General features: G+C 58.8%; 55 protein-coding genes, 4 tRNA genes and 1 other RNA gene (1 of these 60 only partly in view). 22 read left to right on the forward strand and 38 right to left on the reverse strand.

Annotated elements, in window-relative coordinates; genetic code table 11:
• From tuf to lgt, 11 genes are all read right to left on the reverse strand, one after another.
• The coding region (gene tuf, locus H1S06_RS04390) for an elongation factor Tu (protein WP_181737627.1) at positions 1-1,172 on the reverse strand (1,172 nt) is incomplete at its 3' end.
• Positions 1,173-1,258: 86 nt separating this feature from the next.
• Positions 1,259-1,333, reverse strand: a tRNA-Thr gene (locus H1S06_RS04395).
• Positions 1,334-1,359: 26 nt separating this feature from the next.
• Positions 1,360-1,434 (reverse strand) — tRNA-Gly (locus tag H1S06_RS04400).
• 11 nt (positions 1,435-1,445) lie between these two features.
• Positions 1,446-1,529, reverse strand: a tRNA-Tyr gene (locus H1S06_RS04405).
• A 21-nt stretch (positions 1,530-1,550) separates the two neighbouring features.
• Positions 1,551-1,626, reverse strand: a tRNA-Thr gene (locus H1S06_RS04410).
• A 25-nt stretch (positions 1,627-1,651) separates the two neighbouring features.
• The gene (locus H1S06_RS04415) at positions 1,652-2,299 is read right to left on the reverse strand and encodes an SPOR domain-containing protein (RefSeq protein ID WP_181737629.1); all 648 of its coding nucleotides are present in this window, start codon (positions 2,297-2,299) and stop codon (positions 1,652-1,654) included.
• Positions 2,300-2,303: 4 nt separating this feature from the next.
• Positions 2,304-3,032: a type III pantothenate kinase gene (locus H1S06_RS04420; protein ID WP_181737631.1), complete on the reverse strand. Its 729-nt coding sequence runs from the start codon at positions 3,030-3,032 to the stop codon at positions 2,304-2,306.
• Positions 3,019-3,993, reverse strand: a complete 975-nt coding sequence (birA, locus tag H1S06_RS04425) for a bifunctional biotin--[acetyl-CoA-carboxylase] ligase/biotin operon repressor BirA (RefSeq protein WP_181737633.1) — start codon at positions 3,991-3,993, stop codon at positions 3,019-3,021. Before birA ends, H1S06_RS04420 begins: the two co-directional genes overlap by 14 nt.
• Positions 3,983-4,510 carry a dihydrofolate reductase gene (locus H1S06_RS04430; protein ID WP_181737635.1) on the reverse strand — a complete coding sequence of 176 codons (528 nt, stop codon included), beginning with the start codon at positions 4,508-4,510 and terminating at the stop codon, positions 3,983-3,985. The genes birA and H1S06_RS04430 overlap by 11 nt, the downstream gene beginning before the upstream one ends.
• Before the next feature lie 14 nt (positions 4,511-4,524).
• Complete coding sequence (locus H1S06_RS04435; RefSeq protein WP_181737637.1) at positions 4,525-5,367, reverse strand: thymidylate synthase; 843 nt, start codon at positions 5,365-5,367, stop codon at positions 4,525-4,527.
• Positions 5,368-5,444: 77 nt separating this feature from the next.
• Entirely contained in the window at positions 5,445-6,239 is a 795-nt protein-coding gene (lgt, locus tag H1S06_RS04440) for a prolipoprotein diacylglyceryl transferase (protein ID WP_181737639.1), read from the reverse strand.
• Positions 6,240-6,384: 145 nt separating this feature from the next.
• Between lgt and H1S06_RS04445 the strand changes: the two genes are divergently transcribed.
• Positions 6,385-7,158: an NRDE family protein gene (locus H1S06_RS04445; RefSeq protein WP_181737641.1), complete on the forward strand. Its 774-nt coding sequence runs from the start codon at positions 6,385-6,387 to the stop codon at positions 7,156-7,158.
• Here H1S06_RS04445 and ptsP read toward each other — a convergent pair.
• From ptsP to H1S06_RS04495, 10 genes are all read right to left on the reverse strand, one after another.
• The gene (gene ptsP, locus H1S06_RS04450) at positions 7,155-9,452 is read right to left on the reverse strand and encodes a phosphoenolpyruvate--protein phosphotransferase (protein WP_181737775.1); all 2,298 of its coding nucleotides are present in this window, start codon (positions 9,450-9,452) and stop codon (positions 7,155-7,157) included. The two genes, H1S06_RS04445 and ptsP, sit on opposite strands and share 4 nt — an antisense overlap.
• A gap of 5 nt (positions 9,453-9,457) precedes the next feature.
• Entirely contained in the window at positions 9,458-9,967 is a 510-nt protein-coding gene (locus tag H1S06_RS04455; protein WP_181737643.1) for an RNA pyrophosphohydrolase, read from the reverse strand.
• A 118-nt stretch (positions 9,968-10,085) separates the two neighbouring features.
• Positions 10,086-10,502 carry a CBS domain-containing protein gene (locus tag H1S06_RS04460; RefSeq protein ID WP_255482900.1) on the reverse strand — a complete coding sequence of 139 codons (417 nt, stop codon included), beginning with the start codon at positions 10,500-10,502 and terminating at the stop codon, positions 10,086-10,088.
• 139 nt (positions 10,503-10,641) lie between these two features.
• Entirely contained in the window at positions 10,642-11,838 is a 1,197-nt protein-coding gene (locus H1S06_RS04465; protein WP_181737645.1) for a class I SAM-dependent rRNA methyltransferase, read from the reverse strand.
• A 106-nt stretch (positions 11,839-11,944) separates the two neighbouring features.
• Positions 11,945-12,337 (reverse strand): glycine cleavage system protein GcvH, encoded by a 393-nt coding sequence (gene gcvH / locus H1S06_RS04470; protein ID WP_181737647.1) that lies wholly within the window; start codon positions 12,335-12,337, stop codon positions 11,945-11,947.
• Positions 12,338-12,361: 24 nt separating this feature from the next.
• Positions 12,362-13,465: a glycine cleavage system aminomethyltransferase GcvT gene (gcvT, locus tag H1S06_RS04475; protein ID WP_181737779.1), complete on the reverse strand. Its 1,104-nt coding sequence runs from the start codon at positions 13,463-13,465 to the stop codon at positions 12,362-12,364.
• 111 nt (positions 13,466-13,576) lie between these two features.
• Positions 13,577-14,851, reverse strand: a complete 1,275-nt coding sequence (locus H1S06_RS04480; protein WP_181737649.1) for a UbiH/UbiF/VisC/COQ6 family ubiquinone biosynthesis hydroxylase — start codon at positions 14,849-14,851, stop codon at positions 13,577-13,579.
• 15 nt (positions 14,852-14,866) lie between these two features.
• Positions 14,867-16,111: a 2-octaprenyl-6-methoxyphenyl hydroxylase gene (ubiH, locus tag H1S06_RS04485; RefSeq protein WP_181737651.1), complete on the reverse strand. Its 1,245-nt coding sequence runs from the start codon at positions 16,109-16,111 to the stop codon at positions 14,867-14,869.
• A 19-nt stretch (positions 16,112-16,130) separates the two neighbouring features.
• Complete coding sequence (gene pepP / locus H1S06_RS04490) at positions 16,131-17,447, reverse strand: Xaa-Pro aminopeptidase (protein ID WP_181737653.1); 1,317 nt, start codon at positions 17,445-17,447, stop codon at positions 16,131-16,133.
• 17 nt (positions 17,448-17,464) lie between these two features.
• Entirely contained in the window at positions 17,465-18,073 is a 609-nt protein-coding gene (locus H1S06_RS04495; RefSeq protein ID WP_181737655.1) for a UPF0149 family protein, read from the reverse strand.
• A gap of 165 nt (positions 18,074-18,238) precedes the next feature.
• On the opposite strand from H1S06_RS04495, the gene H1S06_RS04500 reads away from it, so the two are divergent.
• The 4 genes from H1S06_RS04500 to H1S06_RS04515 all read left to right on the forward strand — a co-directional run bounded on the left by H1S06_RS04500 (position 18,239) and on the right by H1S06_RS04515 (position 19,653).
• Positions 18,239-18,448: a TIGR02449 family protein gene (locus H1S06_RS04500; protein WP_181737657.1), complete on the forward strand. Its 210-nt coding sequence runs from the start codon at positions 18,239-18,241 to the stop codon at positions 18,446-18,448.
• Positions 18,445-18,771 carry a cell division protein ZapA gene (locus H1S06_RS04505; RefSeq protein ID WP_181737658.1) on the forward strand — a complete coding sequence of 109 codons (327 nt, stop codon included), beginning with the start codon at positions 18,445-18,447 and terminating at the stop codon, positions 18,769-18,771. The genes H1S06_RS04500 and H1S06_RS04505 overlap by 4 nt, the downstream gene beginning before the upstream one ends.
• A gap of 97 nt (positions 18,772-18,868) precedes the next feature.
• Positions 18,869-19,048: non-coding RNA, 6S RNA (gene ssrS, locus H1S06_RS04510), on the forward strand.
• An 8-nt stretch (positions 19,049-19,056) separates the two neighbouring features.
• Entirely contained in the window at positions 19,057-19,653 is a 597-nt protein-coding gene (locus H1S06_RS04515; protein WP_181737660.1) for a 5-formyltetrahydrofolate cyclo-ligase, read from the forward strand.
• 461 nt (positions 19,654-20,114) lie between these two features.
• Here H1S06_RS04515 and argH read toward each other — a convergent pair whose 3' ends face one another.
• Complete coding sequence (gene argH, locus H1S06_RS04520; protein ID WP_181737662.1) at positions 20,115-21,512, reverse strand: argininosuccinate lyase; 1,398 nt, start codon at positions 21,510-21,512, stop codon at positions 20,115-20,117.
• Positions 21,513-21,810: 298 nt separating this feature from the next.
• Here argH and hemC point away from each other — a divergent pair, with 298 nt between their 5' ends.
• Genes hemC through H1S06_RS04540 form a run of 4 tightly spaced genes read left to right on the forward strand, consistent with a single transcriptional unit; the run spans position 21,811 to position 26,017 of the window.
• The gene (gene hemC, locus H1S06_RS04525; protein ID WP_181737665.1) at positions 21,811-22,749 is read left to right on the forward strand and encodes a hydroxymethylbilane synthase; all 939 of its coding nucleotides are present in this window, start codon (positions 21,811-21,813) and stop codon (positions 22,747-22,749) included.
• Positions 22,727-23,509: a uroporphyrinogen-III synthase gene (locus tag H1S06_RS04530; RefSeq protein ID WP_181737667.1), complete on the forward strand. Its 783-nt coding sequence runs from the start codon at positions 22,727-22,729 to the stop codon at positions 23,507-23,509. The genes hemC and H1S06_RS04530 overlap by 23 nt, the downstream gene beginning before the upstream one ends.
• Positions 23,510-23,524: 15 nt before the next feature.
• Entirely contained in the window at positions 23,525-24,769 is a 1,245-nt protein-coding gene (locus H1S06_RS04535; protein ID WP_181737669.1) for a uroporphyrinogen-III C-methyltransferase, read from the forward strand.
• A gap of 3 nt (positions 24,770-24,772) precedes the next feature.
• A complete protein-coding gene (locus H1S06_RS04540) occupies positions 24,773-26,017 on the forward strand; it encodes a heme biosynthesis protein HemY (RefSeq protein WP_181737670.1) in 1,245 nt (414 codons plus the stop codon).
• Positions 26,018-26,076: 59 nt separating this feature from the next.
• Here H1S06_RS04540 and H1S06_RS15695 read toward each other — a convergent pair whose 3' ends face one another.
• The 4 genes from H1S06_RS15695 to trxA all read right to left on the reverse strand — a co-directional run bounded on the left by H1S06_RS15695 (position 26,077) and on the right by trxA (position 30,322).
• The gene (locus tag H1S06_RS15695; RefSeq protein WP_181737672.1) at positions 26,077-26,838 is read right to left on the reverse strand and encodes an NAD(P)H-flavin reductase; all 762 of its coding nucleotides are present in this window, start codon (positions 26,836-26,838) and stop codon (positions 26,077-26,079) included.
• 47 nt (positions 26,839-26,885) lie between these two features.
• A complete protein-coding gene (ubiD, locus tag H1S06_RS04550) occupies positions 26,886-28,361 on the reverse strand; it encodes a 4-hydroxy-3-polyprenylbenzoate decarboxylase (RefSeq protein WP_181737674.1) in 1,476 nt (491 codons plus the stop codon).
• Between the two features lie 169 nt (positions 28,362-28,530).
• Positions 28,531-29,790 carry a transcription termination factor Rho gene (rho, locus tag H1S06_RS04555; protein WP_181737676.1) on the reverse strand — a complete coding sequence of 420 codons (1,260 nt, stop codon included), beginning with the start codon at positions 29,788-29,790 and terminating at the stop codon, positions 28,531-28,533.
• 205 nt (positions 29,791-29,995) lie between these two features.
• A complete protein-coding gene (gene trxA, locus H1S06_RS04560) occupies positions 29,996-30,322 on the reverse strand; it encodes a thioredoxin TrxA (protein ID WP_181737678.1) in 327 nt (108 codons plus the stop codon).
• Positions 30,323-30,516: 194 nt separating this feature from the next.
• Here trxA and ppx point away from each other — a divergent pair, with 194 nt between their 5' ends.
• Positions 30,517-32,037, forward strand: a complete 1,521-nt coding sequence (ppx, locus tag H1S06_RS04565) for an exopolyphosphatase (protein WP_181737680.1) — start codon at positions 30,517-30,519, stop codon at positions 32,035-32,037.
• Positions 32,038-32,090: 53 nt separating this feature from the next.
• On the forward strand, positions 32,091-33,011 hold the full coding sequence (locus H1S06_RS04570; RefSeq protein WP_328515311.1) for a hypothetical protein: 921 nt from the start codon (positions 32,091-32,093) through the stop codon (positions 33,009-33,011).
• Positions 33,012-33,076: 65 nt separating this feature from the next.
• Here the strand turns inward: H1S06_RS04570 and H1S06_RS04575 are convergent, their stop codons facing one another.
• Both H1S06_RS04575 and hslO read right to left on the reverse strand, forming a co-directional pair.
• Positions 33,077-34,624, reverse strand: a complete 1,548-nt coding sequence (locus H1S06_RS04575; protein WP_181737682.1) for a phosphoenolpyruvate carboxykinase — start codon at positions 34,622-34,624, stop codon at positions 33,077-33,079.
• Positions 34,625-34,805: 181 nt separating this feature from the next.
• Positions 34,806-35,678, reverse strand: a complete 873-nt coding sequence (hslO, locus tag H1S06_RS04580; protein WP_181737684.1) for an Hsp33 family molecular chaperone HslO — start codon at positions 35,676-35,678, stop codon at positions 34,806-34,808.
• 96 nt (positions 35,679-35,774) lie between these two features.
• Between hslO and H1S06_RS04585 the strand changes: the two genes are divergently transcribed.
• Positions 35,775-36,560, forward strand: a complete 786-nt coding sequence (locus H1S06_RS04585) for a phosphatase PAP2 family protein (protein ID WP_181737686.1) — start codon at positions 35,775-35,777, stop codon at positions 36,558-36,560.
• Positions 36,561-36,575: 15 nt separating this feature from the next.
• Here H1S06_RS04585 and hslR read toward each other — a convergent pair whose 3' ends face one another.
• Together hslR and yrfG are read right to left on the reverse strand one after the other, a co-directional pair.
• A complete protein-coding gene (hslR, locus tag H1S06_RS04590) occupies positions 36,576-37,001 on the reverse strand; it encodes a ribosome-associated heat shock protein Hsp15 (protein WP_181737688.1) in 426 nt (141 codons plus the stop codon).
• Positions 36,998-37,654, reverse strand: a complete 657-nt coding sequence (gene yrfG / locus H1S06_RS04595) for a GMP/IMP nucleotidase (protein WP_181737690.1) — start codon at positions 37,652-37,654, stop codon at positions 36,998-37,000. Before yrfG ends, hslR begins: the two co-directional genes overlap by 4 nt.
• Before the next feature lie 47 nt (positions 37,655-37,701).
• Here yrfG and nudE point away from each other — a divergent pair, with 47 nt between their 5' ends.
• A complete protein-coding gene (gene nudE, locus H1S06_RS04600) occupies positions 37,702-38,283 on the forward strand; it encodes an ADP compounds hydrolase NudE (RefSeq protein WP_181737692.1) in 582 nt (193 codons plus the stop codon).
• A gap of 160 nt (positions 38,284-38,443) precedes the next feature.
• Positions 38,444-39,028 carry a Fe-Mn family superoxide dismutase gene (locus H1S06_RS04605; RefSeq protein WP_181737695.1) on the forward strand — a complete coding sequence of 195 codons (585 nt, stop codon included), beginning with the start codon at positions 38,444-38,446 and terminating at the stop codon, positions 39,026-39,028.
• A gap of 110 nt (positions 39,029-39,138) precedes the next feature.
• Here H1S06_RS04605 and H1S06_RS04610 read toward each other — a convergent pair whose 3' ends face one another.
• Positions 39,139-39,756 carry an arylesterase gene (locus H1S06_RS04610; protein WP_181737697.1) on the reverse strand — a complete coding sequence of 206 codons (618 nt, stop codon included), beginning with the start codon at positions 39,754-39,756 and terminating at the stop codon, positions 39,139-39,141.
• Between H1S06_RS04610 and H1S06_RS04615 the strand changes: the two genes are divergently transcribed.
• The 4 genes from H1S06_RS04615 (at position 39,755) to H1S06_RS04625 (ending at position 43,634) form a co-directional block, all read left to right on the forward strand.
• Positions 39,755-40,450, forward strand: a complete 696-nt coding sequence (locus H1S06_RS04615) for an ABC transporter ATP-binding protein (RefSeq protein ID WP_181737699.1) — start codon at positions 39,755-39,757, stop codon at positions 40,448-40,450. The two genes, H1S06_RS04610 and H1S06_RS04615, sit on opposite strands and share 2 nt — an antisense overlap.
• The gene (locus H1S06_RS04620; RefSeq protein ID WP_181737701.1) at positions 40,447-42,909 is read left to right on the forward strand and encodes an ABC transporter permease; all 2,463 of its coding nucleotides are present in this window, start codon (positions 40,447-40,449) and stop codon (positions 42,907-42,909) included. The genes H1S06_RS04615 and H1S06_RS04620 overlap by 4 nt, the downstream gene beginning before the upstream one ends.
• 131 nt (positions 42,910-43,040) lie before the next feature.
• Positions 43,041-43,166, forward strand: a complete 126-nt coding sequence (locus H1S06_RS15520) for a hypothetical protein (protein ID WP_255482901.1) — start codon at positions 43,041-43,043, stop codon at positions 43,164-43,166.
• Positions 43,167-43,190: 24 nt separating this feature from the next.
• The gene (locus tag H1S06_RS04625; protein ID WP_181737703.1) at positions 43,191-43,634 is read left to right on the forward strand and encodes a heavy metal-responsive transcriptional regulator; all 444 of its coding nucleotides are present in this window, start codon (positions 43,191-43,193) and stop codon (positions 43,632-43,634) included.
• 3 nt (positions 43,635-43,637) lie between these two features.
• On the opposite strand, the gene rpiA is transcribed toward H1S06_RS04625, so the two are convergent.
• Complete coding sequence (gene rpiA / locus H1S06_RS04630; RefSeq protein ID WP_181737705.1) at positions 43,638-44,312, reverse strand: ribose-5-phosphate isomerase RpiA; 675 nt, start codon at positions 44,310-44,312, stop codon at positions 43,638-43,640.
• Positions 44,313-44,469: 157 nt separating this feature from the next.
• Here rpiA and ilvA point away from each other — a divergent pair, with 157 nt between their 5' ends.
• Positions 44,470-45,987, forward strand: a complete 1,518-nt coding sequence (ilvA, locus tag H1S06_RS04635) for a threonine ammonia-lyase, biosynthetic (RefSeq protein WP_181737707.1) — start codon at positions 44,470-44,472, stop codon at positions 45,985-45,987.
• On the opposite strand, the gene H1S06_RS04640 is transcribed toward ilvA, so the two are convergent.
• The 4 genes from H1S06_RS04640 to H1S06_RS04655 form a co-directional block, all read right to left on the reverse strand.
• Positions 45,984-46,532, reverse strand: a complete 549-nt coding sequence (locus H1S06_RS04640; protein ID WP_181737709.1) for a hypothetical protein — start codon at positions 46,530-46,532, stop codon at positions 45,984-45,986. The genes ilvA and H1S06_RS04640 overlap by 4 nt on opposite strands.
• 115 nt (positions 46,533-46,647) lie before the next feature.
• On the reverse strand, positions 46,648-48,045 hold the full coding sequence (locus tag H1S06_RS04645; protein ID WP_181737711.1) for a TRAP transporter large permease: 1,398 nt from the start codon (positions 48,043-48,045) through the stop codon (positions 46,648-46,650).
• A complete protein-coding gene (locus tag H1S06_RS04650) occupies positions 48,042-48,596 on the reverse strand; it encodes a TRAP transporter small permease (protein ID WP_181737713.1) in 555 nt (184 codons plus the stop codon). Before H1S06_RS04650 ends, H1S06_RS04645 begins: the two co-directional genes overlap by 4 nt.
• A gap of 95 nt (positions 48,597-48,691) precedes the next feature.
• Complete coding sequence (locus H1S06_RS04655; RefSeq protein WP_181737715.1) at positions 48,692-49,675, reverse strand: TRAP transporter substrate-binding protein; 984 nt, start codon at positions 49,673-49,675, stop codon at positions 48,692-48,694.
• 378 nt (positions 49,676-50,053) lie between these two features.
• On the opposite strand from H1S06_RS04655, the gene H1S06_RS04660 reads away from it, so the two are divergent.
• Positions 50,054-51,661: a methyl-accepting chemotaxis protein gene (locus H1S06_RS04660; RefSeq protein ID WP_181737717.1), complete on the forward strand. Its 1,608-nt coding sequence runs from the start codon at positions 50,054-50,056 to the stop codon at positions 51,659-51,661.
• Positions 51,662-51,716: 55 nt separating this feature from the next.
• Here the strand turns inward: H1S06_RS04660 and H1S06_RS04665 are convergent, their stop codons facing one another.
• Both H1S06_RS04665 and H1S06_RS04670 read right to left on the reverse strand, forming a co-directional pair.
• Complete coding sequence (locus tag H1S06_RS04665; RefSeq protein ID WP_181737719.1) at positions 51,717-53,078, reverse strand: sigma-54-dependent transcriptional regulator; 1,362 nt, start codon at positions 53,076-53,078, stop codon at positions 51,717-51,719.
• The gene (locus tag H1S06_RS04670) at positions 53,071-54,948 is read right to left on the reverse strand and encodes an ATP-binding protein (RefSeq protein WP_181737722.1); all 1,878 of its coding nucleotides are present in this window, start codon (positions 54,946-54,948) and stop codon (positions 53,071-53,073) included. Before H1S06_RS04670 ends, H1S06_RS04665 begins: the two co-directional genes overlap by 8 nt.
• Before the next feature lie 119 nt (positions 54,949-55,067).
• On the opposite strand from H1S06_RS04670, the gene pyk reads away from it, so the two are divergent.
• Together pyk and H1S06_RS04680 are read left to right on the forward strand one after the other, a co-directional pair.
• Complete coding sequence (pyk, locus tag H1S06_RS04675) at positions 55,068-56,504, forward strand: pyruvate kinase (protein WP_181737724.1); 1,437 nt, start codon at positions 55,068-55,070, stop codon at positions 56,502-56,504.
• A 17-nt stretch (positions 56,505-56,521) separates the two neighbouring features.
• On the forward strand, positions 56,522-57,345 hold the 5' portion of the coding sequence (locus H1S06_RS04680) for a Tex family protein (protein ID WP_181737725.1). It continues 1,441 nt past the right edge of the window; only the first 824 of its 2,265 coding nucleotides appear in the window; the start codon lies at positions 56,522-56,524; its stop codon lies off the right edge, out of view.

Below are 57,345 nucleotides of genomic sequence, written 5' to 3' on the forward strand. Positions count from 1 at the left end.
ACGCCGGCGCCGACGGTACGACCACCTTCACGGATGGCGAAACGCAGACCGTCTTCCATCGCGATCGGGTTGATCAGGGTAACAGTCATCTGGATGTTGTCACCCGGCATGACCATTTCAACGCCTTCCGGCAGTTCGCACGCACCCGTGATGTCAGTGGTACGGAAGTAGAACTGCGGACGGTAGCCTTTGAAGAACGGAGTGTGACGACCGCCTTCTTCCTTGCTCAGTACGTAGACTTCGCCTTCGAACTTGGTGTGCGGAGTGATTGAACCCGGCTTGGCCAGAACCTGACCACGCTCAACTTCGTCACGCTTGGTGCCACGCAGCAGCGCACCAACGTTCTCGCCTGCACGACCCTGGTCCAGCAGCTTGCGGAACATCTCAACACCGGTACAAGTCGTCTTGGTGGTGTCCTTGATGCCGACGATTTCGATTTCGTCACCAACGTTCAGAATACCACGCTCGATACGACCGGTTACTACGGTACCACGACCGGAGATAGAGAACACATCCTCGATCGGCATCAGGAACGGCAGGTCAACAGCACGCTGCGGCTCAGGAATGTACTCGTCCAGAGTCTCAACCAGCTTCTTGACAGCTGCCTGACCGAAACCATCCTGATCTTCGCCGTTCAGTGCTTTCAGCGCAGAACCTACGATGATCGGAGTGTCGTCACCCGGGAAGTCGTACTGGTCCAGAAGTTCGCGAACTTCCATTTCAACCAGTTCCAGCAGCTCTTCGTCATCAACCATGTCTGCCTTGTTCAGGAAGACAACGATGTACGGTACACCAACCTGACGAGACAGCAGGATGTGCTCACGTGTCTGCGGCATGGGGCCGTCAGCAGCAGAACATACCAGGATAGCGCCGTCCATCTGAGCAGCACCGGTGATCATGTTCTTAACGTAGTCGGCGTGTCCCGGGCAGTCTACGTGCGCGTAGTGACGGGTCGGTGATTCATACTCTACGTGTGAAGTAGAGATGGTGATACCACGCTCACGCTCTTCCGGTGCATTATCGATACCGTCGAAGGCAACGGCGTCGCCGCCCCATACTTCTGCACAAACACGAGTCAGTGCAGCAGTCAGAGTGGTTTTACCGTGGTCAACGTGACCGATGGTGCCCACGTTAACGTGCGGCTTGTTACGTTCAAATGATTGTTTAGCCATGGCAAGGTCAACCTGATCAAGTCGTTTCAAAGACGCCAAATACGACAAAGGGTAGACATATCACTATATCTACCCTTCATCAAAACTGGAGCTCATGGGCGGATTTGAACCGCCGACCTCACCCTTACCAAGGGTGTGCTCTACCCCTGAGCTACATGAGCATAACTCTATTATTGCAACACTCCGTTGGAGCGGGTAGCGGGAATCGAACCCGCCTCTTCAGCTTGGAAGGCTGAGGTAATAGCCACTATACCATACCCGCTTAAACGGAAATGGTGGTGGGAGGTGGATTCGAACCACCGAAGCTCGCGCGTCAGATTTACAGTCTGATCCCTTTGGCCACTCGGGAACCCCACCAGCCTTCACTTCTTCCAAACATGGTGCCGGCACGAGGAGTCGAACCCCGGACCTACTGATTACAAGTCAGTTGCTCTACCAACTGAGCTATACCGGCTTTGTCTGTCGAAGTGGTGCGTATCTTACTGATCCGATTGGGGCTGTGCAACCCCTTTGCACGATTTTTTTTCTACTTTTATTCCCGGCCAGCCGGCTTTCACGATTCGAGCCAGCTGCACCTCGTCAACTTGCCCTTCGATCACTCCGATCTGCAGCCGAAAGCCGGGACTGTTATCCAGAATCTGCTCCTGCTCCAGGGTCAGCTTCAGGACCGAGCGAATCGCCTCCCGCTCGCGCTTGACCTGCTGTAGCGCATCCTCCCCCATAAAAGGCCCCAGTACAAAGTCGCCCCCCCGAGTTTGCGGCACCCAACCCGCCAGCGCCAGCCGATCCAGCAATTCCAGCTGCTCCTCCACCCCTGCCGGCCTCGGCAAACGTAACCGGTACCCCAGCACGACAGGCACCATGGACTCAACATCAACATTAAAACCGCGTTTGCGCATTTTTTCGGCCGCAGTGTCGGCCTCGGCACGGGAGGCAAACCCGGCCAACTGATAGCACTCCTGCGCTCTCGGCTGCAGAGTTTCGCCACCCCCCAGCTCATGCAGCAGTCGTAATCGACTGATCTGTTCGCCCGCCATTTCCGGCGGCCTGCTCGTCTGCTGCTGCGCATACCACAGCAACAGCAGTGCATTCATCAGCAATAACAGGAGAGCCAACCATCGCATCATGCCCTTACTCCAGCGCCCATCGCAGTCCATCCATAACCAGGTCCGGACACCATTCGGCCTCCGGCATCACCTCCAGCCACTGTCGCCCGTCGCCCCCCGTAACCAGCACCCGGGAAGGCACATCCGCCACTCCCGGGATATCGTTTTTCAGCTGGCGCGCCAGTGACAGCAGCAGCAAATTGATCCCGTGTTCTACCCCGCTACTGGTATCCCTTCCAGGCATCACAACACCAGAATCAACCGGTCGATCCACTGTCACACCGGCCGTATTACCCAGCAACGCCTGCCGCATCAACCTCAGGCCCGGCAGGATATACCCTCCCTGATGACAGCCCGCAGCATCCAGCAAATCCACTGTGATCGCACTGCCACAATCCACAACCCAACAAGCATCTTTCACCTGGTGCCAGGCCGCCAGCAGTGCCAGCCAACGATCCACCCCCATGCGCGCCGGATCCTTATAGCTGTTGCGAACGCCGGCCGCTTCAGCCTGTGCACAGGCTCGCTGCAACGGCACCTGCCAGTATCGCTCGACCCCCGCCTGCAAGGCCCGATCAAAGACCTCTCCGGCAACCGAGGCAAACCAGATTCTATCCGGTCGTTCACCACATTCCAGCAAGCGTTCGGCGCTGAACTCGGCGGTCAGCCAACTGCCCCGCCGCCGAACCCGCCCCTGCTCCAGCAGGCGCCACTTGATAAAACTATTGCCCGCATCCAGCTCAAGCCGTTTCATACGCTCGCACACTCACCTCGCCGCCATGGAACACCTCCGTCCCCTGGTCAGTCTGCAACCGTATGCCGCCCTGATCAGTCACGCCCAGACACACCCCTTCAAAGGTATGCGCGCCCGATGTCAGACGCACCGACTGCCCCTGAAAGACATGCACCGCCTCCCATGCGGACCGCAACCGGGCAAATCCGCCATTCTCGAAATCCTGCAGTACCCGCACCAACCGTAACACCAGCGCACCCAGCAGCTCGGTGCGATCACCGGTGAACCCCAGCGTGCGCAGATCAACACAAGGCTGATCCAGTGCTTCAGCCAACCTTTCGGGCAGCGCAACATTCAGCCCCACACCAATCGCCACCTGGCATTCTCCGGCCGCATCCCCACTGATCTCGATCAGGATCCCGGCCAGCTTGGCCTGTCCGACCAGCAGATCATTGGGCCACTTCACTCCGGCCTGATCAATTCCCAGTTCGACCAGCGCCTGCTGCAGCGCCAGCCCGACCGCCAGACTGAGCCCTTCCAGAGCGGCTACACCGGTATTGAAACGCCACGCCAGTGTAAAACACAGGCTCGACGCTAGCGGACTCAGCCACTGACGACCACGCCGGCCACGGCCTGCGTGTTGATATTCGGCCACAAACAGCCCGCCAGGAATGCCCTGCTGCAGCGCCTGTGTGCCCTGGCTGTTGGTTGATTCGGTCTCGATTGCCACCTCGACAACGGCAAGCCGCTCATCCTGCTCATCCAACCGCAACTGCTCACGCAACCGCTCGCCATCAATCAGATCCAGACCGCCGGGCAAGCGATAGCCGCGCCCTTTGACGCTGTACACCTCCAGCCCCAACTCCTGCAGGCGCTGCATATGCTTCCACACTGCGCTGCGACTGATCCCCAACTCCCGTCCCAACTCACTGCCTGAATGGAAGGCCCCGTCAGACAGCACGGATAGCAACTTATCCAGCATGCCTCACCCCGGTCGACACGCGCTCCAGAACCACAAAACTGTAGGCATAGGGATTAGGTTCAACGGCTGCAAAGTCTTCCCGGCCAATCTCCTGCCAGACGTCCGTTTCCAGTTCCGGGAAAAAGGCATCGCCTTCGATCTCGGCATGCACCTGGGTCAGATACAAACGGTCCGCATGCGGTAGACAGAGCGCATAAATTTCAGCACCGCCGATCACCACCGCCTCGTCCACACCATCAATCAGCGCCAGGCTTTCACCCAGCACCAGCCCATCTTCCAGGCTGTGTACAATCCGCACGCCATCATGCTGCCATGCCGTATCGCGTGTAATCACGATATTGACCCGGCCCGGCAGGGGACGCCCTATCGATTCAAAGGTCTTGCGCCCCATAATGATCGGCTTGCCGAGCGTGACCCGCTTGAAATACTTCAGGTCTTCCGGCAAATACCAGGGCAGTTTATTGTTGCTACCGATTACCCGGTTTTCGGACTGGGCAACTATCATGGCCAGGCGCATACGTTCTCCTTGCATCAAACGGCGATGGGGGCTCGAATAGCCGGGTCTGGGTTATACCCGGCAACTTCGAAATCTTCGTACTCGTAGCTGAAGATGTCAGCCGGGCGGCGGCTCAACTTCAGCTGCGGCAGTGCTCGAGGCGTGCGCGAAAGCTGTTCCTGCACGATCGCAGGATCGTTGAGATGATTGTGGTACAGATGCAGATCACCGAAGGTATGTACAAACTCGCCCACTTCAAGCTCACACTGCTGGGCCACCATATGGGTCAGCAGTGAATAGGAAGCGATATTGAACGGCACCCCAAGGAAATAATCGGCACTGCGCTGGTACAGCTGGCAGCTTAACTTCCCCTCGGCAACGTAAAACTGGAACAGCGTATGACAGGGCGGCAGCGCTGCACGCCCCTGGCGCACGTTTTCCTGCGGGCTGATCGCCTCGTCCGGCAGGTCGGCCGGATTCCAGCCGCTGACAATCAGGCGGCGGGAGTTTGGGGTACGCTTGATCTGCTCGATTACGCTGGCGATCTGGTCGATGGTCGAACCATCAGGGCAGGCCCATGAACGCCACTGCTTGCCATAGATGGGCCCCAGGTCGCCATCTTCCAGCGCCCACTCATTCCAAATGCGCACACCACGCTCCTGCAGCCAGGTGTTGTCCGTACTGCCGGACAGAAACCAGAGCAGCTCATAGACCACCGACTTGAGATGGATCTTCTTGGTCGTCAGCAGAGGAAAACCCTGCGCCAGATCGAAGCGCAGCTGACGACCAAATACGGAGCGCGTGCCCGTACCGGTACGGTCACCCTTGTCCACGCCGCTATCGATGATGTCTCGCATCAGATCCAGATACTGCTGCATAACCGCCCCGTTTCAAAAACAAATAGCCGCCATTTTATGCCGCTGGCAGCCCTTTAGCCAGCGACACTCTCGCAGTATCAGACCCGCCGCACCGCCTCGCGCCGGTACGCCAGCAGCATCAGCACCACCCCCAGCAACACCATCGGCAGCGACAGCAGCTGTCCCATGGTTAGCCAATCGAAGGCGATGAAGCCCAGATGCCCGTCCGGCTCGCGCACCAGCTCCACCAGCGATCGAAAAGCGCCATAGCCCAACAGAAACAGCCCGGACACCGCCATGCGAGGACGCGGACGGGCCGAATACCACCACAGCAGTGCAAAAAGCAGAATCCCCTCCAGCGCCATCTCATACAGCTGCGACGGATGCCGTGGCAGACCATCACCGGCACGAGGAAAGACCACCGCCCAAGACAGATCGGTTACCCGCCCCCAGACTTCACCACCGATGAAGTTGCCCAAACGTCCCGCACCCAGCCCGATCGGCACCAGCGGGGCTACAAAATCACTGATTTCAAAAAACGACTTGCCGTTGCGATACGCAAAAACGGCCAGCACCACGATGACACCGATCAGGCCACCATGGAAGGACATGCCCCCCTCCCACACCGCAAACAGCCACAGTGGCTGCTGCAGAAAGTAATCGAAGTTATAGAACAGCACATACCCCATGCGCCCGCCCAGAATCACCCCGACCGCCCCCCAGAACACCAGGTCAGACACCTGCTGCTCGGTCCAGCCGGAACCGGCCCTGCGGGCGCGCACATTCCCCAGCCACCAGGCGGCACCGAAACCGATCAAATACATCAGCCCGTACCAGTGAATCTGTAACGGTCCCAGCTCCAGCGCCAGCGGATTGATATCATGTACCCACATAAACATTTATCCCAGGTTGGAAAGAATAAAACGGACAACCATCACCGGCAGAAATTCCGCAAGAGCCCTTTTTCAGGATGGATGTATCCGCCGGGCAAAGCGGTTTATCTTAGAGCCTGAACCCCACGGAGGAAACCAAATCGCCATGTGCCTTGCCGTTTTTGCCCTGAATGCACACCCGGACTGGCCAGTAATCCTCGTCGCCAACCGTGACGAGCAGCATGCGCGCCCGACCATGCCACTCGGTATCTGGCCGGATCGCCCCATTCTCGGTGGACGCGACCTGCAAGCAGGCGGCAGCTGGATGGGATTGGGCAACAACAACCGCTTTGCCCTCGTAACCAACCACCGCAACCTGCGCCGCCCCGTACCTGAACAACCCCGTTCACGCGGCAATCTGGTAACGGACTTCATCGATTCATCCCTGACAGCCCCCGACTTCTGCACCCGTCTGGAAGATGCCCGCTACGCCGGCTTCAATCTGCTGATGCGCGATGACCACAGCTGGTACAGCTACAGTAACGTACAGCAACACTGCCGCCCCTTGCAGCAAGGCATCTACGGTCTCAGCAATGCCTTACTGAACACCCCCTGGCCCAAAACTTTGCAGGCCCGCGCTCGGCTGCAACAGGCCCTGGCGCGCAACCAACTGAACCCCGAGCACCTCTTGCATCTGCTGCATGAGCGTCGCCAGGCCGATGACGGGCAACTGCCGGACACCGGTCTGACAACCGAGCGGGAACGCCTGCTGTCGTCCTGCTTCATTGTCTCGGACACCTATGGCACACGGGTCAGCACCCTGCTGATGCAGCACCGCAGCGGGCGCCTGCTGTTCATGGAAGAGAGTTATGATGCTGCCGCCCACCCCTGTGGACGGCGCCGATTTCTGCTGGACCGCCCCGGACTGGCGAGCGGCTAGCCGGGGGGCTGATGCGGCAATCGTGGGCGCGTCAACTGCCCCAGCCCCAACTGCTTCAGGGTATGGCGCAGATAACGGTGGATCTCTTCAGCATCATCCATACGCAAGACTCGATTCAGCAACGACTGCGCCCGCGCCAGACTGACACCGCGAATGGCCGATTTGACTCGCGGCAGGTTATTGGCATTCATGGACAACACCTCATACCCCATTGCCATCAGCAGCAGCGCACCGCCCGGGTCCGCCGCCATCTCCCCACAGATCGAGACCGGCTTGCCTTCCTTGCGGGTCTCTCGGGCAATGTACTGCAGCGCCCTCAACACGGCAGGGTGATAGGCGGCATATAATCCGGCGACACGCGGGTTATTACGATCCACTGCCAGTATGTACTGGGTCAGGTCATTGGAACCGACAGACACAAAATCAACCAACCGGGCAAAACGACGCACCTGATATACCGCCGCCGGTACTTCGACCATCACGCCAACCAGTGGCCGCTGTACGTCATACCCTTCATCCTGCAGCTCAACCAGCGCCCGGTCAATCTGACGCAGCGCCTCTTCCACCTCGTGCACACTGGTCACCATCGGCAACATGATACGCAGATTGTTGAAGCCCTCCGACGCCCTGAGCATGGCGCGCACCTGCACCAGAAAAATCTCCGGATGATCCAGGGTCACCCGGATGCCACGCCACCCCAGGAAGGGGTTGTCTTCCTCAATGGGGAAATAGGGCAGTGCCTTGTCACCTCCGATATCCAGCGTGCGCATGGTCACCGGGCGCGGTGCAAAAGCTTCCAGCTGACTGCGGTAGCTCTGCAGCTGTTCCTGCTCACTGGGAAAGAAGTCACGAATCATGAAGGGGATTTCGGTACGATACAGCCCGATACCTTCCGCGCCATGCTGCAGGGCGCGTGTCACGTCTGCCACCAGCCCCGTGTTGACCCATAGCGGCATCCGGTAGCCATCCGTGGTCTCAGCCGGCAGGAGTTTCAGCCCTTCCAGTTCCGCCGCAACCAACTGCTCCTCGCGCATCACCTCACGGAAGGCCTCCAGCAGCTTTTCCGACGGGTTCACATACACACGCCCGGAATAGCCATCCACAATAACCTGACGACCCTCCAAACGGGTAAACGGCAGGTCTACCACCCCCATCACTGTTGGGATGCCCACTGCTCTGGCCATAATGGCCGCATGGGAGGAGCCCGACCCGCTGACTGACACCAGCCCAACCAGCTGTTCTTCCGGTACCAGCCCCAGCATGGCCGGCGACAGTTCGTCGGCGATCAAAATACTGTCGCCCTCGCACTCGATTTCGGGCGGCCCCGCATTTTCCTGCAGGTAACCGAGGATACGCCGCCCGAGGTCACGAATATCACTGGCTCGCTCCCGCAGGTAGGTATCCTCCATGGAATTGAACTGCCGCACCTGTGCCAGCACCACCTCGCGCAAGGCTCCTTGAGCCCAGTTCCCGGCCTGAATACGCGCTTCGATTTCACCCACCAGCGCCTGGTCGTCCAACATGCGCAGATAGACATCAAACAGCACCTGCTCTTCGGCGCGCAGACGTCGAGACAAGTTGTGACTGACCGTATGAATATCATCACGCACCGCTTCCACCGCCGCTCTGAACGCTTCCCGCTCGGCGACAATATCACGCGCCGGTTTATCAGGTACCGTTTCCAGTTCGGCCGCCAGCGTCGCCACCACAACCGTGCCGATCGCCACGCCGGACGAAGCCGCCACGCCGGTAAAATAGCGATCAATCTGCGGCTTCATCTGAGCCTGTGGATGGTTTTCGGCATTGACCGACCCGGTTGCCTCCGCATGTGCAATCACCCCGGCCAGCTGCGCCGACAGGGTTACCATGAAAGCCTCTTCACTTTCATCGAAACGACGGTGCTCTTCCTGCTGTACGACCAGCACGCCCAGAATACTGCGGTGATGGATAATGGGAACGCCGAGAAAAGCGTGATAGCGCTCTTCACCCGTTGCCTTGAGGTAATGGAAGGCCGGGTGACGAGAGGCATCTTCCAGATTGATGGGCTCGGCCCTCTGGCCGACTTGGCCGACGATCCCTTCGGTCGGCAACAGGCTGACCTGATCAACCGCTTCCTGATTCAGCCCCTGAGTCGCGCGCAGGACATAGCGCTGGCGCGCAGGGTCAAACAGAAAGATGGAACAAACTTCGGTTTTCATCGCTCGCTGAATGCGCCGCACGATCAGATCCAGTACAGAATCCAGATCCGGGGCCGTACTGACCTCCTGAACGATCTTGCGCAGCACACTCAGCATACTCATCAGGTAGCTCCTCTGGTTATCAAGTGTGCGGCCTGGAGGCGCGCCAACCGGGGCGACAGCTCCTTCATCGCCTTGCGATACACCTCACGTTTGAAGGACACTACCTGTCCCAGAGGGTACCAATAACTGACCCACTCCCAGCCGTCAAACTCCGGGGAGTCGGTATGATCAATCCTGACTGCGCTGTCATCACTGAGCATACGCAGCAGGAACCACTTCTGCTTCTGGCCCACACACACCGGGTGCGAGTGGCGCCGGATCATGCGTTTGGGTAGGCGGTAACGCAGCCAGCCTCGCGTCACTGCCAGAATCTCCACATCTGCGGCCGTCAGCCCGACCTCTTCTCCGAGTTCGCGATACATCGCCTGCTCGGGTGTCTCGTCCGACTGTATGCCACCTTGCGGGAACTGCCAGGCATTCTGCCCGATACGCCTTGCCCAAAGAACCTGACCCTGCGAATTAACCAGAATGATTCCGACATTGGGTCTGAATCCGTCTGCATCAATCACAATTCTGATCCCGATCTATATCCGTTTTGGTTTTTATTGTTCCACAGATCTGCGGTTTGGCAAATAGCAAGCCTGAGCGACCCGGCCCGGTCACCGCCGTTTTTTGTCCACAGCAGCGTCAGACGCGAGAACGGCAACCTTGCATGCTGGCATTCAAGGCCCGCATGATTTGCCGCCGACTGATGACGCCCTGCAACAGCCCTGCCTTGGCGACCGGCCAGGTTTTGGGCTTGTTGCTGCCCATTTTCTGGACCAGATCAATAATACTGTCCGTCGGCGCGGCGCACAGGGGCTCGCGGTACATGATATCGCCGACCAGTGTACGACTGTCGCAGTGATAGCTGCCACTGACCAGATAGTCGATACAGTCATGCTCGGATACGAAACCGACAACACAGTTGGCATCATCCACAACCGGCAACCCGGTCAGGCCCGACTGCAGAATCAGATCCACCGCCCGAGACAGGGGCATTTCCACACGCAAGGGATGCGGCACTGGCTGCATCAAATCCTGGACTCGCTGTTGTTGCATCATGCTATGTCTCCTTTCACCCGAATACCCTCTGAGTATGGCAAAGGCTGAGGCGATTGGACCAGCATCCCCGGCAGAGGCAATAGCAGACACACTTTCGAACAAAAGGAAACCACCGCCCCGACGGGCGGTGGCATGGGGGTCAGATCGCAGGCAGAACGCGCAGAAAATAGGCTTTCAAATACTCGGTTTCAGGAATGGCCGGATGGATCGGATGATCCGCTCCCTGACTGCCCTGTGCGAAGATCTGCGCATTGCGGTCCAGCTCTCGACTGTTGGCCCGCAGAATATCGACCAGCCGGTCCTTGGCCAGGTGCATGGAACAAGACGCCGAAATCAGCGTGCCATCCTTGCTTAACAGGCGCATCGCCAGGTTGTTAATACGTGCATAGGCACGCTCGCCGTTACGAATATCCTTGCGCCGGGCGATAAATGCGGGCGGGTCAACAATCACGACATCAAAGCGTTCCTTGTCCGCGACCAGCGCCTTGCACAATTCGAAAGCGTCACCCTGAAGCCCCCGAAAGCGGGTTTCACCATCATTCAATCGGGCATTTTCGGCAGCCACTTCCAGTGCCGTTACCGAAGCATCCACACACACCACTTCGCTGGCACCTGCGGCCAGAGCCTGTGCACCCCAGCCACCCACATAGCTGAACAGATCCAATACACGCTTGCCTTTCACCAGCGTCTGCATTCTGGCACGATTTTCACGGTGGTCGTAGAACCAGCCCGTTTTCTGCCCGGTCAGTATCGGGGCCAGCAGATTGACACCATTTTCATTCAGCGGAGCCAATTCGGGCACTTCACCCTGCACCACCTCAACATAGGTTTCCAGGCCTTCACTCGCACGCATCTTGCCGTCATTGCGCAACACGATGGCCTGTGGCCGAAACACCTTGTTCAGAGCGTCAATGATCTGCTCCAGCACCGCTTCCATACCGGCGCTCGATATCTGCACAACCAGAATATCGTAGAAACGATCCACCACCAGCCCCGGCAACATGTCGGCATCACCGAAAATTACCCGGTAACAGGGCTGATCGAAACACTGTTCACGCAGGGACTTGGCCAGATTGAAACGGTGCACCAGCAATGAGCGATCCAGCGGATGGCTCAGATCACGACTCAGCAAGCGACCGCAAATCAGGGTATTCGGATTCAGCGTGGCAATGCCCAGCGCCTTGCCGCGCGCATCCTGCACAATGACCTGTTCGCCCGGCTCGAAGCCTTTCAGTGGCGTCGCCTTACTATCGACTTCATTGCTGTAGATCCAGAGGTGCCCGCCACGCAGGCGCCGATCGGCACCCGACTGAAGAATGAGAGGTTTGAGGTTCATTGTACTCTGTCTTTGCTCTTAAATGACTGTCCCGGCACAAGCCGGGACAGTGAGATGAGTTGGTCGAAAACCGTAATACGACCCGTCGGTACCGCGTTGTGCCGGCTTAACCTTCGGCGTCACAATGGGCCGTGTAGCCATCCGCATCCAACAACTCTTCCAGCTCGCGGCTGTCACTCAGCTTGAGCTGGAAGAACCAGCCATCACCATAGGGATCGGCATTGACTGCTTCCGGAGCATCTTCCAGGGCCTCATTGATGGCCACGACCTCACCACTCAGAGGAGCGTAGATGTCGGAGGCAGCCTTGACCGATTCAACGGCACCCGCATCATCGCCTGCGGCCATCTCGGCACCCACTTCCGGCAACTCGACAAACACCACGTCACCCAACAGATCCTGGGCATGATCCGTGATGCCAATCGTTACCAGGCCGTCACCTTCATCACGGACCCATTCATGGCTGGCCACATATTTCAATTCGTTCGGGACATTGCTCATTTCGGTTTCCTATTGTCGGCTCATTCAGGCAAATACTTTTTCACCATGGCGAACAAACGGGGGCGTTACCACTTGTACCTGCACCCGCTTGCCACTCACCTCCACTTCGGCCGCATCAGCGGCCGACACCGGCACTCGGGCCAGGGCAATGACGCAACCCAGCGTTGGCGATACACAAGCGCTGGTGACTTCACCCACCGCGTTCCCGTCGACCAGCACCTTTTGCCCGGCACTCAGGGGGGCTTCACCAGCCATCACCAGTCCGGCCTGGCGGCAGGTTACGCCACCGGCCTGCACCGCTTCGAGCGCTTCGCGCCCAACGAACAGTCGCTCTTTCGGCTCCAGATCCAGCCCTCGCAGCATACCGGCGGCCAGCGGCGAGACCGTCTCGTCCAGCTCGGCCCCGTAGCGACTCAGCCCCGCTTCCAGGCGCAACGTCTCGCGAGCTGCCAAACCACAGGGCGTAACACCCGCATCCAGCAGTTGCTGCCAGAAGTCGACAGCTTCTTCTTCCGGCAACATCACTTCCAGACCGTCCTCGCCCGTATAACCGATACGCGCAATAAACCAGCCTTCCGATTCCTGCCCGGAAAACTCCTTGAGTTCGGACAGCAGCCGCGCCCGTGACTCGCTGACAACCTGTTCAACCCGCTGACGGGCCTTGGGGCCCTGAATCGCGATCATCGCCAGCTCTGGCTGTTCGGTCAATGCCACATCAAAGCGCAACGCCTGATCGGCCATCCAGCGCAAATCCTTTTCCCGGCTGCTGCTGTTGGCAACAATGCGGTACCACTCGCCCGAGGCATCGGGCTCAGTCATCAGATACACGATCAGATCATCGATCACGCCACCTTTTTCGTTCAGCATAACGCTGTACAGGGCCTGACCTTTCTGCCTGAGGCCGGCCACATCGGCTGCCAGCAGATGACGCAAATAGCTGCGCGCCTGCGCACCCGATACATCAACAATGGTCATGTGTGACATATCGAACATGCCCGCGCTCTGACGCACCCGGTGGTGCTCTTCTACCTGGGAGCCATAATGCAGCGGCATGTCCCAGCCGCTGAAATCGACCAATCTGGCGCCCAGGGCATGATGTTGTGCGTGAAGTACGGTCTTGTGTCCCATCGGTAAGCTCATCTGCTGCAGCGTTCCGACCCACGGCCTGAGCCGCGTCGCAACTGGTTAACAGAAAAAAAGGGAAGACAATGTATCGGCATTTGCGCCCCAGATCAATATTTAACCGTCTGTCAAGGGACGGCGCTGTAAACGCCGGGGGCGATCTCCGGACAGTCCCATCGCCTGCAGCACCAGGTGTTGCTTCACCGGCTCCAGACGGTCCATGAGGTTCATGCCACAGCTGCGCAGCAAACGCACCGGTGCCGACCGGGGCGCGAACAGACGACGAAACCCTTCCATCGCTGCCGACATGCACAGGTTGGCACTGCGCCGCTGACGCTGGTAACGACGCAGCACCTGAAGGTCCGCGATGGATTCGTTGCGCTGCCAGGCCGCCTCGACGACATCGGCCAGAGCGGCAGCATCCATGAGCCCCAGATTGACCCCCTGACCCGCCAGCGGGTGTATCGTATGAGCGGCATCGCCTACCAACGCCAGACCCGTGTCCACATACTGATGAGCATGACGCTGCCGCAGCGGTATCAGATGACGCTCGGCGCTGTCGACAACCTCGCCAAGACAGTATTCGGCAGCCCGCGCCAAGGCCTGCCGGAAAGCCTCATCAGACAGGGCCATCAATGCGCGAGCATGCTCAGGCGAGGTGGACCAGACAATGGAACTGGTGCGCCCATTGCCGCCAGCCAGGGGCAACAGGGCCAGGGGCCCGTCCTCGGTAAACCTCTGCCAACACGTCTCGCCATGGGGGCGGACGGTCGTAATGGTCGTAACCAGCGCATGATGCCCATAGTCCCATTCGGTGGCGCCCAGACCACTCAGCTGCCGAGTCCGTGACAAAGCACCATCAGCCCCCACCACCAGCGCGGCGGTCAGCTCACGGCCGTCGCTGAGGGTCAGCGTTCTCTCGCCAGCCGCCAGAGGCGCCGACAGTTTCTGCAGGCTGATACCACTTAGCAGAGTCAGATTGTCATGCCGGGCAACCTGCCGCAGCAGCCCTCCCTGCACCACCGAATTTTCAACAATATGTCCCAGGCAGTCTTCATGCAGGGCATCGGCACTGAAGTGAATGCGTCCCCCCCCCTCGCCATCCCAGACCTCCATATCATGATAGGCGCGAGCACGCCCCGAACCGATAATGGTCGACCAGGCTCCCAGCTGCTCCAGCAGCTGTACCGATGCCGGATTCAGCGCACTGACCCTGGCATCATACTGCGAGCCCGGCCGTTCGGTAATTTGCTCAAGCCAGTCCGACACCTCGCCGCTGCGCTGCTCCAGAACGATGATTCTTCGCCCGGCGGGAGCCAGCGACAAGGCCAGCGACAGCCCTACCATACCCGCTCCCACAATCACCAGATCCGCCTGCCATTCGCTCGTCATGTCGATGCTCCGGTTTTAACGCAAACGCGCCGCAGGCTGGTCCAGCCCCATGGCGGAACGTGCAAACAAGGTCTTGCCTGCCGGACAGCTGTCCAGCAGCTGCAGCCCCAGGCCGCGCCCCAAGCGCAACAACGGGTTGTCGCTGGCAAACAGCTTCAAGGTTCGGTCACTGAACAGGATGGTGCGCTGCTGATCCAGTCGGCGCTGCTCGACAAAGGCACTCAGCCCCTCCAGCGCTCCCAGCGGCAGCCCCTCGCGCTTGCGCGCGATAATCAGATCTGCCAGAGCCACAACACCTCGCAACGCCAGGTTGTATCCCTGCCCCGCAATGGGGTGCAGGGCGTGAGCGGCATTACCCAGCACAACCAGCCCGGTCCTGACCTGCTCCTCGGCCCGGATCAGCTTGAGCGGATAGTAATGGCGCTCACCCACAGCCGTGAAGCGCCCCGCACGGTAGCCGAATGCATCCTGAAGCCGTGCCAGAAAGGCCTGATCATCCAAGGCCTGTATCTCGTCCAATAAGGTATCAGCCAGTGTCCAGACCAGACCGCAGCGGGTGCGACCGTCCAGGCTTTCACCGGGCAACAGGGCCAGCGGGCCCGATTCGGTAAAGCGTTCGTAGGCGATGTGTCCATGCGGACGATCCAGTGACACATTGGCAACCAGTGCATGCTGGTCATAGGCCTGCTCATGATAATGAATACCCAGCCGCTGGCGCAGTTCGGAGCGCCCGCCGTCGGCCATGACCACCAGCTCGGCACGCAACCACTGTTCGCCCTGCGCCGTCTGCAGGCGCACCCGGTTGCCTGCGGCTTCGGGCACAAGCCGGTCAACCTCGGCTGCCGAAATCAGTGTCAGCTGCTCACCCGCATGCTGTTGCAAATGACTGATCAGCACCCGACCCAGCCAGTGGTTCTCGACCACATACCCCAGAGCAGGCACGCCCTCGTCCTCGGCCTGCAAACGGGTAGTGCCAAATCGTCCTCGGTCAGACACATGGATACTGTTGATGGATGTCAGGTGTTCCGTCAGAGCCGACCAGACACCCATGCGCCGATACAGGGTACGTACCCCCTGCGCCAGCGCGGTGGAGCGGGCATCATAACTGGGCGTAAAAACCGGTGCTCCCGCTGTGGGCAGGGGCTGAGCCTCAATCAATGCCATCTTCAGCCCGAGATCCCGTGCCGTCGGCAGAAGTGCGGCTGCCAGGCTGGCACCCACCATTCCGCCACCGATGATGATCAGATCATACTGCTGCATCGCCCGCCTCTCCGGCTGCTCAGTTTTGCGCCATCAGCGCTTCAATAGCGTGTATTGTCTTGGGCACCCCGTGGGTCAGCACCTCGGGGCCCTGTTCCGTCACCAGCACATCGTCTTCAATGCGGATACCGATGCCTCGCCACTCGGGGGCTACATCCATGTCATCCGGCGCCACATACACGCCCGGCTCAATGGTCATCACCATGCCCGGCTCCAGCGGACGCCATTCGCCGGCTACCTTGTACTGGCCCACATCATGTACATCCATGCCCAGCCAGTGACCGATACGGTGCATGTAAAAGCGGCGATAGGCCCCGTCTTCGATCAAGGCATCCCGCTCACCCTGCAGCAGACCCAGCCCGATCAGCCCTTCGGTCAAACGCTCGACGGACAGATCATGAATCCGGTTCCAGGGTACGCCGGGCTGCATCGCGTCGATACAGGCCAGCTGCACATCCAGCACCAGTTGATACAGCGCTTTCTGCTGTGGCGAGAAGCGTCCATTGACCGGAAAAGTGCGCGTGATATCACTGGCATAGTTGTCCAGTTCGCAGCCTGCATCAATCAGTACCAGATCCCCGTCTTTCAGCTCGGCATCGTTTTCAATGTAGTGCAGAATACAGCCATTGGCACCACCGCCCACGATGGGTGTGTACGCCTGAAAGCGGGCGCCCTGCTGCATACAGTAGCCGGTGATCTCCGCTTCCAGATGGTATTCATATCGACCGGGACGGGACAGACGCATGGCCCGACAATGCGCCTCCGCCGAGATAGTGGCCGCGGCCCGCATGACGGCCAGTTCCGCCTCGCTTTTGAACAGCCGCTGTTCATGCAGCAGATTATCCAGCAGCACCAGTTCGTCCGGTGCATGCGCGCCCTGGCGTGCACGAGCGCGCACCTGATTCAGCCAGCCACGCACACGGGTATCCAGCCGTTCGTCATTGCCCAGGGCATAGTACAGACGCTGTGCACCCTCCAGCAGTTCCGGCATCCGCTGTTCCAGCTCGTCCAGCGTGAAGGCCTGATCCGCGCCAAAGTCACGAATAGCCCCTTCGGGTCCGGCGCGATAACCGGTCCAGATTTCCATCTGCCGGTCGCGTGGCGGACAAAACAGCACGAATTCGCCCTGCGCGCGCCCCGGTATCAACAGCAGCAACGCATCGGGCTCATTGAATCCGGTCAGATAGTAAAAGTCGCTGTCTTGCCGGAAAGCATATTCGGCATCCCGGTTACGGCTGACCAAATGAGCGGCCGCCACCAGCGCCACACTGTTGGCGGGCAACTGCTGCAAGAGCGCAGCACGCCGGCGGGCATATTCGTCCTGAGTAATTTTCATGTTGAGTCCTGGAACTGTCAGTGCAAGACCGGTGCAGGCGCGTCCACGTCTGGAGCGGCCTGGGCATCGGGCTCGTTGCACTCGCTGAATACCAACAGGGCCGCCATGCGAACGTATTCCTGAACTTCCATCAGGTCACCTTCGTCCTCTTCCGAATCGGCATCGGCCTCTGTACTGATTTGAACAATCTGGGCCAGATCACGTAGCGTTTCCTGTCCCTCTACCGAGAGTCCACCCGCGCCCTTTCGCTCCTGCAGGCCAAAGCCGCTCAAGAAGCCGCCACACCAGACCCCGAGTGCTTCAGCGCGGATCGGCAGCAGCTGATCATCATCCGGCAACAGCAGTTCAAAACTGAAATCCGGTGCTTCAAACTGTTGCAAAGTCGCCAGATACAGCTGCATTACGCTGTTACGCAACGCCGGTCCCCGCAAAGGCTCAATATCGAATAATTCCTGCACCCGCTGCAGTAGGCTGTCCGGATCGAATCGGGCACCCGCTGCAACCTGACCGGCCAGCAGTCCATGTAATTCCGAAGGCGATACAGTGAACGCTCCTTCCTCAACCAGCCTGTCGGCCAGCGTATCGAAATCCGGCAGTTCTACTTCAGCGGCCTGTTCGTGGGTCATAGTCATTTTTCCGGCGTTATTTCTGTTGTCCCGAGGGTAACCGGACGGGACCGGCACCGCATTGATCTCTATGCTAGCATTTCACCATAAGCAGAGCCACGGAGTGTCAATTGACCCTGCAGAGGCAGCTGTTTATAGTCAGCAGGTTATTGCATGGGATCTGGCATGAGCGAACACTATTTCAACGCACTCGAACACAAGATTGACCAGCTGCTGGCGCAGGTCCAGAAACTGGAGCAGGAAAACCGCCAGTTGCGCCAACAGGAAACCCGGCTGCGCGAAGAACGCGCGCAACTGGTCCAGCTGAACGACCAGACCCGCGACAAGGTTGAGGGTATGATACGGCGACTCAAGGCACTGGAGCAAAATTCATGAGCGCGGACGCACGCACGGTTACCGTCAAGCTACTGGACAAGGAATACACGATCAGCTGTCCGGATGGTGTCGAAGCCGAATTGCTGGCATCCGCCGATTACCTGAACCAGAAAATGCAGGAAATTCGCCGATCCGGCAAAATCATCGGGCTTGAGCGCATCGCCGTCATGGCGGCTTTGAACATGTCGCACGAGCTGATCAGAAGCCAGGATGCCCAGCGCCAGAATATCGAAACCAACCTGCGACGCCTGGGTCAGAAGATTGATCAGGGACTGGCCCACAAAGAGCCGAAAGAGTCCCATGAAAACTCTTCAACTTCCTGAAAAGTCTTTATCCAACAGTAAGATAACGCACATCCGTAGCAGAGAGCGGCATAATTTCAAGGGCTGACATCCGATTGCAAACAGGTATAATGGGATCAGGTTCCTGGAGTGTTCGGCAGTGGGTCAAGTCCCTCGAGCCGATAAGCAGTACCCAGGAGGTGTTTAACAGGTGTTGTGAGCATGTCCGTTCGACGGAAAGCCTGATTCGCTTGTAAACACTTCCACTCTGAACCTTAGGGTTCAGGGCCACGACCGACACCGGCACTCTGGGAAGCCTTCGACACCATGATGCAGGACCGCAAAACTCTTCGCCGCCACATGCGTGCCCGCCGTCAGGCACTGACGCCACGACAACAACGCCAGGCGTCGCAGGCACTCAGCCATATCGTTCGAACACAGCTATGGTTCCGACAGGCTCGACATGTTGCGCTATACCTGCCCAATGATGGCGAAATTGATCCCTCCCCTCTGATCGCACTCTGTCGCCACCTCGGCAAACGACTTTACCTCCCGGTTTTGCATCCGATCCGTCACAACCGACTCTGGTTCACACCCTACACTGCCGACACCCCGATGCGCCGCAATCGCTATCGCATTCTGGAGCCCGTGTTACAGGGTAAGCCGGTTCGGCCCGCACAGGCGCTGGATCTGGTATTGATGCCGCTGGTTGCCTTTTCCGCCGATGGCGGTCGCATGGGCATGGGAGGGGGGTACTACGATCGGACCTTTGCTTTCAAATTGCAGCAGCATGGATTGAAGGGGCCGAAACTGATTGGGCTGGCGCACGATTTTCAGCGTCAGACACGCCTGCCACTGGAACCCTGGGATGTCCCCCTGGACGGAGTTGCGACCGACTGCTGCTTTTACCGGATCAGCTATTGAAAACGTCTTGTACCATCGCCGCGATCTGCAGATCGCTTTGAGAAATGCCGGTCATCACTGCACCGACCACGAAGACAACAACAAGTACTAATACAAGATCCGGGCTTTTATTCATGGCTGCCAGTTAATTTTGCGAAGACGTTATAATGGTTAGGTGAAATTCGCGAAAAAATCGGCTTCTAGTCTTTCATAACACTGTTTTTTTACAAGCCTTGGCGAGCATTTTTTTGACCGTTGGCAGCATTTTTAAAGATCTTTCACGAACGTCTTCGAACACCCGACTTAAAAACCAACAAAGCGTCGTCGATTCGCATCATTTTCTTTAGTCAGCGAATTCCAGTGCATCGCGCGCTCGGGTAACACCCTGATACCGGCCAACTCGAATCGAGCATTCAGGGCTAAAACGGGGTGGGTAACGAGAGCGCCGGACGGCACTCTCGAGCGGTTTGACCTGAAGCGCGTTATTCAGCGCGCCCAGTCAGCAGGTCACGGCCGCGGATTACGGCCGCACGTACCTGATCCGGTGCGGTACCGCCGATATGGTTGCGCGCCGCCACCGAGCCTTCCAGCGTCAACACCTCGAACACGTCCTGCTCGATGGTATCGGAGAACTGCTGCAACTCTTCCAATGTCATATCCGACAGATCCTTGCCGGTCTTGATACCGTAAGCCACGGACAGACCAACGATTTCATGAGCATCACGGAAGGCCACTCCCTTGCGTACCAGGTAATCAGCCAGATCAGTGGCGGTGGAGAAACCGCGACGCGCCGCTTCGCGCATCTCGTCCTTGCGTGATTCAATGGCAGGAATCATGTCACCAAAGGCACGCAGACAGCCCTTCACCGTATCCACGGCGTCGAACAGCGGCTCCTTGTCTTCCTGATTGTCCTTGTTATAAGCCAGTGGCTGGGATTTCATCAGTGTCAGCAGTGACATCAGGTGACCGTAAACCCGACCGCTCTTGCCGCGCACCAGTTCAGGTACATCCGGATTTTTCTTCTGCGGCATAATGGAAGAACCGGTACAGAAACGGTCCGGCAGGTTGATGAAATTGAACTGCGCCGAGGTCCAGAGCACCAGTTCCTCAGACATGCGGGTCATGTGCATCAGTAATACGCTGGCGGCGGCACAGAACTCGATACCGAAGTCGCGATCAGACACCGCGTCCAGGGAGTTGCCGGCCGGCGCATCGAACTGCAGCAATTCGGCGGTGTAGGCACGATCGATCGGGTAGGTAGTACCGGCCAGCGCCGCAGCGCCGAGCGGCATGACATTGACACGCTTGCGGCAGTCGGCAAAGCGCTCATAGTCACGACTGAGCATCTCGAACCAGGCCAGCAGGTGGTGGCCAAAGGTGACCGGCTGAGCGGTCTGAAGATGGGTGAAGCCAGGCATGATGGTATCCGCTTCCTGCTCGGCCAGATCCAGCAATCCTTGCTGCAGGCGGCTGATTTCGGACAGGATGACATCGATCTCGTCGCGCATGTAAAGGCGGATATCGGTCGCTACCTGGTCGTTGCGCGAGCGGCCGGTATGCAGCTTCTTGCCGGTAATGCCGATCTTCTTGGTCAGCGCGGCCTCGATGTTCATGTGCACGTCTTCCAGCGCAACCGACCAGTCGAACTCACCGCGTTCGATCTCGACACGAATCTCGCCCAGGCCACGAATGATGGCGTCACGTTCGTCTTCGCTCAGTACACCGACTTTGGCCAGCATCCGCGCATGTGCCACCGACCCCTGAATATCCTGCTTGTAGAGGCGCTGGTCGAAATCGACAGACGCGGTGAAACGGGCCACAAAGGCATCCGTCGGCTCACTGAAACGGCCGCCCCATTGCTGATTGGTCTCTTTGCTCATACACCTCATACCTCGCTGACGCTGAATCGGCCCCTGCATGGGCCGGTGAATGTCGATGCCCTGATTATACAGCCCTTTCCCATCAACAGCATGGCCAATACTGAACCCCGACCCACTCGTTATGGCATGCCGGCATGACGCATCTGCCGCGGCAGCCGACTGAATAACAGCGGGAAGCCCGCATCAACCGGCTTGCTGACGGCTGACCTTCAGCGGTCAACCGTTGTCCCGCTTTCTGTTACACTGGTAGCTATTTATTCGACCCGGCGAGGCTCCGCCTCCTGACAAGGATTTGACCATGAGCAGAACTATCCGCATCGCTACCCGTCGCAGCTTGCTGGCCCTCTGGCAGGCCGAATACGTCAAGGCCGAGCTGGAGCGGCATCACCCCGACATTCGGGTCGAACTGCTTAAAATCGAGTCCCGCGGCGACAAGATTTTGGATACGCCACTGGCCAAGATTGGCGGCAAGGGCCTGTTCGTCAAGGAACTGGAACATGCACTGCTCAGCGGCGAAGCCGACATCGCTGTCCATTCAATGAAAGACGTCCCCATGGAATTCCCCGACGGCCTGGGACTGCACGTCATCTGCGAGCGAGAGCGTCCCACCGATGCCTTCGTCAGCAATAACTTTGACCGCTTTGATGACCTTCCTGAAGGTGCAATTGTCGGCACCTCGTCACTGCGGCGCGAAGTACAGATTCGTGAACGCCGTCCCGATCTGCAGGTACGTTTCCTGCGTGGTAACGTGCAGACTCGCCTGCGCAAGCTGGATGACGGCGAGTACGATGCCATCCTGCTGGCCACCGCAGGCCTGCTGCGCCTGGAGCTGGGCGACCGCATCCGGGAAGAAATCACTCCGGAACAAAGCCTTCCAGCCGGTGGACAAGGCGCCGTCGGTATTGAGTGCCGTAATGACGATGCCGAACTGATCGCCCTGATCAAACCGCTGCATCACGTGTCTACCGCCAGCCGTGTCCTGGCCGAACGCGCGATGAACCGTCGCCTGGAAGGGGGCTGTCAGGTCCCGATTGGCTGCTATGCCACCCTGGATGCTGCCCGCGATGAGCTGTGGCTGCGCGGCCTGGTCGGCCGTCCCGACGGAACTCTGGTCCTGCGCGACGAAATACGGGGGCCCAGCACCGATGCCGAGGCGATGGGCATTACGCTGGCCGAGCGCCTGCTCGAGGCCGGGGCTGACGTCATCCTGAAAGATGTCTATACCGAACGTGGTTAAAGCGTTGCACGGACAACGGGTACTGGTTACACGTCCCGCACACCAGGCTGCCAATCAGATCAACTATCTGCGGCAACAAGGTGCCGATCCGGTGGCGCTACCCCTGCTGGACATCGTCCCGACCTCAAGCGAGGATGCCGACTACCAGCAGTGCAAGCAATGCATTCTGGATCTGGACCTGTACCGTGATGTCGTGTTTGTCAGCCCCAACGCCGCCCGTATCGGAGCAGACTGGATTGATGCCTACTGGCCTCAACTCCCGCTGGGTGTGCGCTGGGTTGGCATCGGTCAACAGACTACCGACACACTGACCCGGCTGGGCTTTCCCGCCTGGTATGCGACCGGCGGCTTCGATTCGGAAACCCTGCTCGCACACCCGTCCATGCAAAACATGGTTGGCGCAAAAGTCCTGATTCTGCGCGCCGAAGGCGGACGCGACCTGCTGGCCGATACTCTTCGCCAACGCGGCGCTCGAGTGGACTTTGCTCACATTTACCGCCGCACCTGCCCCCAACATACCCAGGGGGTTATCCAAAGTACTATTTATGCACAACCTTTATCGGCTATTCTGATCACCAGTGGTCAAGCCCTGCGCAACCTGATTCACCTCTGCGCAGCCTTTGATGCTTTGACTGATGTCCTGATCATCGTACCCAGCGCCCGCCTTGCCGAGCTGGCCAATTCGCTGGGATTTAACCGAATCAGGGTAGCCCAGGGGCCGGACGACCAGTCAATGGTCGATGCCTTGCTACCCGCCTGACCTCCGGAACACGGCATGAAAGAGACCCGCAAGCACAGTAATGAACAACAAGACAGCGCGACCTCAACTCCTATGACCGACGATCAAGCCCAGACCGTATCCGGGGCCGCTCCCGGACCCGAAGCGGACGACGCCACCCAGACCACCGACACGGCGTCCTCCGAATCCGCTGCTATCGCTCCGCCCGCCGCGAGCAATGGCTCTGCAGATAGCGAACGCCGCTGCGGCGCAACCTGGCCCGGCAAGCTGGCCCTGCTGCTGTCGGTCATCGCTCTGGGCGGTGGCGGCTACATGGCCTGGGAAGGCTGGCAGCTGCAGCAGCAGAACAGCCAGCTGCAGGGACAGATCAAGCAGCAGATTGACACGGCACTGGCCAATGGTCGTGCCGACACCGCGCAATCGGTTGCCAAGGTCAGTCAGCAACTGGGGCAGCTGCAGGCCCGCGCCGAAGCCGACAAGCGCAATATTGACGAACTCCAGAACCGCCTGACACGCAGTATTCAGCAAATCACTGCTGACGCCGAAGTCAGTCGCAAGGACTGGCTGCTGGCCGAAGTGGAATATCTGCTGCGTTTGGCGAATCAGCGTGTCATGATGGAGCAGACGCCGGCCGGTGCCCTGACCCTGCTGAAGTCCGCCGACGAAAGCCTGCGCGAGGCGGACGATGTCAGCCTGTATGACGTTCGTAAGGCGTTGGCGAATGATATCGCCGCGCTGAAGGCCGTCCCCACACTGGATACCGAAGGCATCTTCCTGCAACTGTCCGCACTGAACCGCCAGGTCAATGAATTGCGTGTAACGCCCATCACCGACAAGCGCAAGCTGCCCGCCCTGCTGGAAGAGATCACGCCGGAAAGTGTGGAAAAGTCCTGGGGAGACGGCCTCAAGGCCAGCTGGAACAAGGCTGTGGATAAGTTCGAGACACTGATCGTCATCCAGCACCGCGACGAACCGGTCAAGCCGCTGATGTCACCGGAGCAAACCTTCTTCCTGCAACAAAACCTGCACCTGATGATGGAGCAGGCCCAGATGGCGCTGCTGCAGCGCGAGCAACAGGCATACGATGAAAGCCTGACCAAGGCCCATGACTGGATCGGCAGCCACTTTGATACCAAAAGCGCCACTACCCAGGCCATGCTGAACAGCCTGGAGGAACTGAAAGCGGTCAACGTGGCCCCCGAACTGCCGGATATTTCCGGTTCGCTGGCCAGTCTGAAAACCTACCTGCGTCAAATGCAGGACCTGCGGGCGGAGGGCTGATCCATGAAGAAGCTGTTTATCTTCCTGATGATATTCCTGGTCGCCGGTGCCTGGCTGGGCCAGATGATGGTGCAGGACCCCGGTTACGTCTTGCTGGCCTACAAGGAGACGACGGTTGAAACCAGCCTGTGGGTACTGCTGTTGCTGTTGCTGGTCGCCTTTGCGCTGGGCCACTGGTTGCTCAACCTGATCGGCAACGCTCACCTTCCCGGCGCCAAAGTCCGGGGCTGGCAGAGCAGACGCAGCCAGAAGGCCAACCGCCGCAAGTCACTCAAGGGCATGATCGCGCTGTCGGAAGGCAACTGGTGGAAAGCCCAGCGTTACTTGAGTCAGGCTGCCGAACATTCCGACCTGCCGGCCATCAAGTACCTGGCAGCAGCACGTGCCGCCCATGAACAGGGTGACCACAGCGGCACCGATGCCCTGCTCAACAAGGCCCGGACCGCCACTCCCCAGGCAGAGGTCACCATTGGCCTCACTCAGGCCACTTTCCAGCTGGAGCGCGGTCAGCTGGAGCCCTGCTTGGCCAACCTGCTGAATCTGCGTCGTCTGGCACCGAAAAATTCCCAGGTTCTGCGCTTGTTGCAACAGGTCTACCTGCGTCTGGAGGACTGGCTGGCCCTGATTCAGCTGTTGCCCGAGCTGAAACGGCAAGGCGTGATCAACGACCGTGAAATGATGCAGCTGGAGCAACAGTGCCACCTGCAGCGCCTGGCACAAAGCCTGGCAACGCTGCCGGCCGACACTGACGAACAGGAAAAATTGCGCGTCCTCAGCCGCAGCTGGCAGGCCGTGCCTGCACACCTGCTGCGTGATCCTGAACTCATCACCCGCTACAGCGACCTGATGCGCCAGATTGGTGCCGAAGCTGAAGCGGAGGCAGTACTGCAGGACCTGATCAAGCGCAAATGGGACAACCACCTGGTCGAGGTCTACGGCACACTGGCGGGCAAGGATCCGCAAAAACAGCTGGATACTGCCAAGGGCTGGCACCGAAAACACCCGGACTGCGCCGAACTCGAGCTGACGCTGGGCCGCCTGAGCATGCGCAACTCCCTCTGGGGACAAGCCATTGGTTACTTCGAACGCAGCTTCGAACTGGCACCACGCGTGGAAACCTTCGGCGAACTGCAGCGCCTGCTGCAGCACCTGGGTGAAACCGAGCGTGCATCCCAGCTGATGCAGGCTAATTTCACTCGCGTGGCGCCACAACTGCCCGCGCTGCCTCTACCTCAAGAAACTCACTAAACCAAACGTACAAAAAAGGGCAGTTCACACTGCCCTTTTTCATATCCCGCATCGCTTTGTCAGGACGCACTCTTGCCCGGTCGCGGTGCCCAGGCAAACACATCCGAATGGATCTGATCAGCACGGACACCGCGAGCTTCCAGGCGATCAACCAATGCATGCACCATACCCGGTGAACCACAGGCATATACGGCCAGATCGGCGCAATCAGCGGGCAGTTCTTGCGCCAGTACGTCCGGCATCAGCCCGGTACACCCCTGCCAACCCGGACTGTTCTCCGGCTCACTCACCACCGGCACAAAACGCACATTGGCATGTTCGGATACCCACTGCTGAGGCAGTCGCTCCAGATAGAGATCAGCCTCGACCCGCGCTCCCCAGTAAATATCGATCGGGTTAGACACCTGGTTGGCCAGCAGATGTTCAACCATGCTCTTGATCTGGGCAAACCCGGTACTGGCTGCAGCAAAGACAAAGCGGGTGTCCGGTGTCACCTCCGCCTGACTCAGGCTCACCTCGCCCTTGGGCAGTTCAACCTCGATCTCGTCTCGCGTTCTCAGGGTCTCCAGGATACGCGCATTGAACTCGCTCCCCGGCACTTCACGAATGTGCAGTTCCAGGTCACGCCCCTGATCCGGGGCCGAGGCTATGGAAAACGAGGCTTTTTTGCCATCCGGCAGACATAGATCCAGATACTGGCCCGCACGAAAGTGCACCGATTCCGGGTCATCGGCCTTGAGCCTCAGTCGGACCCTGTACACATCATGGTTCAGCGCATTGAAACCGGTAATATCGCAATACTTCTTGTCTACGGAAAACACCTATTCTTCTCCCTGCCCGAACAGATCCGCCGTTCGGTCGATTGGGTTTAACATATATCCAGCTGGTCCCAGATTTCATCCACCCGCGCCTTCACCGCCGGGTCCATGGTGATCGGCTCACCCCACTCACGACTGGTTTCGCCCGGCCACTTGTTGGTCGCGTCCATCCCCATCTTGGAGCCCAGCCCTGACACCGGAGAGGCAAAATCCAGATAATCGATCGGCGTATTGTCAATCATCACTGTATCCCGCTGCGGGTCCATGCGTGTAGTGATCGCCCAGATGACGTCCTTCCAGTCACGGGCATTGACGTCGTCGTCACAAACAATGACAAACTTGGTGTACATGAACTGACGCAGGAAGGACCAAACGCCCAGCATGATCCGCTTGGCGTGTCCCGGATACTGTTTCTTCATGGTCACCACGGCCATGCGGTAGGAGCAGCCCTCCGGTGGCAGATAAAAATCGACAATCTCGGGAAACTGCTTCTGCAGGATCGGCACGAATACCTCATTCAACGCCACTCCCAGCACCGCCGGCTCGTCAGGTGGACGGCCGGTATAGGTACTGTGATAAATGGCATCCTGCCGCCGGGTAATTCGTTCAACCGTGAATACAGGGAAGGAATCCACTTCGTTGTAATAGCCGGTATGGTCACCGAACGGACCTTCATCTGCCATCTCCTCGGGGTCGATGTAGCCCTCGAGGATAATCTCGGCGCTGGCCGGCACCTGGAGATCATTGCCTAAGCACTTGACCACCTCCGTCTTGCCGCCACGCAGCAGACCGGCAAAGGCGTATTCGGACAGGGTATCGGGCACCGGAGTCACAGCTCCCAGAATGGTCGCCGGGTCAGCACCCAATGCCACCGCAACCGGAAATTTTTCCCCAGGGTGAGCCGCTTGCCACTCTCGGAAATCCAGTGCGCCGCCCCGGTGCGCCAACCAACGCATGATCAGCTTGTTGCGACCAATCAGCTGCTGCCGGTAGATGCCCAGGTTCTGGCGTGGTTTTTCAGGCCCTCGTGTCACGACCAGCGGCCAGGTAACCAGTGGACCGGCATCGCCGGGCCAGCAGGTTTGAATCGGGATCTGGTGCAGATCGACCTCATCACCTTCGATCACCACTTCCTGACAGGGCGCCTTGCGGATCTGCTTGGGTCCCATATTGAGCACCTGCTTGTACAGCGGCAGCTTGTCCCAGGCATCCTTCATGCCGCGCGGTGGTTCAGGCTCCTTCAACTGTGCCAGCAGCTTGCCCACCTCACGCAGCGCCGTTACCGACTCTTCGCCCATACCCAACGCCACCCGCTCCGGGGTGCCGAACAGGTTGGCCAGTACCGGCATGTCATACCCCTTGGGGTGTTCAAACAACAGTGCCGGGCCTCCGGCCCTGAGCGTGCGATCACAGATTTCGGTCATTTCCAGCACCGGGTCCACCGGCATGCTGATGCGTTTCAATTCACCGCGCTGCTCCAGCATTGTGATGAAGTCACGCAGGTCCTTGTATTTGGGTGTCGACATGGATTGGCTCGTCTCAGATTTAGCTACGTCCAGGCTGGCGACAAACGGGTCGTGCCCCGTATGGGGTCGGGCCGCCTCGGTTCTCGTCAGCCCCCGGTTCCGCATATAAAAAAGGGTAAGTTTTTACGCTTACCCTGTGAGGCCGATCCGGTGGCCGGTGACGATCGTTTTACTTGCGTTTCATTGACAGGAAAAACTCGTCGTTGGTCTTGAAATCCTTCAGCTTGTCGATGACAAACTCGGTCGCGGCGGAATCATCCATGGGATCCAGCAGCTTGCGCAAAATCCACATGCGCTGCAGCTCTTCCTCGCTGGTCAGCAAATCCTCACGGCGGGTGCCTGAACGGCGGATATTGATCGCCGGGAACACGCGTTTTTCAGCAATCTTGCGATCCAGGTGCACTTCGGAGTTACCGGTACCCTTGAACTCCTCGAAGATCACTTCATCCATCTTCGACCCGGTATCGACCAGTGCCGTCGCGATAATGGTCAGACTGCCGCCCTCTTCGATGTTACGGGCCGCACCGAAGAAGCGCTTCGGACGTTCCAGAGCGTGCGCATCAACACCACCGGTCAGCACCTTGCCGGATGACGGAATGACCGTGTTGTAGGCGCGAGCCAGACGCGTGATGGAATCCAGCAGGATCACCACATCCTTCTTGTGCTCAGTCAGACGCTTGGCCTTCTCCAACACCATTTCGGCAACCTGTACGTGCCGCGCCGGCGGCTCGTCAAAGGTCGACGCAACCACCTCACCACGCACGGTGCGCTGCATGTCGGTCACTTCCTCCGGACGCTCGTCGATCAGCAGAACGATCAGGTAGCATTCCGGATTATTACGGGTGATGCTGTTGGCAATGTTCTGCAGCATCAGTGTCTTACCGGCTTTCGGCGGTGACACGATCAGGGCACGCTGACCCTTGCCCATCGGGCAGACCAGATCGATTACGCGAGCGGTCAGGTCTTCGGTACTGCCGTTGCCGAGTTCCATGCGCAGACGTTCCTGCGCGAACAGCGGCGTCAGGTTCTCGAACAGGATCTTGTTCTTCGCGTTTTCAGGGCGGTCATAGTTGATCTCGTTGACCTTCAGCAACGCGAAGTAGCGTTCGCCATCCTTCGGCGGACGAATCTTACCGGCAATGGTGTCACCGGTACGCAGGTTGAAACGGCGAATCTGGCTCGGCGATACATAGATGTCGTCAGGGCCGGCCAGATAGGAGGAGTCGGCGGAACGCAGGAAGCCGAAACCATCCTGCAGGATCTCCAGCACACCATTGCCATAGATGTCTTCGCCGCTTTTGGCGTGACGCTTCAGAATGGCAAAAATGACATCCTGCTTGCGAGATCGGGCCATGTTCTCGAGGCCCATTTCGGTAGCAATTTCCAGAAGTTCCGGAACGCTTTTCAGTTTGAGTTCGGTAAGATTCATAGTTTTCAGGAAGCAGCCGCTATCGACTGGTTACGGATGGAAACCGGGAGGTTAGTCAGAAGAATAAGGTTAAGATACAGCTATTGAAGCCCACGGAGTGGATCGCCGGGCCGACAAGTGAATCTACTATAAAAGCTAACCGGGACAGTGTCCAGCCGATAATAACAAAAACGCAGCCGGGGCGGCTGCGTTATCCGAGACGCTGTCAGAGGTTGGCGTCAATAAAGGCGGCCAGCTGAGACTTGGACAGGGCGCCGACCTTGGTCGCTTCAACGTTACCACCCTTGAACAGCATCAGGGTCGGGATGCCGCGGATGCCGAACTTCGGCGGGGTTTCGTTGTTTTCGTCGATGTTCAATTTGCAGACCTTCAACTTGCCGTCATATTCCTTGGCAATTTCTTCCAGTACCGGGGCGATCATTTTGCAAGGTCCGCACCACTCGGCCCAGTAGTCTACCAGTACAGCGCCATCTGCCTTGAGCACATCTTCTTCAAAGGAGGCGTCCGTTACGTTGACGATATTTTCACTCATGGATAGATTCTCCAGTGCACCTGGTGCGTTAGAAACGATGGAATCGATGATAACACCTGTTACAGATTCCCGCCATATTCCCACCCTTTCCACCCGCCATGCGGGTGACTGTCATTAAAATGGGGTAGCGCGCAGGACCACATAACCGGTATTTTTAAGCGCTAGTACGCGTTTGATACAGAGGATATTGTTTAATGCACGCTCAGGATCCATCGCAGGCCCCGACTCCCGAACCTTCTTTGCTGGCCGCCATCGACCTGGGGTCGAACAGTTTTCACATTATCGTATCCCAGCTGTTTGCCGGTGAGCTGAAACCGCTGGATGTGTTGTCGGAGAAGGTGCAGCTGGCGGCGGGGCTGGATGCCGACGACTGTTTGACCGAAGACGCCATGGCACGTGGTCTCGAGTGCCTGGGCCGGTTCGGGCAACGCATCAGCGAGCTGCCTCGCCAGTCCATCCGGATCGTCGGGACCAACGCCTTGCGCCAGGCGCGCAACAGCGATGAATTTATCCGCCGGGTTCAGGCATTGCTCGGTATCCCCGTGGAGGTCATTGCCGGGCGCGAAGAAGCACGACTGATCTATCTCGGCGTCGCCCATACCCTGGCCGACGACAGTGGACGCCGCCTGGTCGTGGATATTGGCGGCGGCAGTACCGAATGCATTATCGGCGAACGTTTTGAGCCACGCGTGCGCGAAAGCCTGCACATGGGCTGTGTCAGTTACACCGACCAGTTCTTCGCCGATGGACACATTACCGAAACGGCCATGCGGGCGGCACGCACCGCCGCCATGCAGGAACTGCTGTCGATCCGGCGCGACTACCGCCGTCTCGGCTGGAGCAGCAGCGTCGGTGCATCCGGCACCGTCAAGGCTACCCTGCAGGCCTGTATTTCATTGGGCTTCAGCCACGAGCAGATCACGCGTCAGGCACTGGACCAGCTCTGCCGCTATCTGGTCGAGTGCAAAAATGTGGAACAACTCCATATTGACGGCATCAAGCCGGAACGCTGTTCGGTACTGCCGGCCGGCGTCGCCATCCTGAGCGCCATTTTCGAGTCTCTCGGTGTTGAACAGATGAGTTTTTCCGAAGGTGCCCTGCGTGAAGGCGTTCTCTACGACATGGCTGGACGCCTGCGCCACGAAGACGTGCGCGAGCGCACCATTCACGCACTCACCCGGCGTTACCTGCTGGACCGTAAACAGGCCACGCGAATCGAAGCAACCGCCCTGATCGCTCTGGCTCAGGTCAAGGATGACTGGGACCTGGAGGCCGGCAGCTATCACGATATGCTGAGCTGGGCCGCCCGCTGCCACGAAATAGGACTGGCGGTCTCACACAGCCAGTTTCACAAACACAGCGCCTACCTGTTACAGCACTCGGACCTGCCCGGATTTACCCGACTGGAGCAGCAACTGCTGGCCTTTCTGGTACGCGGTCATCGCCGCAAGTTCCCCAAGGAAGAGTACCGCCAGCTTCCCGACGAACTGCGTCATCCCTATCGTTACCTCTGTCTGCTGTTGCGCCTGTCGGTGATCATGCATCGCAGCCGCAGCAAGGCGCGTCTGCCCGCCTTTACTCTGCGCGTGGATGGGACGAGAATCGATCTGACTTTCCCGCCCGGCTGGCTCGACCATCATCCGTTGACCCGCGCCGACCTTGAACAGGAGGCTGCCTACCTGCGCAGTATTGATTTCAAATTAAAAGCCAACTGATATTCAAACAGCTGCTGCACGCCGGCAGGGAAATTGCCGGCGACAGCTACAACGTGATTCTGACCCTGTTCAAAATCATGATCCCCGCGATTCTGATTGTCAGGGTTCTGACCGAACTGGGTGCAACCGAACAACTGGCCCGCTTGCTTGGTCCCCTCATGGGCGGGCTGGGACTGCCTCCCGAAGCAGGCCTGATCTGGGCCACCACGCTGCTCACCAATATCTATACCGGCATCGTGATCTTTTTTTCTACCGCCGGAACCGACAGCTGGAGCCTGGCCCAAGTCACCGTACTGGGTACGCTGATGCTCAGCGCTCACAACCTGCCGGTCGAGATCCGGGTGGCTCAAAAGGCCGGCTGCCGTGTTCTGCCACAACTGGCACTACGCCTCGGCGGCGGCCTGCTGCTCGGCTTCATTCTGCATCACAGCTATCGTATGAGCGATACCCTGCAGGACACGGCACGCACGCCCTGGACACCTGACCCGGTGGGCAACGGCTGGCTGGACTGGGGCTGGAGCCAACTGCAAACACTGTTCTGGACCGCTCTGGTCATCGTCCTGCTGATCACCGCCCTGCGTATTCTGCGTCTGCTTGGCATTGAACGCCTGCTGGAATGGCTGTTGCGCCCCCTGCTGAAACTGATCGGCATAGCTCCCAATGCCCTCTCCATCACCCTGATCGGCATGACACTGGGCCTTGCCTACGGCGGCGGCCTGCTGATTCGCGAGGCGGAAAAGGGGGATATCGACCCGGCCGATATCTTCTGCGCCATCAGCCTGCTCGGGCTGTGCCACAGCCTGATCGAAGATACTCTGCTGGTTCTGCTGCTGGGAGCCGACCTGTCCGGCATTCTCTGGGCACGTCTGGCTTTCGCACTGGTCATGATTGCACTGTGCAGTCGACTGCTGCCGCGCTTCCGGCGTCAGTACTGGCTGGTCCGGTCGGTTAAACAGCCCGCCTCCACTTCCTGAGCCGCGCACAAACAAAAACGCCCTGCAATCGCAGGGCGTTTATCCGGTTTGCTTTCAGGTCAGACTCAGGCTTTGGGGCCTGCCGTCACGATCTCTTCGGACACACCGGCAAATTTGGTGAAGTTGCTGACAAACTGCTGTGCCAGATCACTTGCAGCAGCGTCATACGCAGCCGGGTCGGCCCAGGTATCACGCGGATTCAACAGCTTGCTGTCCACACCCGGTACCGCTGTCGGTACGGCAAGGTTGATGCCGTCCAGCTGCACGGTCTCGCAATCTTTCAGCGCGCCACTCTGGATGGCACTGATGATGGCACGGGTCGTCGGGATGCTGAAGCGCTCGCCGGTACCGTAAGAACCGCCGGTCCAACCGGTGTTCACCAGGTAAACGCGAGAGCCGTATTCTTCGATGCGCTTCATCAGCAGTTCGGCGTACACGTGTGCTGCGCGCGGGAAGAAAGGCGCACCGAAGCAGGTAGAGAAGGTTGACTTGATACCGCCACCGGAACCCATTTCGGTAGAACCGACCAGCGCAGTGTAACCGGACAGGAAGTGGTACGCGGCCGCTTCCTTGGTCAGTACGGATACCGGCGGCAGTACACCGGTCAGGTCGCAGGTCAGGAAAACGATGGCATCCGGCTCGTCACCCATGTTGGTGGCGGAACGCTTCTCGACATGATCCAGCGGATAGGCGCAACGACCGTTTTCAGTCAGGCTGGTATCGTTGTAGTCCGCCTTGCGGCCCGCATCCAGAGTAACGTTTTCCACAATGGCGCCGAAACGGATGGCGTCCCAGATGATCGGTTCGTTCTTTTTGCTCAGGTTGATGGTCTTGGCATAGCAACCACCTTCCAGGTTGAATACCACGCCCTTGCCCCAGCCGTGCTCGTCGTCACCGATCAGGTAACGTTCAGGGTCAGCGGACAGGGTGGTCTTGCCGGTACCGGACAGGCCGAAGAACAGAGTGGTAGAGCCGTCTTCGCCGATATTGGCCGAACAATGCATCGGCAGGACGTCTTTTTCCGGCAGCAGGAAGTTCTGCACGGAGAACATGGCCTTCTTCATTTCACCGGCATAGCGCATGCCGGCAATCAGGACCTTGCGCTTGGCAAAGTTCAGGATCACACAGCCATCGGAGTTGGTGCCGTCGCGCTCGGGCTCACACTGAAAACCGGCCGCATTGATGATCTGCCACTCTTCCTTGCCCTTCGGGTTGTACTCGTGAGGGCGGATAAACAGGTTCAAACCAAAGAGGTTCTGCCAGGCTGTTTCGGTGGTCATTTTCACCGGCAGATAGTGATTGTGGTCCGAACCCACGTGAACGTCGGCAACAAAGTGCTCTTTGTCGGCCAGATATTCTTCCACTCGACCCCAGAGGGCGTCGAACTTGTCAGCATCAAAGGGGCGGTTGATGTTGCCCCAATCGATGGCGTCAGCCGTGCTGGGCTCTTCAACGATGAAACGATCCATCGGCGAGCGGCCAGTACGCTGTCCGGTGGTGACAACCAGTGCACCGGTGTCAGCCAGGACACCTTCATTACGCTGAATCGCACGCTCCACCAGCTGAGCCGGGGTCAGATTCACGTGTACGCTATTGACGGTTTCTTTGGTCATTACTGGATTCCCTTGGCACTCTGCCAAACTATTACCTGAAAGCAAAAAGGCTGCTGCGTTCCGGTTAACGCAGTTCGAATCGTTATTTTTGGGGCGCTATTATTGCACAAAATGTACGCTGATGGGACTGCATTGAATCATTCTCATTTGGCATTCATGCGTCCGAGCGCCACCTGTCGGTTCAGTGCATCCGCCCATCCTCATCCAGATAGCCCGGCTCGCTGAACAATGCGCGAATGTCGGTTTCATCAAAATGGTATTGCTGATTGCAGAACTGACACCCGACATCGATGCTGCCATTCTGCTGTGTCAGCATATCCAGCAGTTCCTGCTCCGTCATGAATTTCAGCGCTTCGGCACTGCGTTCACGCGAGCAGTCACACTTGAACGTCAGCGCCTGAGGTTCATACAAACGACAGGTTTCTTCGTGGAACAGACGATACAGCAAAGACTCGTTATCCAGCTCCAGCAGTTCGTGGTCACGCAGTGTCGCCGCCAGCATGCTGATACGGTTCCAGTCTTCCTCGCCGGTGCCTTCCGCCGGCAACACCTGCAGCATCAACCCCGCCGCCCGCTGTCCGTCGGCTGCCAGTTGAATCGACGTACCCAACTGCTCGGACTGCTCGAAGTAGGCCTGCAGGCACCGGGCCAAAGTGTCGTGTTCCAACGGCACCACACCCTGATAACGCTGACCGTTTTCGGGCTCGATGGTCAACGCAATGCGCCCATTGACCAGCAGTTCGTTAAAGGCCAGGTCGGCAACTTCACCGTCATAGCGGGCAATGGCACGCAAGTCCCGGTGATGGTTACACTCGGCCATCAGCAGTTTGACGGCACCCTCGCCCTGCGCCTGCAACAGCAGTCGCCCTTCAAACTTCAGTGTCGAACTGAGCATGCTGACCGCCGCCAGCATTTCGCCCAGCAGGCGCTGTAGAACGTCCGGATAATCGTGACGGGCCAGCACCTCCTGATAGCTGTTTTCAAGGCCCGCGACCACACCACGGACATCAATCTGGTCAAAAAGAATACGCTGAATCTGATCAGGGTTGCTCATCAAACGGTTCCCGAGGTTTTCTGGCCTGACCAGGTGAGTCAGTCAGACGGTGTTGCTAGAATAGATAAACCCTAATTCTAGCCGAATGAGTCCGAAATGATCACCCCAGACCCCGTGTTTTCCACCCGCTGGCGTCCCGCCCTGCTGATCGGCATGCATCTGGCCGCCGCCCTCCTGCTGTTCAGCTTCATTAATGAAAACGGTCGGGCCCTCTGGCGCAGCCTCGACACTCAGGTGTTCTATGCCTTGAACGGCTCACTGTTTGCCAGCGATATCTGGAGCCATTTCTGGGCCTGGATGAACACGCGTGAAGTGGATGCCCTGTCGGCGCTGCTCATGCTGGCCTTCCTGATTTTTCCGGGACTGGGACTCAAGCGCAATCAGCTACAGGCCGGCTTCACCGGTTTTTTGCTGCTGATGCTGTTGATGCTGCCCATGCGTGAAGTGCTGTCCGATTACTCCGAAGCCAATGGTCTGAGCGGCCCCAGCCCGTCGCTTCAGTTGGAACCCGCCTTCCGCTTCAGCAGTGAACTGCCCGAGATTCCGGCCAAGGACAGCGCCTCGACCAGTTTTCCCGGCGACCATGCCAGTGTGCTGCTGGTCTGGCTCGGCTTCCTGCTGTTCAACGCTCGCAACGTCGGTACACTGGTGGCAGCGGCACTGGCCCTGTTCCTGATGCTGCCACGCCTGTTTGGCGGTGCGCACTGGTTTACCGATGCGGCGGTCGGCGGCCTCAGCCTGGCGCTGGTCACCCTGGCCTGGGCCTACGCCTCGCCGCTGCCCCAACTGCTGAACCGGGGTCTGCTGCGCCTGCTGGGACCACTCTACCGTCTGGCCGGCCGCATTCCACTGCTGGGCCGTCTGCCCTTCTTCAGCGGGTAAAGCAGGACCGGACGTTCAATCCCAGCTGCCCTTGATTCTGAGCAGTTCGCGTCGGCTCTTTTTATCGGGACGATGGTCCGGCGCGCTGCCCTGCACCTTGCGGGCCTGTGCCCGCGCCTCTCGCGCCTGAATGCTGTCTTCGGTTTCACGGTACAGCCGTTGTGCGTCCTCGGCACCGCGCCGCTGATCCGACAGCGCCAGCACCTCAACCGTCTTTTCTTCATAGCCCTGCCGCAGCTGAATCAGCGCGCCGACTTCAACCGCCTTGCTACATTTGCTCCGCTGGCCGTCGTAGTGCACCTTGCCGCCTTCGATCATCTGCTTGGCCAATGCCCGGGTCTTGTAGAAACGGGCCGCCCACAGCCATTTGTCCAGCCGCACGGAAGTCCCGCTCTGTCGGCGCTTGTCCTGCTCCATCTGTGCCTTGTGATGGTGGCTCATAATGCGTCAATAACCTCGCTGAAATCGTCGGTGGCGTCATAACGATCAATCCGGCGGGCCGGTTGCGTCAGGTCCGGCCGGGTAATCGACAGCAGATGGGCAATGCCGTATTGGTCGGCGGAATCCAGCACCGCCAGACTGTCATCCACCAGCAGGGTGCGCTGCGGATTAAAGGGTTCGACTTCGTGCAATGCCTGCCAGAACGACTGGGATTCTTTCGGGTAGCCGAAATCATGGGAACAGATCACCACATCCACCAGCGTATCCAGCGCCGTGACTTCAACTTTCAGGGCCAGGCTGTCAGGGTGCGCATTGGTCGCAATTACCGTACGGCGCCCACTGGCTTTCAGGGCCGCCAGGAAGGCCTGCGCCCCCGGTCGAAATCCGATCCGATCCATAATCTCACGCTTGAGCCGGGCCACCGGCAGATTCAGCTGTTCGGTCCAGTAGTCCAGACAGTACCAGCTCAGAGCGCCCTGCTCCTGCCGTATGCGCTCATGCAGCCAGTGCCGTGCCTGTTCCAGCTCCACCCCATGTCGGGCGGCATAGCGTGCAGGCAGCAGCTCCAGCCAAAAGTGGGAATCGAAGTGCAGATCGAGAAGGGTTCCGTCCATATCGAGGAGAACGGTGTCTATGGCTTGCCAATCAAGCATAATCAGGGAACACTCAGACAGCTAATAACAGTTTGCGGATATTCAGTATGACTGCCAAACCCGAGATTTTGAAGTTAACCCAAGTCACCAACAGCCGGTTGTTTCATATCGAGGCCATGGATCTGCGCTTCAGCAACGGGGTTGAACGCCGTTATGAGCGACTGCGCACCGGCGGTCTGGGCGCGGTCATGATCGTTGCCATTAATGAACAGGACGAGGTCCTGCTGATCCGCGAATATGCCGCCGGGCTCGAGGATTACGTGCTGACCCTGCCCAAAGGCCTGATCGACCCCGGCGAGGATATGATGACGGCCGCCAATCGGGAACTGCAGGAAGAGGCCGGTTTTGCCGCCCGCCAACTGTCCCATGTCCGTCAACTGACGGCTGCGCCCAACTATATGGGACACCGTCTGGAAGTCATTCTGGCCCGTGATCTCTATCCCAGCAAACTGGAAGGTGACGAACCGGAACCGCTGGAAGTCATTCCCTGGCCCATGTCGCGCCTGCCCGAACTGTTCACGCAGGCGGCGTTTTCGGAAGGACGAGCCATTGCCGCGCTCTGTCTGGTCCAGCAACTGCAGACCCGCGTCGAGCCTCCCCTTGTATCTCGGGAAACCGCCTCCATCTAATACCGGGCAGAGGGCAAGGATCGGGAAGCCGCTGCCCGGATTACCGCACAAACTGTGTCATGATAATGCCGATCATCAGTGCTATTATCGAGACACGATGGAGGCGAACCTCCACAGACAACAACTAGTTTCTGCTGAACCTGTCATATAGGGGATTACTATGAGCTTCGAACTGCCGGCACTGCCGTATGCCATTGATGCACTGGAACCGCACATCTCTCAGGAGACCCTGGAATACCACCACGGCAAACACCACAACACCTACGTTGTAAAGCTGAACGGTCTGGTACCGGGCACCGAGTTTGAAGGCAAGTCTCTGGAAGAGATCATCAAGACTGCTCCGGCAGGCGGCGTTTTCAACAACGCGGCCCAGGTGTGGAACCACACCTTCTACTGGAACTGTCTGTCTCCGAACGGTGGCGGTGCGGCAACAGGCGCTATCGCTGATGCCATCGCGGCCAAATGGGGTTCTTTCGAAAAATTCCAGGAAGAGTTCAACGACAAGGCAGTGAACAACTTCGGCTCCAGCTGGACCTGGCTGGTGAAGAACGCCGACGGTTCACTGGAAATCGTCAACACCAGCAACGCCGGTACGCCGATGACGGCTGACCAGACCGCACTGCTGACTGTCGACCTGTGGGAACACGCCTACTACATCGACTACCGTAACGTGCGTCCCGAGTACCTGAGCCACTTCTGGGCACTGGTCAACTGGGACTTCGTCAACGAAAACTTCGCTGGCTAAGCTCTGTTGCTGTAATAAGAAAAGGCGCCGCAAGGCGCCTTTCTTGTTTTCAGGCCATCAACCAAGCAGGATGGCTGATAAAGCGCAGCAACAATGGCTGAACACCATCGTCAGGAGGCGCCAGCCTGCAGCAGCGGGTACAGGTGCGGCCATACCGTCTGCAGCAGAATGGGCTGAGCCGCTGCGGTTGGATGCAGCCCGTCCGCCTGCATGAACTGGGGCTTGAGCGCTACCCGTTCCAGCAGAAACGGCACCAGCGATACCTGGTATTCCCGCGCCAGGTCTGGATAAATGGAATAGAACCTTTCCGTGTATTGAGGTCCATAATTGGGTGGGATCCGGATCCCGATCAACATCACCTCGGCACCCGATGCCTGGCTCAGCTCGACCATGCCGCGCAGGTTTTGCTCCATAACCCGCAGCGGCGTGCCCCGCAGCCCGTCATTGGCACCCAGTTCGAGGAGCACCAGATCAGGACGGTAGTCGGCCAGCAAGCGCGGCAAGCGCTGCAGACCGCCACTGCTGGTTTCGCCGCTGATGCTGGCGTTGATCACCCGCTCGGCCAGCTTGCGCTGTTTCAGTTCCTGCTCAAGCAGGCTGACCCAGCCATCTTCGGCCGGCAACCCGTACGCTGCCGACAGGCTGTCACCCAGCACAAGCAGGGTTCGAGCCTGCAGCGGAGATGCCCAAACAACCAATACCAACAAAAGAGAGATCAGGGATCGCATGTCATACCTCAACCGTGAAAAGCCGATTATTGAGGCTCAAGATGTCGCAAAAAGTTTCCGGACACAAGCCGGTCATGTCGATCTCTTTCGTCATCTGAACCTGAGCATCCTGCCGGGCGAGAGTCTGGCGATTATCGGCCGCTCCGGTGCCGGCAAATCGACCCTGCTCAGTCTGCTGGCGGGATTGGACTCTCCCGGCCAGGGACGTATCCTGTTTGCCGGCCAGCCCTTGGACGAACTGGACGACAATGCCCGCGCAGCCCTGCGCCTGGAACAGATCAGTTTCATCTTCCAATCATTTCATCTGCTGCCGGAACTGAACGCTCTGGACAACGTGCGCCTGCCGCTGGAAATACAGGGGCGTAGCGACGCCGATGATCAGGCTCGCCACTGGCTGGAGCAAGTCGGGCTGGGAGCACGTTTTGACCACTATCCCGCTCAACTCTCGGGTGGCGAGCAGCAGCGCGTTGCCATTGCTCGTGCGTTTGCCACCCAGCCCAAAGTGCTGTTCGCGGATGAACCGACCGGCAACCTTGATGACGACACCGGCCACCACATCATCGATCAGCTGTTCCACCTGAATGCCAGTGCCGGTACAACACTGATTCTGATCACCCACGACATCGACCTGGCGAACCGCTGCCAGCGTCGCCTGCATCTGCACAACGGCCAACTGGAGGAAAGCCGATCATGAATCTGTTGCCCCGCCTGGCCGGTCGCCAGCTGCTGACCCAGTTACGCACAACCGAATGGCGCGCCCTGCTGCTGGCCAGCTGGGTCGCCATCGCACTCACGACCCTGTTGTCCGTATTGGGTGATCGACTCGAACAAGGGCTGCTGCGCGACAGTGCCGCCCTGCTCGGTGCCGATCTGGTCTTGAGCAGCAGCCGCCCCCTGACGGCTGAGCGTCTACAGGGTCTGCCACTGGCATCCATTCAGCACACCTCGGTCATCCAGTTTCCCAGTATGGTGGGGCAAGGCGACGACCTGATGCTGGTCTCGGTACGGGCACTGCAGGCTCCCTACCCTCTGCGTGGCGAGCTGGTCACCGAGCCCCCAGGAAACGGGGTACCCGCACCGGGTGAGGTCTGGGTCGAACCCAGAGTGATGACACAGCTACAGCTGCAATCGGGCGCACAGCTGGACTTCGGCTACCAGCCTCTCAAGGTCACGCGCGAACTGCTGGCCTCCCCCGACCGGGGCTCAGGCTTTCGCAGTTTCAGCCCGCACATTCTGATCAATGCTGCCGACCTGGAGGCCAGCGGAGTTCTGGCACCCGGAAGCCGGGCCAATTACCGCCTGTTGTTTGCCGGTCCGCCCGACGCCATTCTCGCCCTCGACAACGCGCTGCGTCCGACACTGGACAGTCATGAGCGCCTGCACGCCCTGAGCACCGATCAGCCCCTGACCGGCAACGTACTGGGCAACGCACTGAACTACCTCAAGCTCAGCGCCCTGATCGCACTGCTGCTGTCCGCCATGACCATTGCCCTGTCATTGCGCCGCTTCACCCTCAGCCAGCATACCCGCAGCGCCCTGCTACTCAATCTGGGCCTGAAGCCAGGCCAGCTGATACGTGTCTACCTGTATCAGCTCCTCTTCGCCTGGGCTCTGACCGCCGCTCTGGGTGTCCTGACCGGCTACCTGCTGGAGCTGGCCGTTTACCAGTGGCTGGCCGAACTGCTGCCACAGGCCCTGCCTTCGGCACGCGGACTCCTCTGGTTCAGCGGTGCAGGACTGGGGCTGGCACTGCTGGTGTTGCTGGGCCTCCCCCCCATTCTGCAACTGGCCCGGATTCCGGTCGCCCATCTGCTGCGTGGCGACACACCGCCGCGCGACCGAACCGCCTTGCTGTTGCAGGGCATTTCGCTGCTGTTGCTGGCCGCCACGCTACTCGCATTTCTGGAGGCACCCTTGGCCGCACTGGGACTGCTACTCTTTTTGCTGCTGGGTGGCGCCCTGTTCGGCTGGCTCGCCCAGACGGGCCTGTCCCTGTTGGCCCAGCCCCTGGCGCGCAGGCTGCTGCTGGGACGATTGTTACTGATGCGTCTGCGTCAGCAACGCCAGTGGCATCGTCTACAGGCGGCCGTCGTCGTCATGCTGTTAACCCTGCTCAGTGTCACCTGGGTCAGCCGCGCCGATCTGATGCAGCAGTGGCAGGCACAGTTTCCAGCCGACACCCCCAACTATTTTCTGATCAATATCCAGCCCTGGCAAAAGGCTGGAGTCGACAGTTTTTTCGCCGAGCGCCAACTGAACACCGAGCTCTATCCCATGATTCGCGGACGTCTGACCCGACTGAACGACGCACCGATCAAGCCGCAACTGACCACCGCTCAACAGAATCACAATACCCTCAGGCGCGAACTCAACCTGAGCTGGCGCGCAGAGCAGCCGGCTCATAACCCACTGGTCGCCGGCGACTGGTGGCAATCCGGTGATACCGGCGCCATTTCCATCGAACAGGACATGGCCGACGAACTGGGTCTGAAACTGGGTGACCGGTTGGGGTTCGATGTCGGCGGTACTCAGGTGGAAGGCGAAATCCGCAATATCCGTTCGGTCGTCTGGACCTCCTTCCGACCCAACTTTTACATCATCTTCAACCCGGAAGCGCTGCAAAACGCACCCTCGACCTGGATCACCAGCTTTCATCTGGCCCCAGAAGAACGCGCCACCAGCCGTGAATTGCTGGAGCAGTTTCCGTCCCTGACGCTGATCGACATTGACCAACTGCTGACCCAACTGGCAGGGTGGCTGCAGCACCTGGGCGATAGTTCGGCCCTGATTCTGAGCCTGAGCCTGATCTGCGGCCTGCTGCTGCTGAGCGTCACCCTGTTGCAGGCGCTGGAGCAACGCCGTTTCGAAAGTGCCCTTTTGCAGACACTGGGCGTCACCGCCAGACAGGCACAACAGCTTGATCTGCTTGAATTTTTACTGCTGGGATTCGTCTGCGGACTGCTGGCCAGTGCGGGAGCCGAAGGCATTCTGGCCATGCTGCATCAATGGCTACTGCAGATGGAACCCCGTCTGCACCTGCAGCTATGGGGCAGCTTGCCGCTGCTGGCCGCACTGATGTTTGTGCTGATCGGCAGCCTGATTCGCCGCCCGCTGCCACTGTCGCAATGCTACCGCCTGCTGCGCTCGGGCTAAGCCCGCGGCGGCATTGTCATTAAACCTTACAAAAACAATGCCAATACCTGGCTATAAAAGCGCCAGCGTATTGGCTATAATCGGCTGTCTTGATACTGATCAACAAATAAACAGTTATGTGAGGTTAGACAATGGCACATCATGACGAAAACTTCCGTGATCCCGCCGGTTTCGGTTGGTTTTTCATCAACATTTTGGCAATGCTGTGGGTCACCATGCCGGTGAGCATCGCACTGACCAAAATCGTGCAATGGTAAGCCTCTACCATTAAGGTGGCAGCAATGGGCACTCTCAAGATTGGTGAACTTGCCCGCCACTCGGGCCTCAGCGTCGAGACACTACGCTACTACGAACGCCGGGGCCTGATCCCTCCGCCCGACCGCCTGCCTTCCGGCTACCGCGTTTTCCCCCACAGCACATTGAAACGTCTGGCCTTTATCAAGCGCTGCAAAAGTCTGGGCTTTACGCTGGACGAGACGCTGGAACTGATGCAACTGCAGCTCCACCCGGAACAGGAATCCGTTGCGGTCAAACAGCGGGTGGATGAGCGCATCAACGAGATCGAACAGAGAATCAACGACCTGCAGCGTATTCAGCAGGCCCTGAGGGGACTGTCGGCACTCTGTGATGGCAAGGGCGCTACTGCCGACTGCCCAATCCTCGCCTTTCTTGAACGGGAAGAGCCTGCCGACACATCCGCCGCGACTCCCCCGGAACCGCTCTAGACCTCAGGCCGAACGGATGGTTTGTACCCCTTCCTGCGTACCCATCAGAATAATATCCGCACCACGACGGGCAAACAGACCATTGGTGACAACTCCGACGATGTTGTTGATCTGCACTTCCAGTGCCTTGGGATCAAGAATGTCCAGATCATGCAGGTCCAGAATCACGTTGCCGTTATCGGTGACCACCCCGTCACGGTACACCGGCTGGCCACCCAGCGCTGCCAGCTGACGACCTACATGTGAACGCGCCATCGGGATCACCTCCACCGGCAGCGGGAAGGTGCCCAGCAGGTCCACCTGTTTGGACTGATCAACGATGCAAACAAACTCTCTGGCAACCGCAGCCACGATCTTTTCACGGGTCAACGCACCGCCGCCGCCCTTGATCAGGTTCAGATGACGATCAAATTCATCGGCCCCGTCAATATAGAACTCCATCTCGCTGACCGCATTCAGGTCGAAGACTTCAATACCATGTCCGCGCAGACGCTCGGCCGTGGCATCCGAACTGGCCACCGCCCCGGCAAAATCGTTCTTGATCGTCGCCAGCGCATCGATAAAACAGTTCGCGGTCGAGCCGGTTCCCACGCCGATGATGCTGTCATCTTTCAGGCGCCCCTTGATATGGTCGACGGCTGCCTGCGCGACCGCCTGTTTCATCTCGTCTTGTGTCATGGTTGTATCCATTGCTGATTCAAACTGAACATCAATTATACGCAACCCGCCGTTGCCCTTGTAGACGCTGAACGGTAGAGCCGATACCATTTGGCCATACTTTGCTCACCTGGGCCCTGCTCAAAGCACGCCCTACCGGGATACAGATACCTGCCTTATGCCACATCGATATATCAAGAAAATACTCGAAGCGCGGGTCTATGACGCCGCCATCGAAACGCCACTGGACGAAGCCCGTGGCCTGTCCGAACGCCTGGGCAACCGGGTCCTGCTCAAGCGCGAAGATGAACAGCCCGTTTATTCATTCAAGCTGCGCGGTGCCTACAACCGAATGGCGCAACTGACCGACGAGGAAAAGGCCCGCGGTGTGATTACCGCCTCGGCCGGCAACCATGCTCAAGGGGTCGCGATGGCCGCACGCCTGCTGGGCGTGAAATCCACAATCGTGATGCCCAAAACCACTCCCGATGTAAAGGTCAACAACGTCAAACGCCTGGGCGGCAAGGCCGTGCTGATCGGCGATGCTTTCGATGATGCCCGCAGGCACTCCGAAAAGCTGATGGACGAAAAAGGGCTGGTCTACATCCACCCCTATGACGACCCGGATGTTATTGCCGGACAGGGTACCATTGCCATGGAGATCCTGCGGCAGGAAAGCGGCCCCATTGATGCCATTTTTGTTCCGGTCGGCGGCGGCGGTCTGATCGCCGGTGTGGCCGCTTACGTCAAATACCTGCGCCCGGAAACGCGCATTATTGCTGTTGAGTCCGCCGAATCGGCCTGCCTGGCTCTGGCGATGGAAAAGGGCCACCGGGCCGTGCTGGATCAAGTCGGTATCTTTGCCGACGGCGTTGCCGTGGCTCAGATCGGCGAGAATACCTGGGAGATCTGCAAGGACCATGTCGACGAGGTGATCACGGTCTCAACTGACGAGATCTGTGCCGCCATCAAGGATATTTTCGATGATACCCGCTCAGTAACCGAACCCGCTGGCGCACTGGCGGTGGCCGGTCTGAAGAAATACGTGGCTCGCGAGGGCGCACGCGACGAGACGCTGATCGCCATCGATTCCGGTGCCAACGTCAACTTCGACCGTCTGCGTCATATTGCCGAACGCTCCGAGCTGGGCGAACAGCGCGAAGCCATCATTGCCGCCCGCATCCCGGAACGCCCCGGCAGCTTCAAGACCTTCTGCAAGGTCCTGGGCAAACGCAACATTACCGAATTCAATTACCGTTACAGCCATGACGAACAGGCGATCGTCTTTGCCGGCGTTCAGATTCGTCCCAACAACGACGGTCGTGAGGAACTGCTCGCCGAGCTGCACGAGCACCTGGATGCCGTCGTTGACTTGACCGATGACGAAACCGCCAAGCTCCATGTGCGCTACATGGTCGGGGGACATGCACCGGCCAGCCTGGATAACGAAGTGGTCTACCGTTTTGAATTCCCTGAACGTCCAGGCGCCCTGATGAAGTTCCTCAGCAAGCTGGGCGGACGCTGGAACATTTCCATGTTCCATTACCGTAACCATGGCGCAGCCTATGGCCGTGTTCTGGTCGGCATGCAGGTCCCGCCGGCCGAACGGGATCAGGTGATCCGCTTCCTGGACGAGATCGGCTACACTTTCTACGATGAAACCGATAACCCGGCATACAAGCTGTTCCTCGGTTAAACCGGTCCTGCCCTCTCTGCTCCGGCAGAGGGGGTAGCCTGTTGGCATGGCGTTTCCGGCGAGTAAGCAAAATCGGCACGGGTAAAGGCCTGCCAGGTAAACAGAGCCAGAGACACCAGCCCCCAGCTCAACCCCAGCACGACCCCCGCATCGACAATGCCCCGCCAGGGTTGCTCCAGCAGCCGTACCAGCAGTATCAGCCCGACGATTCCGCCCGTCAGACAATAGGTTACGATCCGACGCCGCTTCTCGGCATGAAAGAACCCCATGCAGAAGACCGGGGCCAGTAACGCACGCAACGGAGTGACATTATGCCGAAGGTAACGAATACGAGCGGCGACACGGGGCGAGAAGTTCTGTTGAAAGCCTCGATATCCTTCCGCAAATCCCATGAATACCAGGCACACACACAGCGCCAGCCAGTGATGCCAGCCAAAGGTATCCAGCGGCATCTCCAGTGCCACGCCGCTCAGACGATAGATGGCACTGGAAAACAGCAGGCAAATGCCGATAAAGCCCCAGACTGCTGCAAATACTCCGAGCATGTCGACTCTCCGTCGGGTTAAACGAAAGGGTCGACATTATAGCGCCAACCGCGGCGCATAAAAAAACCGCCGCCCCGAGGCAGCGGTTATGCCACTGTGTTGGCACCTGATTCTGTCAGTAGCCCTTCATTTCATCGATCAGTTCCGGCAGGAACAGAGAGATCTGCGGCACATAGGTAATCAGCATCAGGAAAAACAGCAGCAGTCCCAGCCAGGGCAGGCAGGCCTTGATGACCCACACCATGTTGCGCCCGGTGATACCGGCGGTCACGAACAGGTTCAGGCCAACGGGCGGCGTCAGCATGCCGATCTCCATGTTCACCACCATGATAATGCCCAGATGGATGGGATCGATCCCCAGCTGTACCGCAATCGGGAACAGGATAGGCGCCATGATCAGCAAAATGGCTGACGGCTCCATGAAATTGCCGGCCAGCAACAGCAGGATATTGACCACTATCAGGAATCCCCAGGCCGGCAGCCCCCACTCGATAATCACTTCGGCAATCTGATGCGGGATGCGTTCGGTCGTCAGCACATGGGCGAACAGCATGGCATTGGCAATGATGAACAGCAGCATCATCGATACCTTGGACGCATCCACAAAAACCTTGCGCACTTCCGGGTGCGAGAATGAACGCGGCAACGCCAGCAGCATCTGCACGCCATTACGCAACACTGCGCCGGCCATCGGCTCATCCGCCTTGCGCCAGGCCACACCTTGCATCGGACCGATATCACGATAGCCCATCACCGCAATCACATAAGCGTAGACCGCCGCGACCGCCGCCGCCTCGGTTGGCGAAGCAATACCGCCATAAATGGACCCCAGCACGATCACGATCAACATCAGCCCACCCATGGCAATCCCCCCGGAACGGAGCAACTGGCCAAAACCGGGGAAGGGCTGCGACGGCAGCTTTTTGATCCGTGCCGCAATATAGATGGCAACCATCAGCAACAGCCCCATCATCAAACCGGGAACAAAGCCGGCCATGAACATGCGCGATGCTGATACCTCGGTCGCTGCAGCATAGACCAGCATCACGATCGACGGCGGAATCAGAATGCCGAGCGTACCCGCATTGGCAATCACACCGGCGGCAAAGGATTCCGGATAGCCCGAGCGCACCATGCCGGCAATCACGATGGTGCCGATGGCCGCAACAGTGGCAGGCGAAGAGCCGGAAACCGCGGCAAACAGCATACAGGCCATGACCGATGCCATCGCCAGTCCCCCGCGCACATGGCCGATGGCGTCAATGGCAAAATTGATCAGCCGCTTGGCAACCCCACCGGTCGACAGGAACGCCGATGACAGAATGAAGAACGGGATTGCCAGCAGCGTGTAATGTTCGGATGTGGCCTCGAACAGCTTCAGCGCCACCGACGCCAGTGAATCATTGGAAAACAGCAGAATCGTCACCATGCTGGACAGGCCCAGCGCAACGGCGATCGGCATCCCCATCAGCATGCAGCCGAAGAGAAGAATAAACAGTACGGCGATGGTCATTTGCTTTCCTCCCCGTTGGCCTTTTTCAGCTCACGGGCAATTTCCATGCTCTCTTCAGCCTCGTCGGAAAAATGAAACCCTTCCGCCTCCCCCCTGAGCACCTTCCAGCCCAGTTGTAAAAAGCGGATCAGCAACAGTCCAAAGCCGATCACCAGAATACTCATGACCGTCCACTTGGGAATGGGCACATCTTCCAGTTCAATACCGATCATTTTCATCTTCGCCAGGTACACCCAGGAGCCGTAAATGAACAGACCACAGTAGAATAGGCACAACAGGATCGCCAGCAACGTCACGCCACGCTGCAGGCCGGACGGCAACTGTTTAACAAAGACATCGACGCCGATATGAGCACCGACCTTGACGCCATAGGAAGCACCAAACAGAACAAACCAGGACGACAGCAGCAGCGTCACCTCTTGCGCCCAGTGAATTCCGGCGTTAAAGCCGAAACGGGCAATCACTTCGACGAACACCAACAGCGTCATTGCCAGCAGCAACAAGGACAGTATCGCCTCTTCGACATGAGTGATCAGATTACGTACAGACATAGCATTTCCCCAATCTCCGGCCGGTCCGCCACCGGGCGTCCGGCCGCAGGGGGAGCCCAGCACTCCCCCCCCGATGGATCACGAGCGGAACAGGATCAGTTGTTGGACTGCAGTGCGGCGTCAATCAACTCAGCACCGATTTCATCCTCAAACCGTTTCCAGACCGGTCGCATCGCATCCACCCACTGTTGACGTTCATCTGCCGTGATGGCAATCACTTCGGAACGACCGGAGTCGATAATCGCCTGTCGATCCCGGGCAGCCTGCTGATCGGAAATCGCATTACCGTAGGCAATGGATTCATCCAGCGCCTTCTGCAGTTCGGCACGCACCTCATCATCCAGCCCGTTCCAGAACTCGGCCGATGTCACCACCAGATAGTCCAGAACACCGTGATTGGTTTCAGTGATATACGGCTGGACCTCGTGAAACTTCTTCGAATAGATGTTGGACCAGGGGTTTTCGGCACCGTCAATTGCCTTGGTCTGCAACAGGGTAAAAACTTCGGAGAACGGTTTTTTGAGCGGCACCGCATCCAGCTCTTCAAACTGCGCCTGCAATACATCGGAGGTCATGATGCGAAATTTCTTGCCCGCTGCATCCGCCGGTACCCGCAGTGGATCGTTGGCCGACAGCTGCTTCATGCCGTTATGCAAATAGCCCAGCCCGACCAGGCCGCGCTTGCGCAAAGAATTCAGCAGTTCCTGCCCCTGAGCGCTCTGCTGGAAACGGTCAACTGCCGCCATATCCTCGAACAGGAAAGGCAAGTCAAAGATCTGCAGCGACGTAGTGTACTTCTGGAATTTGGACAGGGACGGCGCAGCCATCTGCACGTCACCCAGCAGCATCGCCTCCAGCACCTTGTTGTCACCGAACAGCTGGGAGTTCGGGAATACCTTCACTTCCACCTTGTCTCCCAGACGCTCGGCCACCAGGTCCCGGAATTTCAGCGCCATCTGTCCCTTGGGAGTATTCTCGGCCACGACATGGGAAAACTTCAGTTCGATCGGGGCTGCCATGGCAAATTGAGCCCCGAATGTCAGCGCCATGGAGGTAATAGCGGCAGTCAGTAAACGCATAGGAATTTCTCCAAGTGTTGATAATGTTGTTTGCATCTCGGGTCTGCTACCCCTCTGATATTGGGGATGGGGGTAGTCAGCCCGGCACATGGCGATATAAGCAAAGCCGGTGCCAGACTGTGGACCGAATAATCAACAATTGAAATATCTTTTAAATATCAGTGTGTTATGAACTAAAAATCATGTTCTTATCCGCCTGATGACCTCTTTCGATTGGCGGATGACGACCCAATTGCCCGTTCGGAATGGGTGGACACCCACCCATTCCGAACGGACTGTCCACTTGTGGCAAATCAGCGTTTTTTAACTTAGGCTCTGTATACTGTTGTTATCGATTCGCGTCATTCCACAGATCCCGTCAAAACAGGGTGAACTAAGGTGCAAAACGGACTTTCCATACAACACAAGGTCAACCTGTCACTGGTTGCTGTATTTGTGGTTATCCTGTTCAGCTCTCTGACTACCATTTATCGCAGTGAGACCTCACTGGTAGACGAGGTCGTGACGCAAAGCACGCTGAACACCGCCGACTCCTATTTCGACAGCATCAACATGCTGATGCTGAGCGGCGCCATGGCCAATCGCGGCACTCTGCAGCAAAAAATCCTCTCGAACGACGCCATCACCGAAGCCCGCATCATTCGGGGTCAGCAGATTACGGATGTTTATGGTCCCGGCACCGAGGATTCGCACATTGTGGACGACCTGGACCGTCGCGCCATGCAAGGCGAGCATGTCGTCGTCGAGCTGGATGACGACCAGGGGCACCGACTGACGGTCGTCACGCCCATGCAAGCGCTGGCCGATTACAAGGGCACCAACTGCCTGCTCTGCCACCAGGTGCCGGAAGGCGACGTGGTCGGAGCGGTGCGCGTGACCTATTCATTTGCCGCCCTGGATCAGCAGGTCAACCACAACCTGATCAACGTGGCGCTGATCGAACTGGGTCTGTTTATAGCCGGCATTATCCTGATCAGCCTGTTGCTGCGCCGTATCGTGGTCACCCCGGTCAACCGCCTCGCCGACACCATTCACGCGATTGAACGCGACAGTGACCTGCAACTGCGTACCAACGTGTCCTCACACGACGAAATCGGCCGCATGTCCACAGCCTTCAATGCCATGCTGGACAACATCCATGACGGCATGAAACAGGTCAATCAAACCGTTTCCCGCCTGGCCGACTCGGGCAGCCGTATCAGCCAGGTCGCCACGGGCTCCACCCAGGCCGTTCACCACCAGCAGCTGCAAACCAGTTCTGTTGCCTCCGCCATGGAGCAAATGGAAGTGGCCACGCGCAGCGTTGCCGCCAGCGCCGAGAACACCGTATCGGCTTCCGATATGGCCTTACAGGAAAGCACCGATGGGGCCGCCATTGCACAGCAGGCCATTGCCGCCATCGAGCAGCTGCAACAACACATCGACCAGGCAACCGGCGTGATCGAGAAACTGGACAGCCAGAGCCAGAACGTGGGTACGGTGCTGGAAGTTATCCAGAAGATTGCCGAGCAGACCAACCTGCTGGCACTGAATGCAGCCATCGAGGCGGCCCGTGCCGGCGAGCAGGGACGCGGCTTTGCCGTGGTAGCTGATGAGGTTCGCACCCTGGCCAGCCGAACACACAACTCCACCGAAGAGATCAACGCCATCATCACCACCCTGCAAAATGATGCCAAGGATGCGGTCAACGTGATGACTCAGGCCTTGTCAGCGGCGGGAGCGGGCGTCGAGCAGGTACAACGCTGTAATACGGCACTGACCAATATCAATGAGGAAGTGCGTGTCATCAACGACCTGAACCATCAGGTGGCCAGCGCCGTGCGCGAGCAAAGCGAGATGGCCGGCAGTGTCGAGCACAGCATCACCGAAATCAGCCGCAGCGCCGACGATACCGCCGAGCGCTCCGAGCACCTGAACCGCGTGTCGGATGAGCTGGCGCAGCTGGCTCAGCAGCTGGAGGAGATGGTAAACCGCTTCCGTATCTGACCTCGGTCATGCCGCGTTCATCCGCCCGAGACGGGGATGACCGCGGCAGCGACGACTACGGCTTGTAGTCGTTCTTGTCCAGATCGTGTTTCTTCATTTTGTCGTACAGCGTCTTGCGCGGCAGCCCCAGACTGTGCAACGTATCCTTGATCGAACCACCATGACGCTCGAGTTCGATCTGAATCAGCATTTTTTCGAACTGCTCCACCTGTTCCGGCAACGTCAGACTCCCTTCCAGCGCCGTGATCGGCCGGTTCTCGAAGTCGAAGGTGCAGTTTTCACCCAGCAGCACATAGCGCTCGGCCAGATTGCGCAGTTCACGCACGTTGCCGGGCCAGTCGTGCACCATCAGGCTGTGCATGCGGGCCGCAGACAACTGCGGGATTTCACGGCCGTAACGGGACGACGCGATCAGGGCAAAGTGCTGAAACAGCAGAGAAATATCCTCACGCCGTTCCCGCAGCGGCGGAATATCCATCCGCACCACATTTAACCGGTAGTACAGGTCCTCGCGAAAGCGACCTTCCGCTGCCGCCTGCTTCAGATCGATTTTGGTCGCGGCCACGATACGCAGATCCAGCGGAATAACGTTATTGGAGCCCAGGCGCTCTATCGAGCGTTCTTCCAGAACTCGCAGCAATTGCACCTGCAGCGGCAAAGGCATGCTTTCAATTTCGTCCAGAAACAGGGTACCGCCGTTGGCATGCTCGAATTTGCCGATACGCCGGGTTTTGGCATCGGTAAATGCGCCTGCCTCATGACCGAACAGCTCGCTCTCGATCAGGTTTTCCGGCACTGCACCGCAATTTATCGCGACAAAGTTGTGTTCACGACGCTTGCCCTGTTCGTGCAGAAAGCGCGCCAGCAGATCCTTGCCGCATCCGGTTTCCGCCTGGATCAGGACATCCGCCGGCATATCGGCCACAGTCCGCCCCAACTGACGCAGAGCCAGCATGGACGGGGTATTCCCGATAATACGCGGCCCCGGCGCATTCTGGACTTCCAGCGCCTCGCGCAGGTGGCGGTTTTCCAGCGTCAGCGTGCGCTTGTCCAGCGCCCGCCGTACCACATCCAGCAGCAGCTCGGACGCGAAGGGTTTTTCAATAAAGTCGTATGCCCCATCCCGAATGGCACTGACCGCCATGGAGATGTCACCATGCCCGGTAATCAGAATCACCGGCAGATCGGCGTCAATGGCACGCACACGCCGCATCAACTCAAGGCCATCCAGACCGGGCAGGTTGATATCGGTCACCAACACTCCCGGCCAATCGGCATCAATCAGTTCCAATGCGGGTTCGGCACGCTCCAGCGTTGTCACTTCATGACCCGCCAGTTCCAGCGTTTGCCCCGCCGCCATCCGGATATGGTGTTCATCATCGACCAGGATCACGGGGGAAGGAATCGGTTCAGACATCGTGGGCTCCTGATTGGCAAACACGCTGTTCCGGCGGTCCCTGCACGGACCGGGGCACCGGCAGTGACAGGGTAAACACCGCCCCGCCCTCGGAATGGTTGGCAGCCGTCAGACGGCCGCCCAGATTGTCCATGATCCGGTGCGAAATCGATAGCCCCAACCCCAGTCCGTGCCCCTGTTCCTTGGTGGTATAAAAGGGTTCGAACACGCGCTGCAAATCGTCCGTTGCAATACCGGGTCCCGTATCATGCAGTGACAGCTGCACCCAGCCATCCGACTGCGTCAGGCTGACCTCGATGCACTTCCGGGGACTGTTCTCCATGGCCTGCAGCGCATTGGACAGCAGATTGACCAGTACCTGCTCCAGGCGCAGGGTATCACCCAGCACGAAGACCTGTTCCAGCTGCTCCGGCCACTCCAGTTGCACACCCTGCTGATCCAAACGGCCATACATAATCGACATCGCCCCGTCACACACCTCCTTAAGCGAGGTCGGGACCGGCTGGCCACTGCTCTGCCGCGAGAACTCCTTGAGCGGATGAATAATCTTGGCCATCCGCTCCGTCAGCCCGGCGATTTCCTGCAGATTGACCTCAGCCCTGGGCGCTTTGCCCAGACGCAGAAAGGCCGCAGCATTGTCGGCATAATTGCGAATGGCGGTCAGGGGCTGGTTAAGTTCATGGTTGATCCCCGCTGCCAGCTGCCCCAGCACGGCCAATTTGGCGGTTTGAATCAGCTCGTTCTGCGTGCTGCGGTGCTGTGCCATTTCGTCCAGCAGTCGGGCGTTGGTACGGCTGAGATCTGCAGTACGCTCCGCCACCCGGGTTTCCAGTGCATCACGGGCCCCCTGCAATTGCTGCACATATTCACGCCGCTCGCGGACAATGCGCCAGCGAGCCTGAATGAATAGTACCAGCAGCAAGGCCGCCAGACAGGCACATCCGGCCAGTATCGATGCCTGCAATACGGCGTCACTCACCGGCTGCAGACGCGCCATGACCAACACCCTCAGGCCGGTTTCCGGCACCGGGCGCTGCAGCTGAAGATACTGCTGCCGCACCGATCGTTCGGACACCCCGCCCTCCTGCAGCGTTATCAAGCGAGCCTGCTCATTGAGTATTTCACTGCGCATCAGCTGCAATGACGACAGTGGGCGATCCAGATAGCGCATACTGTCCACCACCCGTTTCAAATCGGCCGGAGCCAGGGCTTCCAACGCGTGAAACTTCCACTCGGGACGTGTTGAAATCACGATGATGCCATCCTCGTCGGTGACGGCGAGATCCTGCAGTGGGTCGTTCCAGTCCTGCTCAATGTCATGTAGGTCAATCTTGACGACGACCACTCCGATTACCTGTGCTTCATCCATAACCGGCCAGGAAAAATAGTAGCCCCGCTGGCGTGAGGTGGTTCCCAGAGCGAAGTAGCGCCCGGCGCGCCCAGCACGTGCCTGTTGGAAATAGGGACGGAAGCTGAAGTTGAGACCGACAAAACTGCTGGATTTGTACCAGTTGCTGGCAGCCCGGGTCGTACCGGACGCATTCATCAGATAAATATCCGCCGCCCCGATGGTTTCATTCACCTGTTGCAGGTATTCATTGGTACGTTGAATCCGGTCAGGGTCCCTGGTCGTCAGCGCTTCATGCAGACTCGAATGCGTCGCCAGCAGACGCGGCAGATCCTTATAACGGTCAAGTTTCTGTTGTACGCTCAAGGCATAGCGAGCCAGATCCGCTTCTGCCCGTTGTTGCAGTTCCGCCAGCGCCTGCTGACGACTGAAATAGCTCGTCTGTATCAGCACCAGCAGGAACATCACACCGGCCAGCAGCAAGGTCAAGGGACGATAACGACGCCCGCGGTCAGCCTGCATGCTGGACCCGGTCGGCATCGGCCCTGAAGCAATTCAAACAGCTCGAAGCTTGAAAAAAAGCGTGTGCAGCCATACTTTAGTCGTAACCACGACCCTCCACCGACATGAGATCCGAATCGATGCTTAAGCGTACCAAAATTGTAGCCACCCTGGGTCCCTCCACTGATGCCCCCGGCACTCTGGACGCGCTCATCCGTGCCGGCGTCAACACCGTGCGGCTCAATTTCTCCCATGGCAGCTCTGCCGACCACCGCCGCCGCGTCGAAGCCGTACGCGAAGCCTGCCGTCGTACCGGCGAATCCGTTGCCCTGCTGGGAGACCTGCAAGGCCCGAAAATTCGTATCTCCCGTTTCAAGGACGGCCCGATCACACTGAAAGTCGGTGACCACTTCACCCTGGACGCTGCCATGGATGAAACAGCCGGCAACCAGCAGGCCGTCAGTGTCGATTACAAGGCGCTGCCCCAGGACTGCGAACCGGGCGATATTCTGTTGCTGGATGACGGCCGTGTACAAATGAAGGTACTGGAAATCAACGGCAGCCGCATTGAAACCGAAGTCACTGTCGGCGGTCCGCTGTCCAACAACAAGGGCATCAATCGCCAGGGCGGCGGCCTGAGTGCGGCTGCCCTGACCGACAAGGACAAACACGATATCAAGGTGGCAGCAGACCTGGAGATGGATTACGTCGCGGTCTCCTTCCCACGCACCGCCGAGGATCTGGAAACCGCCCGCGCGTTGCTGGAAGCCGCCGGCAGCCGAGCCGAAATCATCGCCAAGGTCGAACGTGCCGAAACCGTAGCGACTCCGGAGGCGCTGGATGCCATCATCAACGCCTGTGACGGCGTGATGGTCGCCCGTGGCGACCTGGGCGTGGAGATTGGCGACGCCGAGCTGATCGGCGTGCAGAAGCACATTATCCGTCGGGCTCGCCAGCTCAACCGCGTGGTCATCACCGCGACCCAGATGATGGAAACCATGATTCAAAACCCGATGCCGACCCGTGCCGAGGTGTTCGATGTGGCCAACGCCATTCTGGACGGCACCGACGCAGTCATGCTGTCGGCCGAAACCGCTGCCGGCGCGTACCCGGTGGAAGTGGTGGAAGCGATGACCCGCATCTGTCAGGGGGCCGAGAAACATCAGTTGTCACGCCCGGCCCCGGTCGCACCGGACCATCTGTGTACTCGCACCGATGAGGCCATTGCCAGAGCCGCCATGTACACCGCCAACGGAGTGGAGAACATCAAGGCGATCATCTGCTTGACAGAATCCGGCTCCACTCCGCTGTGGATGTCACGTATTCGCTCCGGCATTCCGATCTTCGCCATGACCCGCAATCACCGCACCATGCGTCGCATGGCGCTGTACCGTGGCGTCATGCCGATGTTCTTTGATGCCACGGCTGTACCGGAAAACCGCCTCAATGACGAGATTATCGCCGGCCTACAAGCACTGGACCTGCTGACCAGCGGCGACCGCGTCATCTTGACCCGCGGTGCCTGTATCGGCGAGCATGGCGGCACCAATTCCCTGCAGATTCTGCAGGTGCCCTGAACCTGAACAGAGCCGCCATGTCGATTGAACAGCAACTGGCGACCGAGCTGAGCATCAAGCCGGCTCAGGTCGCCGCCACTCTTACCCTGCTGGATCAGGGTGCCACCCTTCCTTTCATTGCTCGCTATCGCAAGGAGCAGACCGGCGCGCTGGACGACACTCAGCTGCGCCAGTTGCATGAGCGACTGGGCCAGTTGCGGGAATTGGCAAGCCGCCGCGAATCGATTCTCGGGCGCCTGCGCGAACAGAATCAGCTGACACCGGAACTGGAGCAGGCCCTGCAGGCCGCCGACAGTCGGGCCCGACTGGAAGACCTCTACCTGCCCTACCGTCCCAAGCGGCGCAACAAGGCGCAGGAAGCCCGCGAAGCAGGGCTGGAGCCTCTGGCGCAGCAAACCCTGCAAAGCGGTGCCCTGCCACTATCTGAACTGGATCGCTTTCTGAACCCCGCAGCCGGTTTTGCCGACGGGGATGCGGTGGCCGAGGGCGTCCGCCAGATTCTGCTGGAAGTGCTGAGCGAAGACGCCGATCTGACCGGCAGCCTGCGTCAGCGGCTGTGGCAGCAGGGTGACTTCCGGGTCCGTGCCGCACGCGGCAAAGCCGATCCGGACAGCAAATTCCGCGACTATTTCGATTACGCCGAACCCGTCGCCCGCGTACCCTCCCACCGGGCGCTGGCGGTGCTGCGCGGCGTCAGTGAGGGCGTACTCAAGGCCGGCCTGCAACTGCCGGACAGTCTGGACGGCTGGCCCGAGGAGCAGATGGCCCGACGTCATCACCTGCGCAGCGCTCAGCTGGACAGCTGGATGCAACAGACACTGCAGCAGGCCTGGCAGAAAAA

Origin of the sequence: Marinobacterium marinum, assembly GCF_013868415.1 — a bacterium.
In the GTDB taxonomy this organism is placed as follows: domain Bacteria; phylum Pseudomonadota; class Gammaproteobacteria; order Pseudomonadales; family Balneatricaceae; genus Marinobacterium; species Marinobacterium marinum.

Coding starts and splice junctions, on each gene's coding strand:
- H1S06_RS04415 (WP_181737629.1), bottom strand. CDS start 2,299: ATGATGCGATGGTTGGCTCTCCTGTTATTGCTGATGAATGCACTGCTG.
- H1S06_RS04420 (WP_181737631.1), bottom strand. CDS start 3,032: ATGAAACGGCTTGAGCTGGATGCGGGCAATAGTTTTATCAAGTGGCGC.
- birA (WP_181737633.1), bottom strand. CDS start 3,993: ATGCTGGATAAGTTGCTATCCGTGCTGTCTGACGGGGCCTTCCATTCA.
- H1S06_RS04430 (WP_181737635.1), bottom strand. CDS start 4,510: ATGCGCCTGGCCATGATAGTTGCCCAGTCCGAAAACCGGGTAATCGGT.
- H1S06_RS04435 (WP_181737637.1), bottom strand. CDS start 5,367: ATGCAGCAGTATCTGGATCTGATGCGAGACATCATCGATAGCGGCGTG.
- lgt (WP_181737639.1), bottom strand. CDS start 6,239: ATGTGGGTACATGATATCAATCCGCTGGCGCTGGAGCTGGGACCGTTA.
- H1S06_RS04445 (WP_181737641.1), top strand. CDS start 6,385: ATGTGCCTTGCCGTTTTTGCCCTGAATGCACACCCGGACTGGCCAGTA.
- ptsP (WP_181737775.1), bottom strand. CDS start 9,452: ATGCTGAGTGTGCTGCGCAAGATCGTTCAGGAGGTCAGTACGGCCCCG.
- H1S06_RS04460 (WP_255482900.1), bottom strand. CDS start 10,502: ATGATGCAACAACAGCGAGTCCAGGATTTGATGCAGCCAGTGCCGCAT.
- H1S06_RS04465 (WP_181737645.1), bottom strand. CDS start 11,838: ATGAACCTCAAACCTCTCATTCTTCAGTCGGGTGCCGATCGGCGCCTG.
- gcvH (WP_181737647.1), bottom strand. CDS start 12,337: ATGAGCAATGTCCCGAACGAATTGAAATATGTGGCCAGCCATGAATGG.
- gcvT (WP_181737779.1), bottom strand. CDS start 13,465: ATGGGACACAAGACCGTACTTCACGCACAACATCATGCCCTGGGCGCC.
- H1S06_RS04480 (WP_181737649.1), bottom strand. CDS start 14,851: ATGACGAGCGAATGGCAGGCGGATCTGGTGATTGTGGGAGCGGGTATG.
- ubiH (WP_181737651.1), bottom strand. CDS start 16,111: ATGCAGCAGTATGATCTGATCATCATCGGTGGCGGAATGGTGGGTGCC.
- pepP (WP_181737653.1), bottom strand. CDS start 17,447: ATGAAAATTACTCAGGACGAATATGCCCGCCGGCGTGCTGCGCTCTTG.
- H1S06_RS04495 (WP_181737655.1), bottom strand. CDS start 18,073: ATGACCCACGAACAGGCCGCTGAAGTAGAACTGCCGGATTTCGATACG.
- H1S06_RS04500 (WP_181737657.1), top strand. CDS start 18,239: ATGAGCGAACACTATTTCAACGCACTCGAACACAAGATTGACCAGCTG.
- H1S06_RS04505 (WP_181737658.1), top strand. CDS start 18,445: ATGAGCGCGGACGCACGCACGGTTACCGTCAAGCTACTGGACAAGGAA.
- H1S06_RS04515 (WP_181737660.1), top strand. CDS start 19,057: ATGATGCAGGACCGCAAAACTCTTCGCCGCCACATGCGTGCCCGCCGT.
- argH (WP_181737662.1), bottom strand. CDS start 21,512: ATGAGCAAAGAGACCAATCAGCAATGGGGCGGCCGTTTCAGTGAGCCG.
- hemC (WP_181737665.1), top strand. CDS start 21,811: ATGAGCAGAACTATCCGCATCGCTACCCGTCGCAGCTTGCTGGCCCTC.
- H1S06_RS04530 (WP_181737667.1), top strand. CDS start 22,727: ATGTCTATACCGAACGTGGTTAAAGCGTTGCACGGACAACGGGTACTG.
- H1S06_RS04535 (WP_181737669.1), top strand. CDS start 23,525: ATGAAAGAGACCCGCAAGCACAGTAATGAACAACAAGACAGCGCGACC.
- H1S06_RS04540 (WP_181737670.1), top strand. CDS start 24,773: ATGAAGAAGCTGTTTATCTTCCTGATGATATTCCTGGTCGCCGGTGCC.
- ubiD (WP_181737674.1), bottom strand. CDS start 28,361: ATGTCGACACCCAAATACAAGGACCTGCGTGACTTCATCACAATGCTG.
- rho (WP_181737676.1), bottom strand. CDS start 29,790: ATGAATCTTACCGAACTCAAACTGAAAAGCGTTCCGGAACTTCTGGAA.
- trxA (WP_181737678.1), bottom strand. CDS start 30,322: ATGAGTGAAAATATCGTCAACGTAACGGACGCCTCCTTTGAAGAAGAT.
- ppx (WP_181737680.1), top strand. CDS start 30,517: ATGCACGCTCAGGATCCATCGCAGGCCCCGACTCCCGAACCTTCTTTG.
- H1S06_RS04575 (WP_181737682.1), bottom strand. CDS start 34,624: ATGACCAAAGAAACCGTCAATAGCGTACACGTGAATCTGACCCCGGCT.
- hslO (WP_181737684.1), bottom strand. CDS start 35,678: ATGAGCAACCCTGATCAGATTCAGCGTATTCTTTTTGACCAGATTGAT.
- H1S06_RS04585 (WP_181737686.1), top strand. CDS start 35,775: ATGATCACCCCAGACCCCGTGTTTTCCACCCGCTGGCGTCCCGCCCTG.
- hslR (WP_181737688.1), bottom strand. CDS start 37,001: ATGAGCCACCATCACAAGGCACAGATGGAGCAGGACAAGCGCCGACAG.
- yrfG (WP_181737690.1), bottom strand. CDS start 37,654: ATGCTTGATTGGCAAGCCATAGACACCGTTCTCCTCGATATGGACGGA.
- nudE (WP_181737692.1), top strand. CDS start 37,702: ATGACTGCCAAACCCGAGATTTTGAAGTTAACCCAAGTCACCAACAGC.
- H1S06_RS04605 (WP_181737695.1), top strand. CDS start 38,444: ATGAGCTTCGAACTGCCGGCACTGCCGTATGCCATTGATGCACTGGAA.
- H1S06_RS04615 (WP_181737699.1), top strand. CDS start 39,755: ATGTCATACCTCAACCGTGAAAAGCCGATTATTGAGGCTCAAGATGTC.
- H1S06_RS04610 (WP_181737697.1), bottom strand. CDS start 39,756: ATGCGATCCCTGATCTCTCTTTTGTTGGTATTGGTTGTTTGGGCATCT.
- H1S06_RS04620 (WP_181737701.1), top strand. CDS start 40,447: ATGAATCTGTTGCCCCGCCTGGCCGGTCGCCAGCTGCTGACCCAGTTA.
- H1S06_RS15520 (WP_255482901.1), top strand. CDS start 43,041: ATGGCACATCATGACGAAAACTTCCGTGATCCCGCCGGTTTCGGTTGG.
- H1S06_RS04625 (WP_181737703.1), top strand. CDS start 43,191: ATGGGCACTCTCAAGATTGGTGAACTTGCCCGCCACTCGGGCCTCAGC.
- rpiA (WP_181737705.1), bottom strand. CDS start 44,312: ATGACACAAGACGAGATGAAACAGGCGGTCGCGCAGGCAGCCGTCGAC.
- ilvA (WP_181737707.1), top strand. CDS start 44,470: ATGCCACATCGATATATCAAGAAAATACTCGAAGCGCGGGTCTATGAC.
- H1S06_RS04640 (WP_181737709.1), bottom strand. CDS start 46,532: ATGCTCGGAGTATTTGCAGCAGTCTGGGGCTTTATCGGCATTTGCCTG.
- H1S06_RS04645 (WP_181737711.1), bottom strand. CDS start 48,045: ATGACCATCGCCGTACTGTTTATTCTTCTCTTCGGCTGCATGCTGATG.
- H1S06_RS04650 (WP_181737713.1), bottom strand. CDS start 48,596: ATGTCTGTACGTAATCTGATCACTCATGTCGAAGAGGCGATACTGTCC.
- H1S06_RS04655 (WP_181737715.1), bottom strand. CDS start 49,675: ATGCGTTTACTGACTGCCGCTATTACCTCCATGGCGCTGACATTCGGG.
- H1S06_RS04665 (WP_181737719.1), bottom strand. CDS start 53,078: ATGTCTGAACCGATTCCTTCCCCCGTGATCCTGGTCGATGATGAACAC.
- H1S06_RS04670 (WP_181737722.1), bottom strand. CDS start 54,948: ATGCAGGCTGACCGCGGGCGTCGTTATCGTCCCTTGACCTTGCTGCTG.
- pyk (WP_181737724.1), top strand. CDS start 55,068: ATGCTTAAGCGTACCAAAATTGTAGCCACCCTGGGTCCCTCCACTGAT.